General features: G+C 68.7%; 56 protein-coding genes, 1 pseudogene and 1 riboswitch (2 of these 58 running past the window's edge). Of the genes and pseudogenes, 40 read left to right on the top strand and 17 right to left on the bottom strand.

What is annotated here, in order from left to right; all coding sequences use genetic code 11:
* Window positions 1-1,087, bottom strand: partial view of an NtaA/DmoA family FMN-dependent monooxygenase gene (locus tag ACSU1G_RS16195; protein WP_439280998.1) — the 5' portion only. Its footprint begins 263 nt before the window's first position; 1,087 of the gene's 1,350 nt are visible here — the first part of the coding sequence; it begins with the start codon at window positions 1,085-1,087; the stop codon falls past the left edge of the window.
* A gap of 341 nt (window positions 1,088-1,428) precedes the next feature.
* On the opposite strand from ACSU1G_RS16195, the gene ACSU1G_RS16190 reads away from it, so the two are divergent.
* From ACSU1G_RS16190 to ACSU1G_RS16180, 3 genes are read left to right on the top strand one after another with little or no spacing between them, the layout of a single operon-like run.
* On the top strand, window positions 1,429-2,157 hold the full coding sequence (locus ACSU1G_RS16190) for an alpha/beta hydrolase (RefSeq protein WP_439280997.1): 729 nt from the start codon (window positions 1,429-1,431) through the stop codon (window positions 2,155-2,157).
* Window positions 2,154-3,461 (top strand): O-acetylhomoserine aminocarboxypropyltransferase/cysteine synthase family protein, encoded by a 1,308-nt coding sequence (locus ACSU1G_RS16185; protein ID WP_439280996.1) that lies wholly within the window; start codon window positions 2,154-2,156, stop codon window positions 3,459-3,461. The genes ACSU1G_RS16190 and ACSU1G_RS16185 overlap by 4 nt, the downstream gene beginning before the upstream one ends.
* A 60-nt stretch (window positions 3,462-3,521) precedes the next feature.
* Complete coding sequence (locus tag ACSU1G_RS16180; RefSeq protein WP_439280995.1) at window positions 3,522-4,562, top strand: LLM class flavin-dependent oxidoreductase; 1,041 nt, start codon at window positions 3,522-3,524, stop codon at window positions 4,560-4,562.
* A 23-nt stretch (window positions 4,563-4,585) separates the two neighbouring features.
* Here the strand turns inward: ACSU1G_RS16180 and ACSU1G_RS16175 are convergent, their stop codons facing one another.
* Window positions 4,586-5,941, bottom strand: coding sequence for a GntR family transcriptional regulator (locus ACSU1G_RS16175; RefSeq protein WP_439280994.1), 1,356 nt, complete (start codon window positions 5,939-5,941; stop codon window positions 4,586-4,588).
* A 377-nt stretch (window positions 5,942-6,318) separates the two neighbouring features.
* Window positions 6,319-6,441: riboswitch (SAM riboswitch) on the top strand.
* A gap of 12 nt (window positions 6,442-6,453) precedes the next feature.
* Here ACSU1G_RS16175 and ACSU1G_RS16170 point away from each other — a divergent pair.
* On the top strand, window positions 6,454-7,683 hold the full coding sequence (locus ACSU1G_RS16170) for a cobalamin-independent methionine synthase II family protein (protein WP_439280993.1): 1,230 nt from the start codon (window positions 6,454-6,456) through the stop codon (window positions 7,681-7,683).
* Between the two features lie 57 nt (window positions 7,684-7,740).
* Here ACSU1G_RS16170 and ACSU1G_RS16165 read toward each other — a convergent pair whose 3' ends face one another.
* Both ACSU1G_RS16165 and ACSU1G_RS16160 read right to left on the bottom strand, forming a co-directional pair.
* A complete protein-coding gene (locus ACSU1G_RS16165) occupies window positions 7,741-8,166 on the bottom strand; it encodes a hypothetical protein (protein WP_439280992.1) in 426 nt (141 codons plus the stop codon).
* 94 nt (window positions 8,167-8,260) lie between these two features.
* Window positions 8,261-8,476, bottom strand: coding sequence for a hypothetical protein (locus ACSU1G_RS16160; RefSeq protein ID WP_439280991.1), 216 nt, complete (start codon window positions 8,474-8,476; stop codon window positions 8,261-8,263).
* Window positions 8,477-8,557: 81 nt separating this feature from the next.
* On the opposite strand from ACSU1G_RS16160, the pseudogene ACSU1G_RS16155 reads away from it, so the two are divergent.
* Both ACSU1G_RS16155 and ACSU1G_RS16150 read left to right on the top strand, forming a co-directional pair.
* Window positions 8,558-8,880, top strand: a pseudogene (locus tag ACSU1G_RS16155) (IS3 family transposase); the annotation flags it as partial.
* A gap of 60 nt (window positions 8,881-8,940) precedes the next feature.
* Window positions 8,941-9,516 (top strand): transposase, encoded by a 576-nt coding sequence (locus tag ACSU1G_RS16150; protein ID WP_439280990.1) that lies wholly within the window; start codon window positions 8,941-8,943, stop codon window positions 9,514-9,516.
* A 72-nt stretch (window positions 9,517-9,588) separates the two neighbouring features.
* Here ACSU1G_RS16150 and ACSU1G_RS16145 read toward each other — a convergent pair whose 3' ends face one another.
* A complete protein-coding gene (locus tag ACSU1G_RS16145; protein ID WP_439280989.1) occupies window positions 9,589-11,280 on the bottom strand; it encodes a sensor histidine kinase in 1,692 nt (563 codons plus the stop codon).
* An 86-nt stretch (window positions 11,281-11,366) separates the two neighbouring features.
* On the opposite strand from ACSU1G_RS16145, the gene ACSU1G_RS16140 reads away from it, so the two are divergent.
* On the top strand, window positions 11,367-12,245 hold the full coding sequence (locus tag ACSU1G_RS16140) for a response regulator transcription factor (RefSeq protein ID WP_439280988.1): 879 nt from the start codon (window positions 11,367-11,369) through the stop codon (window positions 12,243-12,245).
* A gap of 20 nt (window positions 12,246-12,265) precedes the next feature.
* On the opposite strand, the gene ACSU1G_RS16135 is transcribed toward ACSU1G_RS16140, so the two are convergent.
* Window positions 12,266-12,658 (bottom strand): Hpt domain-containing protein, encoded by a 393-nt coding sequence (locus ACSU1G_RS16135; protein ID WP_439280987.1) that lies wholly within the window; start codon window positions 12,656-12,658, stop codon window positions 12,266-12,268.
* 321 nt (window positions 12,659-12,979) lie between these two features.
* Between ACSU1G_RS16135 and ACSU1G_RS16130 the strand changes: the two genes are divergently transcribed.
* The 4 genes from ACSU1G_RS16130 (at window position 12,980) to ACSU1G_RS16115 (ending at window position 15,375) form a co-directional block, all read left to right on the top strand.
* Window positions 12,980-13,513: an alternate-type signal peptide domain-containing protein gene (locus ACSU1G_RS16130; RefSeq protein WP_439280986.1), complete on the top strand. Its 534-nt coding sequence runs from the start codon at window positions 12,980-12,982 to the stop codon at window positions 13,511-13,513.
* Between the two features lie 95 nt (window positions 13,514-13,608).
* A complete protein-coding gene (locus ACSU1G_RS16125) occupies window positions 13,609-14,199 on the top strand; it encodes a hypothetical protein (RefSeq protein WP_439280985.1) in 591 nt (196 codons plus the stop codon).
* The gene (locus tag ACSU1G_RS16120; RefSeq protein ID WP_439280984.1) at window positions 14,183-14,824 is read left to right on the top strand and encodes a signal peptidase I; all 642 of its coding nucleotides are present in this window, start codon (window positions 14,183-14,185) and stop codon (window positions 14,822-14,824) included. The genes ACSU1G_RS16125 and ACSU1G_RS16120 overlap by 17 nt, the downstream gene beginning before the upstream one ends.
* Window positions 14,821-15,375 (top strand): SipW-dependent-type signal peptide-containing protein, encoded by a 555-nt coding sequence (locus tag ACSU1G_RS16115; protein ID WP_439280983.1) that lies wholly within the window; start codon window positions 14,821-14,823, stop codon window positions 15,373-15,375. Before ACSU1G_RS16120 ends, ACSU1G_RS16115 begins: the two co-directional genes overlap by 4 nt.
* Window positions 15,376-15,396: 21 nt before the next feature.
* On the opposite strand, the gene ACSU1G_RS16110 is transcribed toward ACSU1G_RS16115, so the two are convergent.
* On the bottom strand, window positions 15,397-16,077 hold the full coding sequence (locus tag ACSU1G_RS16110) for a GNAT family N-acetyltransferase (RefSeq protein WP_439280982.1): 681 nt from the start codon (window positions 16,075-16,077) through the stop codon (window positions 15,397-15,399).
* A 120-nt stretch (window positions 16,078-16,197) separates the two neighbouring features.
* Here ACSU1G_RS16110 and ACSU1G_RS16105 point away from each other — a divergent pair, with 120 nt between their 5' ends.
* From ACSU1G_RS16105 to ACSU1G_RS16075, 7 genes are all read left to right on the top strand, one after another.
* Entirely contained in the window at window positions 16,198-17,343 is a 1,146-nt protein-coding gene (locus tag ACSU1G_RS16105) for an FUSC family protein (RefSeq protein ID WP_439280981.1), read from the top strand.
* Window positions 17,340-18,107 (top strand): PIG-L deacetylase family protein, encoded by a 768-nt coding sequence (locus ACSU1G_RS16100; RefSeq protein ID WP_439280980.1) that lies wholly within the window; start codon window positions 17,340-17,342, stop codon window positions 18,105-18,107. Before ACSU1G_RS16105 ends, ACSU1G_RS16100 begins: the two co-directional genes overlap by 4 nt.
* Window positions 18,091-18,696: a class I SAM-dependent methyltransferase gene (locus ACSU1G_RS16095; RefSeq protein WP_439280979.1), complete on the top strand. Its 606-nt coding sequence runs from the start codon at window positions 18,091-18,093 to the stop codon at window positions 18,694-18,696. Before ACSU1G_RS16100 ends, ACSU1G_RS16095 begins: the two co-directional genes overlap by 17 nt.
* Window positions 18,693-19,724 carry a hypothetical protein gene (locus ACSU1G_RS16090; protein WP_439280978.1) on the top strand — a complete coding sequence of 344 codons (1,032 nt, stop codon included), beginning with the start codon at window positions 18,693-18,695 and terminating at the stop codon, window positions 19,722-19,724. The genes ACSU1G_RS16095 and ACSU1G_RS16090 overlap by 4 nt, the downstream gene beginning before the upstream one ends.
* Complete coding sequence (locus ACSU1G_RS16085) at window positions 19,721-20,578, top strand: glycosyltransferase (protein ID WP_439280977.1); 858 nt, start codon at window positions 19,721-19,723, stop codon at window positions 20,576-20,578. Before ACSU1G_RS16090 ends, ACSU1G_RS16085 begins: the two co-directional genes overlap by 4 nt.
* Window positions 20,579-20,693: 115 nt before the next feature.
* A complete protein-coding gene (thpR, locus tag ACSU1G_RS16080) occupies window positions 20,694-21,242 on the top strand; it encodes an RNA 2',3'-cyclic phosphodiesterase (protein ID WP_439280976.1) in 549 nt (182 codons plus the stop codon).
* Between the two features lie 100 nt (window positions 21,243-21,342).
* Entirely contained in the window at window positions 21,343-22,050 is a 708-nt protein-coding gene (locus ACSU1G_RS16075) for a superoxide dismutase family protein (protein ID WP_439280975.1), read from the top strand.
* A 106-nt stretch (window positions 22,051-22,156) separates the two neighbouring features.
* Here the strand turns inward: ACSU1G_RS16075 and ACSU1G_RS16070 are convergent, their stop codons facing one another.
* Window positions 22,157-23,083: a uracil-DNA glycosylase gene (locus ACSU1G_RS16070; RefSeq protein ID WP_439280974.1), complete on the bottom strand. Its 927-nt coding sequence runs from the start codon at window positions 23,081-23,083 to the stop codon at window positions 22,157-22,159.
* Window positions 23,084-23,194: 111 nt separating this feature from the next.
* Here ACSU1G_RS16070 and ACSU1G_RS16065 point away from each other — a divergent pair, with 111 nt between their 5' ends.
* Both ACSU1G_RS16065 and ACSU1G_RS16060 read left to right on the top strand, forming a co-directional pair.
* On the top strand, window positions 23,195-25,030 hold the full coding sequence (locus ACSU1G_RS16065; protein WP_439280973.1) for an S-layer homology domain-containing protein: 1,836 nt from the start codon (window positions 23,195-23,197) through the stop codon (window positions 25,028-25,030).
* Between the two features lie 207 nt (window positions 25,031-25,237).
* Entirely contained in the window at window positions 25,238-26,569 is a 1,332-nt protein-coding gene (locus tag ACSU1G_RS16060) for an AI-2E family transporter (RefSeq protein WP_439280972.1), read from the top strand.
* 24 nt (window positions 26,570-26,593) lie between these two features.
* Here the strand turns inward: ACSU1G_RS16060 and tsaB are convergent, their stop codons facing one another.
* Window positions 26,594-27,298, bottom strand: a complete 705-nt coding sequence (gene tsaB / locus ACSU1G_RS16055) for a tRNA (adenosine(37)-N6)-threonylcarbamoyltransferase complex dimerization subunit type 1 TsaB (RefSeq protein WP_439280971.1) — start codon at window positions 27,296-27,298, stop codon at window positions 26,594-26,596.
* 57 nt (window positions 27,299-27,355) lie between these two features.
* On the opposite strand from tsaB, the gene ACSU1G_RS16050 reads away from it, so the two are divergent.
* Window positions 27,356-28,288, top strand: coding sequence for an S-layer homology domain-containing protein (locus ACSU1G_RS16050; protein ID WP_439280970.1), 933 nt, complete (start codon window positions 27,356-27,358; stop codon window positions 28,286-28,288).
* A gap of 70 nt (window positions 28,289-28,358) precedes the next feature.
* On the opposite strand, the gene ACSU1G_RS16045 is transcribed toward ACSU1G_RS16050, so the two are convergent.
* Window positions 28,359-28,649, bottom strand: a complete 291-nt coding sequence (locus tag ACSU1G_RS16045) for a DUF3072 domain-containing protein (RefSeq protein ID WP_439280969.1) — start codon at window positions 28,647-28,649, stop codon at window positions 28,359-28,361.
* Window positions 28,650-28,943: 294 nt separating this feature from the next.
* Here ACSU1G_RS16045 and ACSU1G_RS16040 point away from each other — a divergent pair, with 294 nt between their 5' ends.
* Window positions 28,944-30,152 (top strand): flavin-containing monooxygenase, encoded by a 1,209-nt coding sequence (locus ACSU1G_RS16040; protein WP_439280968.1) that lies wholly within the window; start codon window positions 28,944-28,946, stop codon window positions 30,150-30,152.
* Between the two features lie 77 nt (window positions 30,153-30,229).
* A complete protein-coding gene (locus tag ACSU1G_RS16035) occupies window positions 30,230-31,891 on the top strand; it encodes a LuxR C-terminal-related transcriptional regulator (RefSeq protein WP_439280967.1) in 1,662 nt (553 codons plus the stop codon).
* 90 nt (window positions 31,892-31,981) lie between these two features.
* On the opposite strand, the gene ACSU1G_RS16030 is transcribed toward ACSU1G_RS16035, so the two are convergent.
* Window positions 31,982-32,233: a hypothetical protein gene (locus ACSU1G_RS16030; protein ID WP_439280966.1), complete on the bottom strand. Its 252-nt coding sequence runs from the start codon at window positions 32,231-32,233 to the stop codon at window positions 31,982-31,984.
* Window positions 32,234-32,400: 167 nt separating this feature from the next.
* Here ACSU1G_RS16030 and ACSU1G_RS16025 point away from each other — a divergent pair, with 167 nt between their 5' ends.
* Both ACSU1G_RS16025 and ACSU1G_RS16020 read left to right on the top strand, forming a co-directional pair.
* On the top strand, window positions 32,401-33,909 hold the full coding sequence (locus tag ACSU1G_RS16025) for a hypothetical protein (protein WP_439280965.1): 1,509 nt from the start codon (window positions 32,401-32,403) through the stop codon (window positions 33,907-33,909).
* A 23-nt stretch (window positions 33,910-33,932) separates the two neighbouring features.
* A complete protein-coding gene (locus tag ACSU1G_RS16020) occupies window positions 33,933-34,409 on the top strand; it encodes an FABP family protein (protein WP_439280964.1) in 477 nt (158 codons plus the stop codon).
* A gap of 105 nt (window positions 34,410-34,514) precedes the next feature.
* Here ACSU1G_RS16020 and ACSU1G_RS16015 read toward each other — a convergent pair whose 3' ends face one another.
* The 4 genes from ACSU1G_RS16015 to ACSU1G_RS16000 all read right to left on the bottom strand — a co-directional run bounded on the left by ACSU1G_RS16015 (window position 34,515) and on the right by ACSU1G_RS16000 (window position 37,278).
* A complete protein-coding gene (locus ACSU1G_RS16015) occupies window positions 34,515-35,444 on the bottom strand; it encodes a hypothetical protein (protein WP_439280963.1) in 930 nt (309 codons plus the stop codon).
* Window positions 35,444-35,932: a hypothetical protein gene (locus ACSU1G_RS16010; RefSeq protein WP_439280962.1), complete on the bottom strand. Its 489-nt coding sequence runs from the start codon at window positions 35,930-35,932 to the stop codon at window positions 35,444-35,446. The genes ACSU1G_RS16015 and ACSU1G_RS16010 overlap by 1 nt, the downstream gene beginning before the upstream one ends.
* A 203-nt stretch (window positions 35,933-36,135) precedes the next feature.
* Entirely contained in the window at window positions 36,136-36,948 is an 813-nt protein-coding gene (locus ACSU1G_RS16005; RefSeq protein WP_439280961.1) for a nitroreductase family protein, read from the bottom strand.
* Between the two features lie 3 nt (window positions 36,949-36,951).
* Window positions 36,952-37,278: a hypothetical protein gene (locus ACSU1G_RS16000; protein WP_439280960.1), complete on the bottom strand. Its 327-nt coding sequence runs from the start codon at window positions 37,276-37,278 to the stop codon at window positions 36,952-36,954.
* A gap of 220 nt (window positions 37,279-37,498) precedes the next feature.
* On the opposite strand from ACSU1G_RS16000, the gene ACSU1G_RS15995 reads away from it, so the two are divergent.
* From ACSU1G_RS15995 to ACSU1G_RS15980, 4 genes are all read left to right on the top strand, one after another.
* Complete coding sequence (locus ACSU1G_RS15995) at window positions 37,499-39,916, top strand: calcineurin-like phosphoesterase C-terminal domain-containing protein (protein ID WP_439280959.1); 2,418 nt, start codon at window positions 37,499-37,501, stop codon at window positions 39,914-39,916.
* Between the two features lie 206 nt (window positions 39,917-40,122).
* Window positions 40,123-40,743, top strand: coding sequence for an isochorismatase family protein (locus tag ACSU1G_RS15990; RefSeq protein WP_439280958.1), 621 nt, complete (start codon window positions 40,123-40,125; stop codon window positions 40,741-40,743).
* Window positions 40,740-42,098, top strand: coding sequence for an MFS transporter (locus tag ACSU1G_RS15985; protein ID WP_439280957.1), 1,359 nt, complete (start codon window positions 40,740-40,742; stop codon window positions 42,096-42,098). Before ACSU1G_RS15990 ends, ACSU1G_RS15985 begins: the two co-directional genes overlap by 4 nt.
* 14 nt (window positions 42,099-42,112) lie before the next feature.
* Window positions 42,113-43,051 (top strand): LysR family transcriptional regulator, encoded by a 939-nt coding sequence (locus ACSU1G_RS15980; RefSeq protein WP_439280956.1) that lies wholly within the window; start codon window positions 42,113-42,115, stop codon window positions 43,049-43,051.
* Window positions 43,052-43,104: 53 nt separating this feature from the next.
* On the opposite strand, the gene ACSU1G_RS15975 is transcribed toward ACSU1G_RS15980, so the two are convergent.
* Window positions 43,105-44,253, bottom strand: a complete 1,149-nt coding sequence (locus ACSU1G_RS15975; protein WP_439280955.1) for a 2-keto-3-deoxygluconate permease — start codon at window positions 44,251-44,253, stop codon at window positions 43,105-43,107.
* Between the two features lie 428 nt (window positions 44,254-44,681).
* Between ACSU1G_RS15975 and ACSU1G_RS15970 the strand changes: the two genes are divergently transcribed.
* The 11 genes from ACSU1G_RS15970 to ACSU1G_RS15920 all read left to right on the top strand — a co-directional run bounded on the left by ACSU1G_RS15970 (window position 44,682) and on the right by ACSU1G_RS15920 (window position 55,644).
* Window positions 44,682-45,260, top strand: coding sequence for a Rieske (2Fe-2S) protein (locus tag ACSU1G_RS15970; protein ID WP_439280954.1), 579 nt, complete (start codon window positions 44,682-44,684; stop codon window positions 45,258-45,260).
* The gene (locus tag ACSU1G_RS15965) at window positions 45,257-46,411 is read left to right on the top strand and encodes an amidohydrolase family protein (RefSeq protein ID WP_439280953.1); all 1,155 of its coding nucleotides are present in this window, start codon (window positions 45,257-45,259) and stop codon (window positions 46,409-46,411) included. The genes ACSU1G_RS15970 and ACSU1G_RS15965 overlap by 4 nt, the downstream gene beginning before the upstream one ends.
* A 5-nt stretch (window positions 46,412-46,416) precedes the next feature.
* A complete protein-coding gene (locus ACSU1G_RS15960) occupies window positions 46,417-47,484 on the top strand; it encodes an amidohydrolase family protein (RefSeq protein ID WP_439280952.1) in 1,068 nt (355 codons plus the stop codon).
* A 27-nt stretch (window positions 47,485-47,511) separates the two neighbouring features.
* The gene (locus ACSU1G_RS15955; protein ID WP_439280951.1) at window positions 47,512-48,333 is read left to right on the top strand and encodes an IclR family transcriptional regulator; all 822 of its coding nucleotides are present in this window, start codon (window positions 47,512-47,514) and stop codon (window positions 48,331-48,333) included.
* A 229-nt stretch (window positions 48,334-48,562) separates the two neighbouring features.
* Entirely contained in the window at window positions 48,563-49,693 is a 1,131-nt protein-coding gene (locus ACSU1G_RS15950) for an ABC transporter substrate-binding protein (RefSeq protein ID WP_439280950.1), read from the top strand.
* Between the two features lie 81 nt (window positions 49,694-49,774).
* Window positions 49,775-51,073, top strand: a complete 1,299-nt coding sequence (locus ACSU1G_RS15945) for an FAD-dependent oxidoreductase (RefSeq protein ID WP_439280949.1) — start codon at window positions 49,775-49,777, stop codon at window positions 51,071-51,073.
* 27 nt (window positions 51,074-51,100) lie between these two features.
* The gene (locus ACSU1G_RS15940) at window positions 51,101-52,381 is read left to right on the top strand and encodes an aconitase X (protein WP_439280948.1); all 1,281 of its coding nucleotides are present in this window, start codon (window positions 51,101-51,103) and stop codon (window positions 52,379-52,381) included.
* Entirely contained in the window at window positions 52,378-52,863 is a 486-nt protein-coding gene (locus ACSU1G_RS15935; RefSeq protein ID WP_439280947.1) for an aconitase X swivel domain-containing protein, read from the top strand. Before ACSU1G_RS15940 ends, ACSU1G_RS15935 begins: the two co-directional genes overlap by 4 nt.
* A 4-nt stretch (window positions 52,864-52,867) precedes the next feature.
* Window positions 52,868-53,746: an ABC transporter ATP-binding protein gene (locus tag ACSU1G_RS15930; RefSeq protein ID WP_439280946.1), complete on the top strand. Its 879-nt coding sequence runs from the start codon at window positions 52,868-52,870 to the stop codon at window positions 53,744-53,746.
* Window positions 53,747-53,749: 3 nt separating this feature from the next.
* Window positions 53,750-54,544 (top strand): ABC transporter permease, encoded by a 795-nt coding sequence (locus tag ACSU1G_RS15925; RefSeq protein WP_439280945.1) that lies wholly within the window; start codon window positions 53,750-53,752, stop codon window positions 54,542-54,544.
* A 41-nt stretch (window positions 54,545-54,585) separates the two neighbouring features.
* On the top strand, window positions 54,586-55,644 hold the full coding sequence (locus ACSU1G_RS15920) for a PDR/VanB family oxidoreductase (protein ID WP_439280944.1): 1,059 nt from the start codon (window positions 54,586-54,588) through the stop codon (window positions 55,642-55,644).
* Window positions 55,645-55,688: 44 nt separating this feature from the next.
* Here ACSU1G_RS15920 and ACSU1G_RS15915 read toward each other — a convergent pair whose 3' ends face one another.
* Window positions 55,689-55,851, bottom strand: the final stretch of a protein-coding gene (locus ACSU1G_RS15915) for a LysR family transcriptional regulator (RefSeq protein WP_439280943.1). 800 nt of this gene lie beyond the right edge of the window; the window shows 163 of its 963 coding nt (coding positions 801-963); the start codon falls outside the window, past its right edge; it ends in the stop codon at window positions 55,689-55,691.

Raw genomic sequence — 55,851 nt, 5'->3', positions numbered from 1 at the left:
TCGGCGCAGTGAATCTATCGACGACTTGGCGCAGCGTGAGCCCTTCGCTCCGAGCGACGGCTCGAATATTGTCGGACCTCGTCTTGAAGCTGCGGTCGCCCAGATCATCCAGATCGGGGAAGGGCGCATCGAGATCGTACTGGGTGAAATCGTGCCACCCGAAGGACCGACCGAACTGCTTCAGCGTCTTCTCGAAATCGGCGTCCTGGCGATGGTTCGCCGCTTCCCGCTGACGGGCGTCCTCATCGGTGTCCCCCACCACGACCTCTACCCCGGGCATGATCAGGACGTGATCGGGGTTGCGCCCGAAGCGTTCCGCCCGGGCGCGCAGGTCCTCGCGGAAGGCCCGGCCCGCTTCGGCGTTCGACTGGTGGGTGAAGATTCCCTCGCCGACCGCAGCGCCCAGGTCGCGACCCAGGTCTGAGTCGCCGGCCTGGAAGATCACCGGCTGGCCTTGTGCCGATCGGGAGACGTTCAGTGCTCCCTCGAGGTCGAAGTGGGTGCCGCGGTGCTCCACCGCGTGCAGTTTGCTTTGGTCCAGGAAGACCCCGGCGTCCCGGTCTGCGGGAAAAGCATCATCCTCATAGCTGTCCCAGAGCTGCTGGACGAGCCGGACATGCTCCAGGGCGCGGCCGTAGCGGGAGTCATAGTCATAGTGCTCGGCACGTCCGAAGAGACGTGCCGTGCCCTCATCCCCACTGGTCACCACGTTCCAGCCCGCTCGACCGCCGCTGATCAGGTCCAGCGAGGCGAAACGGCGCGCCACGAGGAACGGGTCCTCGAAGGAGGTGGTGATGGTGCCGACCAGTCCGATGCGGCTGGTCCGGGCGGCCAGCGCGGAGAGCAGGGTGAAAGGCTCCAGACGGTTGAGGTAGTGCGGAGGCGAGTCCGGCGTGATGAAGTGGCTGTCCACAATGAACAACAGGTCGAACTTCGCGTGCTCGGCAAGCTTCGCCTGATGGGTGTAGTAGTCGAGACTGATGCTCGCATCCCCGGGGACGCTCTCGTCCTTCCACACGCCATGGTCCCCTGGTCCGCCGGTGCCCTTGGGCACGGCCCCGAGTCGGATGAATCGGCGTTGCGACATCTCAGCTCCTTTCACGTTCGCCGCCATACATTGAACAAGGAGACGAACATATTATTTTGTGTTCATTCGGTTGCTCGGGATGCGAAGCGGTCGAGCAAGCTCTACGCCACCGTTGACGTCGGCGGCGAGCGGTGGGCTGACCTCATAAAAACACAGATGATGACTCCTGCAAGCGCGAAATGACCAAGGAGTGACGAATGGGTCATCGTTCTTCACATGCGGCCGGTTCTGAGCTCCGAGGGGAGGCTGATTGCCCCAGATGACGCGTGGCTATATCGTTTCACCCATATGAATGACACTTTCTATGTTCATATCTAAACGATCAATGTTCAGGAGTACGTATGACGGTCACGCAAACCGCCCGACCCGAGGCCGACGAGTATCTGCCGTCCACACCGCCTCGGGGACTCATCGTCGTGGTGCAGGGGCGTGCTGACGCGGCGCAGTATTACACGCGCTTCGGGCGCCGCCTGGCGGCGGACGGTTACGTAGTGCGCGTGCCGACCCATGCAGCCGGCTCCGCCACCGAAGTGGCAGAGCTGTGGGACAACACCATTGGACCGGAGCGTCCTGACGGTCCTGTCATCGCTGTCACGGTGGATGCCGGAGGCGGATTCCTGGCGCAGACTCTGCGCGCTCGCCTGCTCACCACGCCCCCGGACGGCGTGGTGCTGACCGGACTGGCCCTGGACGATCCCCCACCCGGCGCGGGAACGTCGTCGCCAGCCGACGTCACCGCCCGCAGTGCCTGCCCGGTACATCGCGCCGTGGTGGACCACACGCCCGTCGACGTCCTCTCCGACGCCCACACCGCCACAGTGCTGCCGCGGCACCAGCTGGAAACGCCCACACTCGTGATCCACGGCAGCGCTGATGAGGTCAGCCCGCTGGCGAGACTGCGCGAGACCTGGACAGCAGGGCCGGTGGAGCTGAACGTGGTCTCCGGTGGCCTGCACGATGTGCTCAACGACGTGCACCACCGCAGCGTAGCTGCCCTGATCGTCAGCTTTGCCGAGCGACTTCGCCTCAGCCCCGATGCCGCGGAGATCATCCTCCGAGAGTCGCTGTGATCGGACCATCGTTCGGTTCGAGCACCCGGCAGGTGCGCGCGGGAGACTCGGCTGCCAGGGGGCACCGTCCCGTCGCGGTGCCGATCCACCAAACCGCGGCCTACGAGTTCGACTCCTGGGAGCACGCCCGCGATGTCTTCGCCCTACGCCAGAAGGGAGACATCTACAGCCGCACCGGCAATCCCACGCAGCTGGTGCTGGAGGAACGCCTGACCGCGCTTGACGATGGTGTTGCCGCGCTGGCCACCGGATCCGGTCAAGCGGCCGTCGTCGTCGCCCTGCTGGCGCTCGCCCGCCAGGGTGAACACCTGGTCGCATCCAGCACCTTGTACGGCGGAACCATGGATCTGCTGACGGACACGTTCGCGGATTTCGGCATCGACACCACACTGGTGGATCCTCTGGACCTGGAGGCGTGGCGTGCCGCGATCCGCCCGAACACCAGGGCGTTTTTCGCCGAGAGTTTCGGGAACCCGACCGCGAGCGTACCGGATCTGTGCGGCATAGCTGACATCGCCCACCAGGCCGGTGTGCCTTTCGTCGTGGACAACACGGTGGCCACCCCGGCGCTGCTGCAGGTCAAGGAGCACGGTGCCGACATCGCCGTCTATTCCGCCACCAAGCACTTGGGCGGGCACGGCAGCTCCCTGGCAGGAGCCATCGTGGACCTGGGCACCTTCGACTTCGGAAAGCAGCCGCAGCGATGGCCACAGTTCACCGAGCCGTTCTCCCGCGTCGGCGACGTGGTGCTGTGGGAGCGCTTCGGTCAGGAGAACAGCGCACTGCTGGTGTACGCGCGAACCAAGCTGGTCCACGATCTCGGTCCGAGCCTGTCACCGTTCAACGCCCGGGATATCTTGATGGGAATCGAGACGCTCACCGTCCGACTGGAACGCATTTCCCGGACGACAGCAGCGGTCGTGCACTACTTGGTGCAGCACCCGCGGGTCTCTCGCGTGCACCACCCGCTGGCCGAAGCCGGCGCCGGGCGCGAACGAGCGGAGCACTACCTGAAGCACGGGTGGCCCGGTGTGCTCTCCTTTGACGTCGCCGACGAGGCCGCGGTGCCCGGCGTCGTCGACGGACTTGAGCTGTTCACCCTAGCCGCCAACATCGGCGATGTCCGTTCGCTGGTGATCCACCCCTCAACCACCACGCACTCGCACTTCACTGACGAGCAACTGAACCGCGCGGGATTCTCTCGTTCCACGATTCGGCTGTCGATCGGGTTGGAAGATCACGAGGACCTGTTGGCGGACCTGGACCAGGCGCTGGCCGAGCCTCCCGAACCCCACGGCCGATGACCGATTTCTGATCCTGACACTGCACTGGCCTGACACCATTCCCGAGAAAGGACACAACTCATGCACTTCGGATACTGGACACCGGTCTACGGTGGGTTCCTGCGCAACGTCGGCGATGAGGGCATGCCGGCCACCTGGGAGACCATTCGCTCGCTATCGCTCACCGCGGATCGGCTGGGATACCACACCACGCTGATCCCCGAGCTGTACCTCAACGACCGCAAGGGCATCGAGTCGCCGAGCCTGGAGGCGTGGGCCCTGACCTCGGCAGTGCTGGCGGTGACGGACCGGCTCCGCGTCATGACGGCTATTCGTCCCGGTTATCATCTTCCCGCGGTGGCGGCCAAGCGAATCTCCACCCTGGACTCCATCGCGCCGGGTCGGCTATGCCTCAACGTCGTCGCCGCGTGGTGGGCGGAGGAGGCGAAGCAGTTCGGCGGGACGTTCCCCGCCCACGATGACCGTTATGAGCAAGCCACCGAATTCGTGGAAGCGCTCACCGGGGCCTTGGGAACCAGTCCGTTCAGCTATCACGGGCGGTTCTTCGATCTGGAGGAGACGATCGTGGAGCCGAAGCTGAGCGCCCCGCTAAGTGTCTTCGCCGGTGGTGAGTCCCCCACCGGACGCGAGGCGATCACCACTTTCGCGAACGCCTACGCCATGCACGGCGGCACCGTGGCGGAGATCGCGGAGAAGGTTCGGGACATCAACAGATTGCGCGCGTCCAAGAACCGTCCTGCCTTCCAGGAGTTCGCCATGTCCGCCTACGTCATCGTCCGCGATACAGAAGCCGAGGCACAGCGCGAGCTCAAGCGGATCACGACCGTGGACCCGGGTTCCCCCGGCTACGCCTCCTTCCAGGAGTTCACGGCCAACTCGGCGCTGGACGTAGCGGTGTCCGCCCGGGAGTACGCCGTCGGCACCCGTGGGCTGCGGCCGAATCTGGTGGGAACGGCCGAGCAGGTGGCAGAGAAGATCCGCGCGTACCAGGACGCCGGACTGACCTTGCTGTTGATTCAGTCCTCCCCACTGGAATCTGAGCTGGAGCGCGTCGCACGCGAAGTGTTTCCGCTGGTCGAGCGGGCACCCGCCGCCGTCTGAGGCTGGTCAGGCGGCGGGGCGGCTCAAGGGAAGATCGGAGCGAGGACTCCAGTGCTGGCCGCGGCCACCAGCCCGGCCAGTTCGTCGAGTCGCTGCCGCCGTTCCGGCATCTGCGCGATGGACAGGCGCAGCCGCTGTCGGCGTGGGGAGGCGTCGCCGACGTAGGAGTTCTCGCTGACATCGGTGACGATTCCGTGCCCGCCCAAAGCCAGCGCAGCGGCACGTTCATCGTGGACGTCCGCCCAGAGCGCCCAGCTGCCCGGGCCGCTGTGCACGGTCATCCCCGTGGAAGCGAACGCCTCCAGCGCCTGCTGGCGTCGCAGCGCGTAGCGCTGCCGAGCTGCATCGATCAGCCGCCTGGTGGCCGGCTCGCTCAGCAAGGTGGCCAGTGCGTTCTGCAGCAGGCGGCTGTTGGACGCCACTCCCCCGCTGCGATGGTGGATGGCGGCATCCACCAGGGCGCCGTCTCCGCCGATCACCGAGGTCCGCAGGTCGATGCCGAAGGCCCGGCAGTACTCTTCGACCCGAATCGTCTGGTGGGGCAGATGCCCGCCGAGCGAGCGCACCGGCTCGGGCGAGAGCGGACCCAGAACGTCGTTCTCCACGATGTTGACCGACGTCGAGGCCAGCAGCTCGGCCAGCTCCGCGGCGCGGTCAGCACTGAGCACATGCCGGTCTGAGAACGGCCCCCCGGGCGAGAGCACCAGCGCTGCAGCTCCGGCGTCGACCGCAGCACGCACGGCCGAGGGGTCCGGGCCGTCGTCGTCCACCGGGATCCCGATCACGGTCAGGCCCTGTTCGCGCAACCCGGCCAAAAAGCCGGGAGCCACCGGCTCTTCGCAGGCAACCACGCTGCCCTCGCCCACCGCCGCCCGGGTGGCCAGCCACAATCCCTCGGTACCACCGCCGGCCGTCATCCACCCGGTGGCCTCGAAGGGCCAGTGCCGCGCCACGACCCGATGCAGGTTCGGCACAATGTACTCGCGTCCCCACTCGTTGAAGTGCGGCATGGACAGTGCTGAGAAGACGGCGCCCTCCAAGGACGGCAACAGCTCCGGATCTGGGCTGCAGAACAGGAAATCCACGTCAGACCAGGCCACGGGATCAGCATCGCCGGGGCGTGTGCCAGCCAGCGCTGACACCAGCGTTCCTCCACGTTGCCGGGTATCGACCAACGACTCATCCCGCAGGATCGACCAGGCCTTGGCGACCGTGCCCACGCTGACCGACAACTCCGTGGCCACGGCGCGGACGGTGGGCAGCCTGCTTCCGGGAATCATCTGGCCCGAGGTGATCAGATCTCGAACCTCCGCGGCAATACCCCGCGAGTCACGCGCGCTCAGCAATGTTGCGAGCTCGGCGGCGCTCTTCTCAGCCACGCGGATGGCCTCCATCACCAGTAGCTCTGCCAGTGTGCACCGCAGTGCCCGGCATCGGTGCGGGGATCCAGCAACGCATGTGAATGCCCTCTTCCTGAAGCGACCGGTCCTTCTGACCGTCCAGTCTATGACGCGGCAGGACACCCGGCCGGCGTTGTCATCTTCGCCCCCGGCCCCGTCATCTTCAATGATCGGCTGCCAGTGAGGTCCCGCGGGGAGGTGGCTCCGGCGCCCGAGCCGAATGAGTCGACACGGATGCGTCATGTGACGACGGCAGCAGGCACCGGTTCCGTCCAGATGTCGACGTGTGACGGGACGGAGGACCCGTGGCTCCGCCGGCTCGTAGGGACACCGCCGGCGCTGGTAGTCCTGGTGGTGTCCCATCCGGAGCGACCGAGAGACCTGGCTCGTTGACGTCGCAGCAACCGCCCCCGCCACGGATCTCTTCTGTGATCCGATGCGCATCACGGGAACGGTGCTACTGCCAGGACCGATGGAAAGGTGGCTTTGCCATGTCCTTGAATTCCGATCACATCCGCACGACCCACACGGGATCGCTCCCTCGAACCCCCGAACTCCTCGCTGCCAACGCGGCCCGTGAGGCGGACGGGTTCACCGACGAGTTCCGCGGTCTACTCGAGGCCTCCGTGGTGGACATCGTCCAACGCCAGCAGAAGCTCGGCATCGACATCCCGAACGACGGCGAGTACGGGCACGAGATGTCCCATGACGTGGACTATGGCGCCTGGTGGAATTACTCGTTCTCCCGGCTCGGCGGCTTGCAGCAAGGCGACAAGGACCGCTGGGCCGAGGCGGAGGTCCACCGATCCTCCCCCGGCAACATCGTCCTGACATCCTTTCCGGACCGCCGGGATTGGACGAGGTTCCGCGAGGCCTACAGCGACCCCAACGGTGGCGTGCTCACGGGCCGCAAACCGGTGTCCCAGCCGAAGGTCGTGGCCCCGCTGACCTACACCGGCCACGACCAGGTGCGCTCCGACGTCACCAACCTCCAGGGCGCCCTGACCCGAGCCGGGGTGGAGGAAGGGTTCCTGGCCGCCGTGTCACCCGGCTCCTGTGCCCGCATCGGCAACGAGTACTACCGGACCGAGGAGGAACTCGTGTGGGCCTCGGCGGAGGCCATGCGCGAGGAATACCTGGCCATCGTGGAGGCCGGCCTGACCGTCCAGCTGGACGACCCCTCGTTGGCTGAGAGCTGGGACCAGATCAATCCGGAGCCCTCGCTTCAGGACTACCTGGCGTTCCTGAAGGTCCGCGTCGAAGCCACCAACTGGGCACTGCGCGGCATTCCGCAGGAGAAGATCCGGCTGCACGTGTGCTGGGGATCCTGGCACGGACCGCACACCACGGACATCCCCTTCAAGGACATCGTGGACACCGTTCTGCAGGTCAATGCCGGGGCCTATTCCTTCGAGGCCGGAAACGTCCGGCATGAGCATGAATGGCGGGTGTGGGAGGACACGGTGTTGCCGGAGGGCAAGTCGATCATCCCCGGCGTGGTCTCCCACGCCACCAATGTGGTGGAGCACCCCGAGCTCGTGGCAGACCGCATCGAACGGTTCGCGAAGCTGGTCGGCCGCGATCACGTCATCGCCTCCACCGATTGCGGCCTGGGTGGCAGGGTGCACCCGCAGATCGCCGTCGCCAAGCTCGAATCCCTGGCCGCCGGTGCCGCCCTGGCGACCCGGCGACTGTGGAAGACCGCCACCGTCCTCGTCTGACGTCCAGAGGCGTCCGGACCGTCGCGGAGTAACGCGGCGGTCCGCGCCGGTCGGGCATCAGCTGCGGGGAACGGGATACCAGTCGAGACCGGCGGCCAGCTCACCGGCGCCGAGACCGGAGGCGAGGGCGGCGGCGGAGTCCACGGCCGGCGTCGGGAAGACCAGCTCGCACGCCTCAGCCCAGGTGCCACAGTGCTGCAGCACGCGCCACGGCCCCTCGGCCTCACGCGGGGCCAGGACGGAGCCGACGCTGGCGAGCACCTCGCCCGCACCCAGCTGAACCAGGTCCGCGATCAGCCCGCTGACGCGGACGGTGCCGGAGCCGGTGACCACGGCATCCTCGAGCAGCCCGTGGACGTCCACTCGTACGCCGGCGGGCACCTCGATCAGGCCGCACACCGAGCCGAGGAGGGTGGTGGATTCCGCCGGAGCGCCGTCCAGGACGGTCACTCCACCTCGGGCGTTCTCGGCATTCCTCCACATGCCGTCCACGCTAGGGAGCGCGCCACGCGCCCGCCACCGGTGGAGGTGGGGACCTCTACCCATCGACTGGCCAGGGAATTCGTGGTGGAAGGCGTCAGAAATGAGGGCCGGCGGTCTCCCACCCGCCGGTGCCAGTCCCACCATAGGCACTGACGGCCCAGGATGCATAGTGGCTCAAGGCCACGATCTCGCGGTGCCAGGCGCGGCCGTCCTCACCGTCGTACAACCAGGCCGGTGCGCCCAGTTCCAGTGCGGAGGCGGCCATCTGCGCCTGGGAGACGGTCTCGGCCAGCGAGTACAGCTCGTGCACGCGGCGCCGGTGGCGCTGCGTCCTGCGGGCCGTCCCACCAACACCTCCGAAATCAGGGTGTTGCGACGATCGGTTGAATTCGCCCAATACACATCCATCCGCTACGGCGAACGCCTCGCTGAGATCGGGGCGGTGCCCTCGATCGGCACCGTCGGCGACAGCTATGACAGTGCCCTGGCCGAGACGGTGAACGGTTACTACAGGGCCGAACTGATCCGTGGTCCGGCCCGTGAAGGACGGCCCTGGAAACTGTCGAGGACATCGAGCTCGCCACCCTCAGCTGGGTCCACTGGCACAGCAACACCCGCCTGCACGGCTACCTAGATGACGTGCCCCCAGCAGAGTTCGAGGAAACGCTCTACGCTACAAACCGGACCGACCAGACCTTGGTTGGAATCCAATAGAACGAGTCTCCATCAGACCCAGGGCGATTCACCGACTTCAAGGGCCCCTACAGCTGCCAGGTGTTCAAGGTGTACTCGGTGATCGACATCTTCTCCCGCAAGATGGTGGGCTACCGGGTCGAGGACCGCGAGGCCGATGTGCTGGCCGTGGACATGTTCGCTGCGGCCTTCGCTGCCGCCGGCACCGCCCCGGACTACCTCCACGCCGACAACGGGGCTGCGATGCGCTCAAACGCCCTGGCAGGTCATATGGCCGGCCACGGTGTTCAGCTCACCCACAACCGACCCTACGTCTCCAACGACAACCCGTACTCCGAATCGGAGTTCCGAACTCTGAAGACCCGGCCGAACTACACCAAGGTCTTCACCGACCTGCAGGCCGCCCGAGACTACGTCGATGCGCACGTGGTCTGGCACAACACCGCCCACCGGCACAGCGGGATCGCCCTGTTCACCCCGGACCAACTCCACGACGGGACCTGGGTGAAACCTCACCACCGGCGCCAGGGCGCCCAGCAGGACTACTATCGGGCCCACCCCGAGCGCTACCGCCACCGGGCCCCGACCACGCCCCTGCCACCGGCCTGGTCAGGCATCAATCACCCTGGACCGGAACCACACCAACCCGATCACTGACTCCAAACAGGTTGACATCCGCCGGGTCCGGCCGGAACGGGGCCAATTCCTGTTACTCAGTTGGAGTGGGCCTCAGGACGGCGGACCGTCGATCGGGATGCGGACCGTGAAGGTGGACCCCGCACCCTTCTCCGAGTCCACCAGGATCTCCCCGCCATGGGCCCGGACGAAGCCCTGGGTGATGGCCAGCCCCAGGCCGGTGCCGGGGATGGCCGCGTTGCGCACGTGCTCGGTGCGGTAGAAGTTCGTGAACAGTTGGCCGAGCTCGTCCACGCTCATCCCGAACCCGGTGTCCCGGATCGTCAGCTCGGCCCAGTCCCCGCGGCCGTCCACGCCGGGAAGCTGCCGGAGTGAGACGTCGACGGAACCGCCGTCCGGCGTGTACTTGATGGCGTTGGACAGCAGGTTGTCCACCACCTGACCCATCTTGACCGGGTCCACCTCCGCCTCCATCCGGTCCGGGAGGTCAGAGGTCAGACTCAGGCCCGCGTTCCTGGCCTGCACCTGCACGGATTCCACACTGTGCCGGACCAGCCGGGCCAGGTTGGCCTGCTGCACGGTGACGCTGGAGCTGCCGGCGGCGGAGTCCAGCAGGCTCGTGACCAGCCCCAACAGCCGTTCCGCATTGCGCTGGGAGGTGGTCAGGAACTTCCGCACGATGGGGTCCAGGTCCTCTTCCAACGCGATGTCCAGGTAGCCGATGATCGAGGTCAGCGGGGTGCGGAACTCGTGGGAGACCTCGGCCACGAAGTGTTCTCGGGTCTTGATGGCGTCCATGAGGTCGGTGATGTTCTGGAACACCACCACGGTGCCGGCGAAGTGGTCCTGCTCGTCATACATCGGGGAGGCCGAGACGGAGAGGTGTTGCTGTGCGCCGTCCGTGCCGATCGCGATGATCCGGCCGCGGTAGTCCTTGCCCTGCAGCGCCTGGGCCACCGGCCGCTCTTCCGTCGGTATAGGCGTGACGCCGTCCGCCTCGAACAGCAGCAGCTCACCCTCGGAGCCGTCATCTCGGCCGGGCGGCAGGCCGATGAAGTGGGTGCGCCGCTGGGCCTGGTTCATCAGGACGTCATGGCCGTCACCGTCCACCACCAGGATCCCCACGTCCGAGGTCTCCACCACGGCCTGGAGCATCAGGTTCTGTGATTTGGACGTGTCCAGGGAGGCCCCCAGTTCCAGGCGTTGCCGGTCCATGCTCCGGGCCAGGATGCTGGCGGCGGCGCCCAGCGCCAGCATCAGGAACGGCACCATGGTCGGCCTGGCCAGGCTTGATTCGATGAGCTCGTCCGGAAACGGGGACATTCCGGGCAGGTACGGCCACCACGTGACGGCTGCGGTGCCGATGAAGCCGAGAGACAGGGCGAGCGCGGGGTAGATCCCAGACCAAGCCAGCCAGAACACCGGGAACGCCGTGAGCAGGGACATTCCATCCAGCACATACCGGGCTGCGGTCCACAGCGGCGCGATCGCCACGAAGTCCAGCAGCGGGATCACCCAGTAGAGCACGGGTGGCAACCGCTGCCACGGCACCACCCACGCCAGCAGCGTCAGGACCATGATCCCGCCGAAGCCGATGGCCAGGTGCGGCGAGCCAATGGCCACGCCTGGGTCGATCAACAGGACGGCGATGACCACGAGGATGGAGGAGATCGTCAGCGGCAGTTGGGACAGCAGGACGCGACGCCTCAGCGAGAACTGGCCGAAGTGGCGGCGCCCCTCGACCTCATCGGGGGTGGGCATCGTCGTCGGTGTGGAGAGTGACACGGCGTGACTCCGTTTCGTTGCGAGGCATGAGACGCCCCTGCAGACACGATAGCCTTGGGCCAAACAATGCTTTGGGGGTGTTTCGCATGGAGGATCGTCGTGTCGCAGTCGTCGTCGAGGATGACGATGACATCCGCGGGCTCATGGTGGCCCTGCTGGGCCAATCCGGGTTCGAGGTCCATGCGGCGTCCACCGGTACCGAGGGTGTGGAACTCGTCCGTGAGAACGACCCCGCATTGATCACCGTTGACCTCGGCCTGCCGGACATCGATGGCTACGAGGTCACCCGCCGTGTGCGCCGGTTCACCGACGCCTATGTGGTGATGCTGACCGCTCGCACCGAGGAGATCGACACCTTGGTCGGTCTCGACGCCGGTGCAGACGACTACGTCACCAAGCCGTTCCGGCCCCGAGAGATGCGTGCCCGGATCGAGGCCATGATGCGCCGCCCCCGCGCCGGTATGGTCCCGTCTCCCGCCCTGGGAGATGGCACGACGCCGGCCCCGGCACCTTCCGCAGACCGCGGAACGCCGGCGGTCTCAGCGTCAGGCGACGGGCCAGCGTCGGGCCCGGTCTCCGTTCTGGCCACGTCGGGCCCGGTCTCCGTTCTGGCCACAGAGACCGACCTCCGACTGGAACTGGACGGGCTCGTGCTCTTCCCCCGCCTGCACCAGGTGGAGGCTGATGGCCGGGAGATCGCCATGACACCGACCGAGTTCCTGCTGCTGGAGACGCTGATGCGCAGCGGCCGCGTGGTGCGGGCCAAGACGGAGCTGTCCAGGATCATCCGTGGCGACGAGCCGGACAACGGGAGTTTCGTCTCGGCTTCGGACGAACGGACCATCGAGGTGCACCTGGGCAATCTGCGCCGCAAGTTGGGGGACAACCCGAAGTCGCAGCGCTGGGTGCAGACCGTGCGCGGGGTGGGCTACCGCATGGCGGGCACCCCCCAGATGGTCAGTTAGCGTCCGTCAGGTGACTGCCGTCAGGTAGCTGACAGAACCTGGTGGAGGAAGATCCTCAGCTGACGGGCCGTTTCCACGGCCAATCGCCGTAGGCACTCCATGATCTCGGATAGTCGATCCATGGCGGGCCAGCGGACGGGCGTGGGCGGACGGCTGGCGAAGGCCTCCTGGAGGTCGGCGGCCAAACGAGACAAGGCCTCGGCCCCGGCCATGGCCGAAGAGGTCTTCAGAGACAGGACGGCATCCATCCAGTCCTCGTGGTCCCTGGCCGTCAGTGCACGCTGAAGGCGCGCGACGCGCTGGTCCAGCATGGCCTCGTAACGGCGGATGAATCCGCACAACATGTCGGTATCGCCGAGTTGTTCCCCCAACCGGCCCAGCGCATCCGTATCAAGTACCGGTGCAGTGGTCATAGGCCCATGATGGTCTACCCAGCGCAGGAGCACGCCGGCAATTTCCCAAAGCTTTCCCAAAGACCGGCCATGGTCCTGAAACCCTCAAGGAACCCTCAAGGCCGGAGGTAAATCTATGGGAAACCTTGTGCAGATTCTCTGAAAAACCCGAGGTGACGCTTGAGGGCCCGGGCATGGAATGGAGCTATCGGAAACGAGCAACGGTCACGACATCCCCGTCTGGCAGGTTGCTCTGATCTCCGGCAACCGTCTCTCCATCGACGTCGGCGCTGGCATCCCCGCCAGCCCCGGCGAAGATCGTTCTCAGCAAGGGGTTTTGATATGAAGAAGATGACCAAGGGCGCCATCGTGACCGGCCTGGGCGTGGCCCTCCTCCTCGGCGGCGGCGGCACGCTCGCCGTTTGGAACGCGGATCAGGCGTCAAACGCGGGGGCCATCACCGCCGGCGACCTCAATCTCACCGCCCATACCGGCGTGTGGACGTCTGACGTCACCGGACGGATCGATGACGTGAATGCCTACCGTGTGGTTCCGGGCGAGACCCTGACCTACGAGCAGCCGGTCACCGTCGCCCTTGAGGGCGACGGCATGCGGGCCACGCTGTCCGTCAAGGGAGCCGCCGACAACGGATTCGCCGCCACCGACGGTGTCACGGTCTCCGACGTCACCCTCACCAACGAGGACGGTCTCTCTATCTCCGATGAACTGACCCCCGCGGTCGACGGTGCCTTCACGGCCTCCGCCACCTTCGCGTTCGAGAGCTATGAGGGCCAGGGCCGGGCGGGCGTCAACGAGTCCGTCGATCTCTCTGGGATCCACTACGTTCTCGAGCAAGTTGCCCCGACCACCGACTGATCTCCCCCGGGAATCAGACGTCCGTCGGTAATCCCGGAGGGCTTGACCGCCCCGCCCAGCCCCGTCACCACCGTCACGCAACCCAGGAGTTGACCATGCGTCTCCAGAGCATGCTGCAGACCACTGCAGTCTTGGGTGTTGCGGTGGTGGCGGGGCTGTTGGCAGTCACCGGTACCTGGGCTCTCTGGAGCTCGTCTGCCCCTTCCGCAGCCGGCGCCGTCCAGGCCGCGGATTTCCACCTGGAGCTCGACGGGAAGTCGACCACGTCGGGAACCATCCCGCTGACCCCACCCGGCGAGCCGTTGACGCCGAACCAACCGGTCTACTCCTCATTCAGCATCACGAACGCCACCAACGCCAGCGGCGACTTCCGTGTCCGGGTGCAGCTCGGGACTCCTGTGGTCCGATCAGACGACACCGGTCAGGAGGCTCTGGCCGAGCATGTGATCGTCAAGACCATCGTCATGCCGGCGTCCGGCCACTGCGCCGCAACGCCGTATGGCGATGAACCAGCCACCACGGTCGTGGACAAGAACCACTCCACGTGGTTCTGCGTCCAGCACAGTCTTCCGGCTGACGCGCCAGCGGGACTGTCGAACTCACAGGCCACCGTGGACCTTTCGGTGACCGCAACTCAGATCCCGCCCGCCAGCACGTCAGGAGCCCGGCATGACCACACATCCTGACCAGACCCGCCGCAGGGTTCCCCGGTGGTTGCAGTGGATCGGCCAGGGCCTGTCCTTCCTGGTCCTCTGCGTCTCCGCACTGGCGGCGATCATCCTGATCATCATTCCGCTGGTGACCGGTTCGCAGACCTACTCCGTGCTGACCAGCTCCATGGCTCCGTCCTATCCCGCCGGCACCTTCCTCGTAGTCAAGCCCACCGACTTCGATACCCTGCAGACCGGTGACGTGATCACCTTCCAGCTGGAGTCCGGCCGCCCCGACGTCGTCACCCACCGGGTGATCTCCTTCTCCGCCGGCCAGAACGGAGAGCGCCAGCTCATCACCCAGGGGGACAACAACGACCTCGCCGACGAGAACCCCGTCATGGAGATCCAGGTCCGAGGCAAGCTCTTCTATGCGGTCCCGTACGTCGGCTTCCTCGCCAACGCGCTGGGCCAGACCGACCGCAGCGGGATCATCACGGTGCTGGCCGTCGTCCTGATCGGGTGGGGACTGTTCACCATGGTCCGTGGCATCCTCAAGGACCGCCGCGAGGCCCGGGACTGCCGGCCGATCGAGCAGGCCTCCGCGCAGCTGGACGCCGCGCGGGACGCGCAGCACGCGAGGGACAAGGTCCTGACATGAGAGCCGTCCACCGCGCCGCGGGCGTATCCCGCCGGACCTGGCGGGCCGCCGTCGTGCTGTTCCTCGTGGTGTTCCTCGGCGGGATGGGGTTGACCGGCGCGAACGCCTGGTGGTCCCAGCAGGGTTCGGTCCAGACCACGGTCACCACCGGCACGTGGGGACCGGATCCGAGCCCCATACCCACACCCGCACCCACACCCACACCTGAACCCACTGAGCCGACCACTCCCCCAGCCCCGTGGGACTGGGGCCTCACCCTCAGCGAGGGCGACAAGGTGAAGGGTGAGGGGGTCGTCATCCTCGCGTGGACGCCACCGACTGCGGGACGCGTCGTCGTGGAGGTCGACGGTGCGGCGCGGGTAGAGATGCTCAAGGGGAAGGACCAGGCCGAAGTCACCTTGGGCCGCGGGCCCGGTTGCTACCCCCTGACGATCTCCGCCGTGTCAGCTGACGGAACGCCGCAACTACTTTCGGGGGCCGTGACGTTCCATCCGGGCGGCGGCCAGCACGGCACCTTCACGTTCACCGACAAGGTCCCGCTCTGCCGTTGACGCCACCCGCCTGCCGGGTCCTCAACCCACCAGATGGCGACGCATGATCAGCGCGTCCACCCGAGCATTCCCGGCCCCGGGCGCACCACCAGCTGCATCCCCCGGGTAGTACCCCGCCCGCGTGTGGATGTGCTCGAATCCGTGCCGGACGTATAACGCCTGCGCCCGCGGGTTGTCCGCACGCACCTCCAGCAGCAGGTCCCGCGCGCGGCGTCGGGCGGACTCGGCCACCATCCACTGCAGCATCGCGGTGCCCAGGCCGAGCCCCTCGGCCTCGGGCACCACGGCGATCGTCTGCACATCGGCCAGCGGCGGCACGCACATCAGCCCGCAATACCCCAGCACGACGCCGGCCCCCTCCCCCGCGCCCGTCTCGCCTTCCGCTGGGCCCGCCTCACCTTCCGCTGCGCCCGCCTCGCCGCCCCCCTGCGTTGTGAGGGCAGAAACAACCGGTGTGTTCTGCCCTGAAAACGCATGATCGGGGACCCGGCCCGGCACCGGGCCGGTGATGACGCGGTAGGCGCGCGTGCCGCCGTCGTGCTCGGGGCCGACCTGGGCGAGCTCCTCCTCGAAGAAGCTCAGCGGCCAGGCGTCCAGCGGGAAGAGCCGCTGCTCGAGGGCGTGCACCTCCGGCAGGTCGGACCACTGCATCGGGCGCATCACGTAGCCGGCAGGCAGGACGGGGTCCGGGGGAAGAAGCATGCCCGCTATTCTACGAACCGGCCGCCACGAATTCCGCGCCGGCCGAAGCCACCGGTGATCACCCCTGGGCCCGGATCGGCACTAGGGTGACGAGGTGAGCACGGAGGAGGCGGGGTGACCATGGCGACAACGGCAGGCACCGGACCAGCACCGGGTACCGGCGGCCGCTTCGACCGGGTGTGGGAGCAGGTGAGGACGCCGGGCTTCTTCACGGCCACCTCGCAGACCGTCAAGGGCGTGATCGCCGCGACGTTCGCGTGGTGGTTCTCGATGTTCGTGCTGGAGACCGAGATGCCGTTCCTCGCACCGTGGACGGCCTTGCTGACCGTCCACGCCACCGTCTACCAGTCGCTCTCGCGCGGCACGCAGTCCGCGGTCTCCTCCTTCATCGGCGTCGGACTGTCCTTCGTCATCGGCAACTACCTCGGCGTCTCGATGTGGACCTACGCGCTGGCGTTGTTGGTCGGGCTCGTCGCGGCCTACATCCGCTGGATCCGGGACGAGGGGGTGGCCATCGCCACCACGGCCATCTTCCTGCTCAGTAGCGGATTCGAAGACCAGGAACCCCTGTTGCTCGATCGCATGCTCGAGGTCGGTGTGGGCGTCGCCGTGGGTGTCGCCGTCAACCTGCTCATCATCCCGCCGCTGCGGGACCAGCAGGCGGCCACCCACGTCGATTCAGTCAACCGCCGCATGGGGAAGGTCCTGGTGGACATGGCGGATCAACTGGCGCAGGACTGGGACACGGACAACGCCGATGAATGGATCAGTGAGACCCGGTCCATGGAGCAGGACACGGCGGTGGCATGGGACCTGGTGAGATCCGCCCGGGAGAGCCACCGGGCCAACCCCAGGGTCTACCTTCACCGTTCAGGCCTCGTCAGGGGCCATCACCCGCCGCCCGCAACGGACGATGGTGGCGGCTATGCGGACATTCTGGCCCGCGTGGACGAGGGCATCTCCCATCTGCGCAACCTGGCCCGCACCCTGCGGCAGGCCTCCTATGTGGAGGGCCCCTGGAATGACAGGTTCCGCACCCAGTGGGTGGCCATCGTGCGCGACTGTGGACGGGCCATCGCCGACCCCGATGCCGAGGTGGAGCCCATCGAGGACCGACTGACCGCGCTGGCCAACGAGCTCTCCGATGACCACGACCTGCCGCAGTCCGCCTGGCCGATCTACGGCTCGCTGATCACCAGCGTGCGGCACATCGCCACCATCGTGGACGATGTCGCCTCGTCACGCGAGGCCAGGGAAGCTGATTGACCCGTCACCCCATCGCCGCGGATGGTTCCCTGGACTTCCCGCCCGCGGACACCGCGCCCGCACCGGTCTCCTTCGCCGAGTGGCATCGCGCCGCCACCGATGCCCCGCCCGCACCGGTCCTGCCGCCGGACGCGTCCCTGCTCGTGATCGCCGCCCACCCGGATGACGAGGCGATCGGTGCCGGGCGGCTGCTGGCGGACCACCGGGGCCTTGTCCGGTGCGTCACGCTCACCGCCGGGGAGCACTGCCATGGCGAGGATGCCGACGCCGGCCAGGTCTCCCGCCTCCGTCTGCGCGAATGGGCCGAGGCCCTGGCGGTACTGGGGGCCGAGCCGGTGGAAACGACCCGTTGGCCCGACGGCGGCCTGTCCGGCCACGAGGACGAGGCCACCGAGGCGCTGGCCGGGTTGGCCACCGGGGTGGACTTCCTGCTGGCCCCCTGGCAGCACGATCCGCATCCGGACCATGAGGCGGCCGGACGGATCGGCGCTTCGTTGGCACGGCGTACCGGCCTGCCGTTGTGGGCCTATCTGGTCTGGACCCCATACTGGCTCACACCGGAAGACCTCGCCCGCCGCGGGGCAGGACTGCTGACGCATCCCACCAGCGAGCGGGCGGAACGGCTGTGGCGTGAGGCGCTGGACTGCCACCACTCGCAGCTCACGGCCCAGCCGCCGGCCTCGCACCCCGTGGTCCCGGCTGCCCTGCTCGACCGCCACGACCGCCAGCTGCTGATCCGGGAGACCCATGCCTGTCACGCCTGACTTCGATGCGCTCTACCGCGCCGATCCGGATCCCTTCGCGGTCGGCTCCAGATGGTACGAGCGGCGCAAGATCGCGGTGGTCCTCGCCTCGCTCTCCCGGCCGGAGTACGACGCCGGCTGGGACGCCGCCGCGGGCACCGGTCACCTGGCCGTGGGGCTGGCGCCCCGCTGCTGCCGGGTGTTGGCCACGGATACCTCCGCCGTCGCCGTGGACTCGCTGGCAGGGCAGCCCCTGCCGGCGAACCTCACGGTCCGGCGGTCCGCGTTGCCTGAACTGCCGGCCGAGGCCCGCACCGCAGACCTCGTGGTGGTCTCAGAAGTCCTCTACTACCTCCCCGATCCCCAACGGGAGGCCACGCTCAGCATGTTGGCCGGGCTCAAGGCCGAGATCGTGGCCGTGCACTGGCGTCACCACCCCGAGGACACGTACCTCTCCGGGGCTGAGACCACCCGTGAGTTGGACTCGGTACTGTCCGGGTCCGGCTTCCTCCGCACGGTGGCCCACGAGGACACCGACTTCGTATTGAGCGTGCACCGCCCGTACTCTGAGGATTCCCCGGACTCCCTGGCTTCCCCGGAGGTGCCGTGACGTCTTTCTCCCCGCTCGACCTCCCGCGCGATGCCGCGACTGTCCAGAGCACCCTGAACACACCCGCGCCACTCGACCTGCCCGAGCGCCTACGGAACCCTGCCCCGGAGGTTCAGCGCACGGCAATGCGCCATCTGGCCGGCCAGGCGGACTGGACCGGCGTGGAGTGGCCGGATTTCCTGGAGACCCTGATGGCCCTGGGCCGCGCGGACATCCCCTTGTCCCGACTGACCGAGGGGCACGTGGACGCACTGCGGATCCTCGCCGAGGCCGGCTCCTCCCCGGAGCCGGATGCCCTGTATGGCGTGTGGGCCTCCCGCTCCGGCGGGACCGGGCTGACCGCCGCGCTGCAGACCGCCACTGACCCGGAGGCCGACTGGCAGGTGCGCGGCACCCTGCTCTTCGCCTCGGGCGCCGGTGTGCTGGACCGAGCCCTGGTCACGGTCTGGCCGGACGAGGACCTGCATGTGCTGCTGGACGCCTCGGTGGTGGACTGGGATTTCGACACCGATGCCTGGCGCACACGCGCCATGGAGTACTCGCGGAGTCACCGGGCCCACCTGGACGGCCCGATCACCGCCCGGCGGGTCGGCGCGGACAACTTCTACCTGGACCGGCCGGCGTTCTTCCCGGGCGGGGCCGGCGTCGCCGCGGTCTGGACCGGCGGAGCCGCCCGAGTCCTGGACCTGCTAAGCGACGCCCTGGGCGATCCCGTGAACCTGCCCGTACCCAAGCAACTGCGTCTGGGTCACGCGCGCACCGAGCTGGCGGCCGCCGTCGCGCTGATCCGCCAGACCGGACTCACCCTGCCGGCACCGGACCAGGGCACCAGCCGCACCGCGGTGACTCTGTGCCGGGCCGGCGTCGGCGCCGCCGTCCGGCGTCTCCTCGAGGAGGTCCGTACCCTGGCCGGTCCCGCCGGGCTCGCCTTCAACGAGGAGCTGTCCCGAGCCGTGGATGACCTGGCGCTCTATGTGGCCCAGCAGAGCCAGGACGGCGACGCCGGCCACCTCGGTGCGCTCCCATGAGCGGCCCCGCGATGGCAGGCTCCCCCACCGACGTCCTGGTGGCCATCCCGGCCCACAACGAGGAGGATCTGATCGCAGAGTGCCTGGACCATGTGCTCGCCGCGCTGTACCACGCCCGATCCACGGGGTCGATCGGACGGGCCGTGGTCACCGTGGCCGCCCACCGTTGCGCCGACCGCACCGCCGAGGTGGCGCGTCGCGTGCTGGGGGCCGGCGGCTCGGGCGTTCCGCACGCACGGCCCACCGTGGAAGCGGTCGTGGTGGAGGACGAGGCCTCAGCCACGATCGCCGATGTCCGCCGGGCCGCCGTGGAGGCCGGGGCCCGGCGCATCGGGCACGGTGGCGGTGCTGGAGCCGCTGCCGGCGCTGGTGCCGGCGCTGGTGCCGGAGCCGGAGCCGGAGCTGGAGCCCACGGAGTCTGGCTCTTCAACACGGACGCCGATTCGCTGGTCCCACCGGAGTGGATCACGGCCAGCCTGCAGGTCGCGGCGCAGGAGCAGGCGGTCGCCGTCGCCGGCCTGGTCGAGGTGGTGGGCTGGAACCCACCGCCCCACGCCCGGCATGACTATGACGCGCTGGTGGCCCGCGGCATCCGCGGTTCCAGCCACGATCACGCCTACGGGGCCAACCTCCCCGTCCGGCTGGACGCCTACCGCGCGGTGGGCGGCTTCACCACGCGGCGCCACGGTGAGGACCGCGATCTGCTGCGGCGGCTCCGGTCTGCGGGCTTCCGGGTCGCCACTCCGCTGGCCCCCCGGGTGTCCACCTCCGCCCGGGAGGACCCCCGCTGCCCGGACGGGCTCGGCGCCCTGTTGCGCCGGTTGGCCGAGCAGCCCGGCCCCGCCCCCGCCTGACCCACATCGGCCCGACCATCTGAGTCACAGGAATTAGCCCTGATTCTGCCCAGTTGAGCCATTTCGTGCGACCTCGTTGGAGGGGTGGTACCGGCCTTGCGCCTATCCTGTCCGCATGGGCACCCGCATGTTCGTGGCCGTGTATCCGCCGGAGGACGTCCGCGCGGAGCTGGCTGAGTTCCTCGCCGTCCGCCCGGACCTGGCCTGGACCGATCCGGAGCAGATGCACATCACCCTCGCCTTCTTCGCCTCCGTCCCGGATCGTTCGCTGGACCGGCTGGAGGAGAACCTCGCCGAGGCCGCCCGGGCCGTGGAGTCCTTTACCTGCGGGCTGCACGGGGCCGGGGCCTTCCCCCATCCGGACAGCGCCGCGGTGTTGTGGCTGGGCGTCGAGGACGGGGCCGAGGAACTCTCCCGGCTGGCGCGCAAGGTGCGATCGGCGGGCAACCGGGCCGGCGTCGCACCGGATGGGAAGGCGTTCCATCCGCACCTGACCCTGGCCCGCCCGGGCCGCGTCAATGCCACCCGGTGGATCCGCGTGCTGGAGACCTTCAGTGCCCAGATGTGGACGGTGGAGGAGGTGCACCTGGTCGAGTCGGTGCTCCAGGGCCACGGGCACCGACCGCGGCATCAGGTCGTGGCGACGGCGCCGCTGACCCCCTGACTCGGCGTTCCGGGATCGGTACCGTGGATGGTGCCAAGCCGTGATGCGGTCGGCATCTTCATCACCCGTCGGCGGCAGCGGCTCGAGGAGAGGGAACACCATGCTTCAGCACACTGCCCGGAAGACCACCCTGATCCGCACGTCGGCGGCCCTGCTCGGCCTGGGCGGCATGCTCACCCTGAGTGCCTGTGGAGGAGGTGGTGGCACCAACGACGACGCCGCGACTCCGGCGCCGGTTCCCGAGGCGGCCACCCCGTCGGTCGCGGAGGGCGAGGACGAGGACTCCGGCGCATCCGGCACGGCATCCGGCTCGGCGTTCACCGCCGCCCTGCAGGACACCGACGGCGGAGAGCTCGGCACAGTGGAGGTCGGCGAGGCCGAGGGTGCCCTGGAGTTCACGGTGGACGTGTCCGGCCTGGAGCCGGGCTTCTACGGACTGCATGTCCACGGGGTCGGCGAGTGCGAGCCGGACAGCGCTGCCCCGGACGACCCCTCGGACACCGGGGCGTTCAAGTCCGCCGGCGGTCACATCGGCGCGGAGGACACAGACCACCCGGACCACGCCGGCGACCTGCCGACCCTGTTGGTGCAGGAATCCGGGGAGGGCCACCTGACCGTCCGGACGGACCGGCTCACCGCCGAGGACTTCGGGGACGAGGACGGTGCCGCCATGATGGTGCACTCCAAGCCGGACAACTTCGCCAACATCCCCGAGCGCTATGCCCCCGAGGGAGCCGATGAGGACACCACCGGTGCCGGTGACGCGGGCGACCGATTGGCCTGCGGGGTGATCGAGCCGGCCGCCTGATCCCCTCCTTCACCCCAGGATCACGAGCGCAGTCGAGGTAGGGAATCGCCGGGCGGATCGACAGTTGTCGCTCTCGTGATCCTCCGTTGGGTGGGTCATGCCGGCATTACAGCAGCGCGATGACCTCGTCCAGCATCGGCTCGGTCAGCCGCCCCGTGAAGGTGTTCTGCTGCGAGACGTGATAACAGCCGACCACGCGCACGTCCCGGCCGCCGGAGGCGCCGAACACCGTCTGCGCCCCGTGTCCGAACTTGGCGCGCGGCCGCGGCACCGTCCAGCCCACGCGCGCCGCGGCGGCGTGCACCGACTGCCAGCCGATCCCGCCGAGCACCAGGATCGACTCCACGGACGTGGCCAGTTCCAGTTCCCGGTCCAGCCAGGGCCCGCACGCGGCGCGTTCGGCCGGCGTCGGCTTGTTGTCCGGCGGGGCGCAGTGCACCGGCGCCACCATGCGCACGCCCGCCAGCCGTTGGCCGTCACCGGCGGCGTACGACGTCGGCCGCTCGGCATATCCGGCGCGGTACAGCGCCGCGTGGATCCAGTCCCCGGACCTATCTCCCGTGAACATCCGGCCGGTGCGGTTGGCCCCGTGGGCGGCGGGGGCCAGCCCCACCACCAGCACCCGAGGGTCGGCGTCCCCCAGCGAGGGCACGGCCCGGCCCCAGTACGGCTCCCCCGCCCAGGCCCGGCGCTTGTCCCGTGCCACCGTCTCGCGCCAGTCCACCAACCGCGGGCAGGCGCGGCACATGGACACCCGGGCGTCGACGTCGGCCAGGGACTGGGAGGTGCGCGCCGCCTTCCGGACCTGCGCGGGCGAGGCGGCGGCCGGCGTCGTCGGCTGGGCCGGATCCTCCGGCCACCCGGTGCCGGGCGGCACCGGGGAGACGAAGAGCTGTCCGGTCACAGGGTGCGGCAGCAAAGGTCCGAGGTCGGTGATGTCCACCCCTCCATCTTCCTCCTCTCCCGGGTAACGGGCATCCTGGGCTGAATAGGTGGTCTGCGGGTATCGGACCCGGTGAACGGTGACCGGCATCTTGTCTAGCGTTCGCAGTATCGATATCCCCTGAGTCCCTGCAGCGCCTCCTCGAGCCCGACCCGGCCGGAGCGGCACGGCACCGCCTCCTCGATCCCCATGGACTACGCCATGCCCCGCTCCCCCGGCACCCGATCCGCTGGTGCACGCTCCGCCGTCCTGCTCCTGGCGGCCCTCCTCTCGGCGTCACTGACGGGTGCGGCCTCCTCACCACCGGGTGATGATCCGGCGGGCAGTACGGCCGAGCCGTCCATCACGGCGGTGGCCGGAACCACCGCGGATACGGCCGCACCGGTGGTCGACGGCCTCACGGTGACCCCGTCCACGGTGGACCTCACCGACGGTCCATCCCAGGCGACGCTGCGGGTCCATATCACCGATGAGACCGGCACCGAGGCGCCCCTGTTCTGGGTGAATCACTCCCTCACCGGCCAGCCCCTCGAGACCATGGACACCGCCCCCGAGCTGGTGGAGGGAACCGTGCAGGACGGCGTCTGGGAGTTGGTCGTGCTGATCCCGACCGACGTACCGAACGGCACGTGGCACGTGATGGCAACCGCCTACGCGGATGTGCTGGACAACCAGGACGGAGACCACCGAGACGCGTTCACCACGTTCACGGTCACCGGCGGGACCGTGACGGACCTCGACGCACCCGTGGTCGGGTCCGTGACCGCCACGCCACACACGCTGGACCTGACCACCGGCCCCCGGGAGCTCACCGTGCGCGCCCGCGTCACGGACGAGAGCGGGACGTTCATCCCCTACATGACGGTGGAGTCGCAGGACGTCCGCGTTCCCCAGCAGTTGATCGATCTCGAACAGACCAGCGGCACCCTCAAGGACGGTTGGTGGACGGGCACGGTCACGCTGCCCGCTGACTCGCCCAACGGGGCGTGGACCGCTCGCGTGACCGCGCCCTACGACATCAACCACAACTATTGGGGTGACCTCAACTCCTCCGAGGTCACCTTCGACGTCACGGGCAGCACACGGACCGACTATGAGGCCCCCGTGGTCCAGAACCAGGCCGTCACCCCGGCAGCCTGGAACCTGGAGGACGGCGACGCGATCATCACGGTCACCGCTGACCTGTCCGACCCAGCGGGGACCAGGGAGGCGGGCCTCTTCTTCTCCTCGGAGAAGGACGACGTGACCGGGGAACCCTTCGCCTTCCAGAGCTCGATGGAGCTCGTCTCCGGAACGGCCGAGCGCGGGACCTGGAGGGGTCAGTTCACCATCCCTGAGGGCGCGCCGGGGGGCTCCTATGGGATCACACTCGACGTCACGGACGCCCTGGGCAACTGGGAGACACTCAGTCTGGACCCGGTCGTGATGAGCTACGGGACGGTCCCGGCTGAACCTGCCGAGCCGGCCGATCCGGCTGGACCCGAGCCTGAGGTGGAGTTCTCCGACGTCGCCGACTCGGCCTGGTACTTCGATCCGGTGAACTGGATGGTAGGACGCGGGATCACCACCGGCTACAAGGACGGCACCTTCAAGCCCTACAAGCCCGTCACCCGCGGCGAGGCCGTGACCTTCCTCTACCGCTACGTCGATGATGAGGACTTCACGGTTCCGGGCAGTTCGGGCCTGACAGACGTGCCGAGCTCGCACAACTTCTTCGAAGCGATCAGCTGGGCCACCAGCCGTGGGGTGGTCACCGGATACTCAGACAACACCTTCCGGTCCGGAACCAACATGACCCGCGGCCAGGTCGCCGCCGTGCTCTACCGCCAGGCCGCCCCCGACTACTCGGCCCCCGCCACCTCCACACTGACGGACGTCGTCCAGGGCGAGACGAACTTCTATGACGCCATCTCCTGGATGGTCGAGGAGGAGATCACCACCGGACGGGCTAACGGCACCTTCGACCCGGGAGCCAACGTCACCCGCGCCGAACTCGCCACCTTCCTGAAGCGCTACAACACGGTCCGCACCGGGTAGGGCCCAGCACCGGTTGGCCCCCGCCACCTTCAGCACGGGCACCGCCTCCGCCACTCCACATCTGAGACAGCTGAGTCACACGGATTGGCCTCCGTTCCCCGGTCCGGAGGCCAACTCGTGCGACCTAGATGCCGGGGCCGGGGCGTCACGGCCATACAGTGGGTTGAGCACGTGAGATCTCGCACCCACCACCCCAGGAGCACCCGCATGAGTACCGTGGAACACCCGCCGGAATCGCGGTCCGGACGTCCGCGAACAGATCAGGCCGGACCGTGGTCAGACGCCCTCGGCCGAGCCGGAGCGCGGGCGGGCCAGACACTGCTGATCGCCGCCGTGGCAGTCGGGGTCATCGTGATCATGCTGCGCGTGAGCGTGGTGGTCCTCGCCGTTCTGGTGGCCCTGATCCTGGCCTCGGCGGTGGCACCGCTGGTGCGCTGGCTGGTCGGCAAGGGCTGGTCCCACCTGTGGGCCACCCTGATGTCCTTCCTGGTCATCCTGGTGGTGGCCGGCGGCGTGATCACCGGCGTGGTGCTCGCGATCCGCAATGAGTGGCAGGGCCTGGTGGACTCGGCCCTGGAAGGCTGGCAGCAGCTGCAGGACTGGGTGACCAACGGTCCCCTGCCCATCGACGCCTCGGTAGTGGACGATGCCACCCAGCAGGTCTCCGACTTCCTGGCCAGCGGCGACTACGCCAGCGGCCTGGCCAGCGGCACCCTCACGGGCATCTCCGCGGCCACCAACTTCCTGACCGGCCTGGTGCTGATGATCGTGGTGCTGTTCTTCCTGCTCAAGGACGGGCCGAAGATCAACAGCTTCATGCTGCGCTGGTTCCGCGGCGAGACCCGGGCCAAGCTGGCCGAGTCCGTGGACCGCTCCTCCGAGGTGCTCGGTGGTTACGTCCGCGGCACCGCCACGGTGGCCGCCGTGGATGCCGTGCTGATCGGCGTCGGCCTGCTCGTCGTCGGCGTCCCCCTGGCCCTGCCGCTGGCCGTGGTCACCTTCATCGGCGCGTTCATCCCCATCGTCGGCGCCACCGCCGCAGGCATCCTCGCCGCCCTCGTGGCCCTGGTGACCACCGGGCCCGTGGAGGCACTGATCGTGGTCGCCATCGTGGTCGGCGTCAACCAGATCGAGGGCAACCTGCTCCAACCCGTGGTGATGGGGCGGACCCTGAGCCTGCACGCGCTGATCGTGCTGCTCGCCCTGACCATCGGCACCATCGTGGGCGGCATCTTCGGCGCCATCCTCGCCGTGCCCTACACCGCCGTGGCCTGGACGCTGATCCAGGTCTGGTCCCACCGCTATCAGGCCGGTGACGATCCGGTCCTCGGCCAGGACCCGCTGAATCCGAAGGACCGCGCCTCCCGGAAGGCCAACGCCGATCAGCGGGAGAAGTACCGCCGGATCCGCCGTGGCACCGGCGACGGTGAGGAACTGGGCACCGTGGAAGACGAAGCCGAACCCGCCGATCCGGCACAACAGCAGGCGGCTGAGTCCGGGCTGCCGGATTCCTCGGCTACCCCGCCGGTCAAGGACTAAGAGGGCACGACGCCGGCCGGTCGGCTACCGCTGGCCGGTCCCGGCGCGCTTGCGCGGCCCCGGCACCTTGGCGTCGGACTCGCGTAGATACAGCGGCTGCACGGGCATCAGCCCGCGACCCCGGCGCAGGGCGACCTCGCCGACCAGGCCGAGCGAGCCGGCGTCGGGCACGGTGTCCTCAAAGCCCGCCACAGCGCGCAGATCATCCGGGTACAGCCCGGCCCCGGCACCATAGGCCGGTAGCGGGGTGACCTCACCGGGAGCGGTGACGAACGGGCCGTGCAGGCGCTGGAACTGACCTCCCACCTGGGAGTAGTGCGCCCAGTACACCTCACGTCGGCGGGCATCGGTAGCCACCACGAACTCCTCCACACCGGCCCGGAAGGCCTCCACGGCGGCACTGAGTGCGATCGCGTCCAGACTCATCACGCCATGCACCTCGATCCCCCACGCGAACGCGAGCGAGCGCGCGGTCACCAATCCGGCGCGCAGCCCGGTGAACGGCCCGGGCCCGACGCCGGCCAGCACCGCCCGCAGATCGGCCGCCTCGACCTGGGCGTCAGCCAGTACGCGCTGCACCGCGGGGGCCAGCACCTCGGCGTGCGTATTGGTCTCGGTGGAGGCCCAGCGAGCGAGGACCTCGCCGTCACACACCACGGCCGCACTGGCGTTGGCGGAGGCATCGAGGGCGAGGAGGGGATGGGAGGACTCGAAGGGGTTGTCAGGCACGGAACCACTCTACGGAAGTCGTTTCTGGAAAAAGGTAAAATCTGCGTCACACCGACCGTGGAGCAGCTGGGCCAGACCATCACCGTTCAGGTGACCGGTTCCCTGGACGGCTACGAGTCCTCACAGGAGCGCGCGATCAGCGAAGCCACCACCAAGGTCGCCGCCGGCAACCAGACCGTGGTCACCCCCACCATCACCGGTATGGCCCAGGTCGGCCAGACCCTGACCGCCGAGACCGGCGAGTGGGGGCCGGAGGGCGTCGAGCTGGCCTACCAGTGGAACGCCAACGGCGAGGCCATCGAGGGCGCCACAGAGGCCGCTCTGGAACTGACCGAGGCCAACCTCGGCCAGCAGATCACCGTCACCGTGACCGGTTCCCTGGAGAACTACAGGGACACCAGCGTGACCAGCGCCGTCACCGCTGAGGTCGTCGAGGCCGTCGAGGCCGGCCTGACCTTCTCGGACGTCAACGAGGACAACTGGTTCTTCTCCCCGGTGATGTGGATGGTCGATAACGACATCACCACCGGCTACGCGGACGGCATCTTCGGTCCCTACAAGCCCGTCACCCGCGGCGAGGCCGTCACCTTCCTCTTCCGCTACGCTGACGAGGACTTCACCGCCCCGGAGAGCATCGAGCTGACCGACGTTCCCTCGGATCACAACTTCTTCGAGGCGATCGCCTGGGCCACCGAGAACGGCGTGGTCAACGGGTACAGCGACAACACCTTCCGCTCGGGCCACAACATGACCCGCGCCGAGGTCGCCGCCGTGCTCTACCGCCAGGCGGACGTGGACTACACCGCCCCGGAGGAGTCGCCCTTCACGGACGTCACCCCGGAGCACAACCAGTACGAGGCCATCAGCTGGCTCGCCGAGAACGAGGTCGCCCTCGGCAACACCGACGGTAGCTTCGACCCCTACGCCGAGATCAGCCGCGCTGAGATCGCTGCCTTCCTGGAGCGCTACAACAACGTGCTGACCAAGTAACACCAGCGCACCACACCGAGGGCCTCCCCGCGACTGACGCGGGGAGGCCCTCGGCGTCTCGGGCCGGGGACTACTGCGTTCCGCGCAGCCGGTCGATGTGCTCGGAGGCCTCGGCCTTCGTCAGGTCGGCCGGCAGTTCCTCGCCCGCCTGGCGGGCCAACGTGTCCAGGTAGGACTTCTGTGCCTCCGTCATCGGGTCGTCGCCGCTGACCCAGTCCTCGGGGTCCTTCTCCAGCGCGGGGTCGTCGGCCTCACCGGTGGCGCCGATCGTCTCCCCTTCCACCTGCCTCGGCCTCTGCTGCTGGTCGAGGGCCTCTTCTTCCTCTTCCGGTTCCGGGAACTGTGCGGGGGTGGTCGTCATGGCGTGGTCCTTCCCTGGCGGGTCATCGGCCGCGGATACCGGCCGCTGTGGTGCACATGCTAACGCGCTATCCCGGTAGCACTCCCGGCCTCATGGGCAGTTCTCCCCATGTCCCACCACCGTCCCGCCCCCAGAAGATGGGCCTTTTTCCCGACGCGCGGGCACCGGACGGATCCGTACCGTGGAGTCATCAGCCGGTGGAGCAAGCCCGCTCAAGGACCAGTACCAGCACCAACGCAACACCAGCCCCAGGGCCGCCACCCACCGGATCACCCTCCATCCCAGGAGGCCGTCATGGCCACCACCGATCCCGTCCTCCCCACCACACCCGGCCCGGCCGACCCCCACCACTCCTTCGACACCCTGATCATCGGCGCCGGCCAGGCCGGACTCTCCACCGCCTACCACCTGCGGCGCCGCGGCCTGGACTGCCTCATCGTGGACGCCGCCCATCGGGTCGGGGACCATTGGCGCCACCAGTACGACTCGCTGGCCCTGTTCACCGCCAACAAGTTCAATCATCTGCCTGGCCTCGGTTTCCCCGGCCAGCCGTGGGGTTTCGCCACCAAGGATGAAGTGGCCGCCGCACTGGAGGCCTACGCCCGGGACTTCGACCTCCCGGTCCGGCTCGACTCCCCGGTCCACCGCCTGTCCCGTACCCCGGAGGGTTTCCGCACTGAGACCGCCACGGGCACGTTCCTCTCCCGCACGGTCGTCCTGGCCACCGGTCCCTTCGGCCAGCTGCCCAGGATTCCCGAGTTCGCCTGGGACCTGGACGCCGCCATCCTGCAGCTGCACTCGAGCCAGTACCGCCGGCCCGGCCAGCTGCGGGAGGGCCAGGTGCTCGTGGTCGGCGGCGGCCACTCGGGCTGTGACATCGCCCTGGAGGTCGCCCAGTCCGGGCACCCGACCACCCTGGCGGGCCGCGACCTGGGCCAGATCCCCGTCCGTTGGGACAATCCGCTGCTGCACCTGATCATGCCCGCGGTCATGTTCCAGCACTCCCGCATCTACCGCCGCGGCACCCGCGCCGGCCAGCGTATGCGGGAGGAGGTCTTGCACCACGGCGCGCCACGGCTGAGGGTCCAGGCGCAGGATCTGGACGGGGCCGGCGTCGTGCGCACCGAGGACCGGGTGACCGGTACGCGGGACGGTGCCCCGCTGCTGGCCAACGGCCGCACCGTCCCCGCCCAGACCGTCATCTGGGCCACGGGATTCCGCCATGACTACTCCTGGCTGCAGCTGCCCGTGCTGGATGCGGACGGTTGGCCGCGCGAATACCGCGGCGTCGCCGAGGACGTGCCGGGGGTGTTCTTCTGCGGGCTGGCGTTCCAGTTCTCGATGTCCTCGATGAACTTCCACGGCGTCGGTGCGGACGCGGCGTATATCGCGGATCGGATCGCGGAGCAGCTGACAGACCGGCCCGCCGGCCGCCGTCGGACCCGCCCTGGGATTCCTCGCGCCACCTCACCCGGCGGGGTCCCCCAGCGCGCCGGCCGGTAACGGTCCGACCGGCCGCTCCGCACCTCGTGCCTCCGCGCGGCCGTGGGCGGTATCCTCCCGAGCAGGAGGCACCGCCCATGGCCGCTGAACCCGCCGTGTCTGAGCTGGTGGCCCGCGGCACCGCGGCCCACCTGGCCGGAGACTACGAGCGTGCGGTCCGGGACCTGCAGCGCGCCTTCCACATCTGTCACGACGACGGCGACCCCGCCGGGGCGTTCGCGGTCGCCTTCTCGCTCGCCATGGTCTTCGGCACCAGCTGCCAGCCGGCCCTGTTCAGCGGATGGGTCACGCAGGCGCGGCGGCTGTTTGCCGATCTGGCGCCCGAGGCGGAGACCACCTCCGCGGCCCGCGGCTACCTCGACCTCCTCGAACTGCACGGCGGCGTCATGACCGGCGACTTCGCCACGGTGGCGCGACTGGCCCCCGGTGTGACGGCCGCGGGCCGCCTTCACCACGATCCCGACCTGGTCACGCTGGGCACCGTCGCCCTGGGCCGTTCCGCGATCTACGCGGGGGACGTCCGTGGCGGGCTGGCGCAGCTGGACGAGGTGATGGCCGGGGTCCTGTCCGGGGAGCCCGGGCCGCTGGCCGCTGGGCTGGCGTGGTGCGCGGCCATCGAGGGATGTCAGGAGATCGGGGCCGTGGACCGGCTGTGCGAGTGGACCTCGGCCCTGGCCTCCTGGTGCCAGTCCCCGCCCGTCCTGGAGCTGTTCAACGGCCACTGCTCAGTCCACCGCGGCCAGGTGCTGGCCGTGCACGGGAAGTGGGAGGAGGCGTTGGCGGTGTTCGCCGATTCGCGGCAGCGCCACCAGCAGCGTGGGGATGTGGTGGCGGCCGGCTGGGCCGAACGCTCGCGGGGGGAGGTGCTGCGCCTGCAGGGCCGGCACGAGGACGCGGCCGCGGCCTACCGCACCGCCGCGGACCTGGGGTGTGATCCGCAACCCGGGCTCGCCCTCCTGTGGCTGGGCCGCGGCCGAGCGGAGGATGCCCTCGCCGCCGTCCACCGGTGCCTGGCCGAGACGGTCCTGCCGGCGCACCGGGTCTCCCTCCTTCCGGCTGCCGCAGAGGTGTTGCTGGCTGCCGGGGCCACAGAGGACCCGGCTGGGCCCCTGATCGCCGAGACCGACGCTCTCGCCGACGAGCTGGACGCCCTGGCCGAGCTGACCGGCTGTGCCTCGGTCACCGCGGCCGCCGCCCACGCCCACGCCGGCGTGGAACTGGCCCGCCGGGACCCGGGCGGCGCCCTGCCCTATGCGCGCAAGGCGGTGCAGGGCTGGGGCGGTGTCGGATGTCCCTTTGAGGTCGCCCGGTCCCGGGTGGTCCTGGCCCGTGCCCTGGCCGGCGCCGCCGATGTCGCCTCAGCGCGGGACGAGCTCGCGGCCGCCCGGGACGCCTTCGTGATGCTCGGCGCGGAACCGGCGGTGGCCGACGCCGAGTCCCTCCTCGAGACCTGGGCCCGACCGACGCCGACAGAACGGGAGGAACCGGAGGAACCGGCCGACGGCATCCATGCCGGCGGGCGCCCAGACGACCACCCGGACGGCTTGACCGGCCGCGAGCTCGAGGTCCTCGCCCTCGTGGCGGCCGGCCGCAGCAACCGCCAGATCGCGGCGGAGTTGGTCATCAGCGAGAAGACGGTGGCCCGTCACCTGAGCAACATCTTCACCAAGATCGACGTCGGCTCCCGCACCTCCGCGGCCGTGTACGCCTTCCAGCGGGGCCTGGCGTCCAGCCCCTGAGGTCATCCCGGTACCCCCACGCTTTGAGTTGACTCGGGGTGGGTGATTGAGCGGCCCCTTCAGCCGGTCAGTGCCATCGGACCGGTGCCTCTACTGCCCGGGATCCGGGTCGGCCGCCGAGGCCGGCTGATTCGGCCCGGTGGACTCAGCCCCGGTGTTGCCGGCCTTGACACGGTTCTCGGCATCCCTCAGGTCATCGTCAGCGGGTGTGTCCTCGTAGTCCGCCTCGGTGTCGTCATCCGGGTCGACGTCGGCCTCACCGGCGCCCGTGGAATCGAAGTCCTCATTCTCGTCGTCCGGGTTCACCTCGGGTTGTCCCTGCTCCTCGCGTGGAATGCTCATGCCCTCGCCCTTCCTCGGCCACCGCTGCGGATGCGAGAACCATGTCAGATCGGCGGCCGGCGGTCCTTCACCTCGGGCTCGAAGTCGATCCCGGTCACCGCGGCCATCGATACCTGCACGCGCATCCTTATTGCAATTGATTCTCAAGTGCGTTTAGAGTCCTCGGCATGAACCCATCGCTCCCGCCGCACCCCGCCCCTGCCACTGCCACTCCGGTGTCCAGCCGAAAAGCCCGACGCCGGCGCACCCGTCACCTCGGCTCCCTCGCCTCGGTCGCGGCACTGGCCCTCGTCCTCTCGGCCTGCGCGCCCGACGCACCCGGCGCGGGATCCGGCGGAGGTGAGGCGCCGCCGTCGGGCACGGCCGGGGACTCCGCCAGCACCAACGCCAGCGAGGCCGCCGAGCCGGTCAACGCCGAGCAGCGGGACTCGCGCGCGGAGGTCGCCTCACTCACCCCGCGGGTGGTGCTGGCGCACGACGGCGGCCTGGTCACCCTGGACGGCGAGTCCGGCGAGGTGGTCCATGAGGAGGCGCTGGACGGGTTCCTGCGGCTGAACAACGCCGGTGACGGCCAGCACGTGATGGTCGCGAACGGCGACGGGTTCGAGGTCTACAACACCGGGATCGACGCCCAGGGCCACGGCGACCACTTCCACTACTACGAGTCCACCCCGGGCCTGACCGGCATCACCTTCGAGGCCCCGCACGCCGGCCACGTGGTCACCCACCACGGCCTGACCACCCTGTTCGCGGACGGGGACGGCTCCATCCAGACCTTCACCTCCGAGCACCTCAAGGACGGCCGGCTCCGCACCGAGGACACCGCAGCGGACGCCGCTCACCACGGCGTCGCCCTGCGCTTGGTGGACGGCACCCTGCTGACCACCCAGGGCACCGAGGAGGCGCGGGACACGGTGCAGGTCAGGTCCACAGGCGAGGACAGCACTGACGGCGCTGACGGCGGCGAGGTCACCGCCGAGACCACCGACTGCACCGGTGTGCATGGCGAGGCTGCGGCGGCGGCGAACGAGAACGGGGACGTGGTGGTGCTGGGCTGCGAGGACGGGCCGGTCGTCTACCGCGACGGCGCGTTCCACAAGATCGCCGCAGAGACCGGGTACCAGCGCACCGGCAACCTGGCCGGATCCGAGGACTCCCCCATCGTGCTCGGGGACCTTAAGACGGAGGCCGAGGCCGAGTTCGAACGGCCCACGCAAGTGGCCCTGATCGACTCCCTGACGGACGAGTTGCAGACCGTGGAGCTCGGCTCCTCCTACTGGTTCCGCTCCCTGGCGCGCGGGCCGGAGGGTGAGGCACTCGTGCTGACCTACGACGGCGAGCTCAACATCATCGACGAGGAGTCCGGCGAGGTCACCGCGGAGATCCCGGCCATCGAGGCCTGGGAGGAGAACGAGGAGTGGCAGCAGGCGGGGCCGATCCTCAAGACGGCCGGCTCCATGGCCTACGTGACGGATGCGGCGAACCAGCAGCTCGTGGTCATCGACCTGTCAGCGGGCACCGGCGGCGCGGTGGTGAACACGTTCGAGCTGGACGTCACCCCGGTGGAGATGGCCGTGGTGGACGGCCACGCCGAGGCCCCGGAGCATGACGGCAGCGAGTCGGCTGAGAACAGCGACGCTGGCCACGACCACGAGGACGGAGGCCACGGCCACTGACGGCCCGCACGTAGACTGCCGGCATGAGCCTGCACCCCGCCCTGGAACCCGTCAGCGCACTGCTCGGAGTCTGGAGCGGGCCCGGCCGCGGCGAGTACCCGACCCTCGACTCCTTCGAATACACCGAAGAGGTCACCTTCACGGACATCGGCAAGCCGTTCCTGGTGTACTCACAGCGCACCTGGGCACCGGACGGACGGCCCCTGCATGTGGAGACGGGCTATTTCCGGGTCCCCGGAGACGGCACGGTGGAGTTCGTGCTCGCACAACCGACCGGGCAGACCGAGCTGGCCGAGGGGACGCTCAGCCTGGAGGCGAGCGGCTTTTCCGTCGAGTTGCGGTCCCGGGTGGTCAATGCGCCGACCGCGAAGACCGTCGACGCCACGGCCCGCACCCTCCGGCTCGAGGGCGACCGTCTCACCACCACCTTCGCCATGGCCGCCGTCGGGGTACCGATGACGGACCACCTCGCCTCGGTCCTCACCCGACAGGTCGGCTAACCGAAGGCACCGCCACCACCCCGCATCACGGCCGCGCTACCGGTCGAGAATCGCCGGGCGGATCGACAGTTACCGCGGCCGTGATCCTCTGCCTGCGGAACCGGGTCACCGGGTGGCGGGCATATCCGGCGGCGGGAGCTGGTGGGTTCCGGTCTGCGGCACGCCCAGCACCTCGCGCTGACCGTTCCCGGCCGCGGCAGCAGCGCCGCCGCCGTGCGAGAGCACCCACATGGTCTCCCACACGGTCCGGGCGGTGACCGGTGCCAGGCGCAACAGCAGCCGTCCGTCGCGCTCTGAGGCCTCAGCGTCCGCTCCGAACACGTAGTTCCCGGCGCCCTGCGCGCTGATGAACGCGAGGTTCACGCCGAGCGCGGAGGACGTCGCCTCCCACACGAACCAGGGCTCGGCCCACAGCTCGGTCAGCTCCTCGGGCGAGCCGTCCGGCACGGGGTGCTGCGGATCGATCACGCGGGCGGTGAACTCGTCCTCATCCACCAGCAGCTCGCCGCTCAACAGCGCGGGTGCGGCGCGCACACCGGCCCAGGCGCAGGCCTGGGAGGCCAGGGCGCCGCGCTCGGCCAGCGCCACGGTGTAGCGGGAGCTCTTTTCCTGTACGACGCCGGCCATCACGTCCGCGCCCGGCGCACCCGAGACGGTGGAGACCTGCTCCCCCGCCAGCCAGGACTGCATCAGGGTGCGCTCGGTACCGCATTGACCCCGCAGGGCCAGCACGTCCTCCGCGGTGGAGACGGGGCGCATGAAGTCATCACCGGCGGTGTCCAGCACTCCGTCCAGGGTCAGGAAGCCCTCGCGGATGAGTCGGCCGATGGCGCTGCGGTTCCGGAACGTCGCGAAGCGCCCGAGCGAGCCGAGCCGGTGCACCGACTGGAGCACCTCGAGGTCACTGCTGCGCAACCGGCCGGGGTCCTCGGGACTGGCGTTCCGACGTCGGTCCTCACCGCTGAGGTGGCGTTGAAGCGCCTCCACGTCATGGATGGGCCGCTGAGACTGGTGGTGCCGGTCTGTGGCGGGCATCAGGCGACGGCCCGGAGCGGGGCTCCCGCAGGCTGGTCCGCGGTGGTGAGGCGGGCGCTGGCGATGACGGCGTCGAAGACGCGGGTGAGTTGCTGGTAGTCGCTGATCAGGCAGCTGGCGGTGATCTCGAGGGTGGCCCGGCCGGCGGCGAGCGCCTCCTGGACCAGCCAGCGGCGGGTGAAGATGTTGTTGCGGCCGGTCCAGCGGGTGAGGTCCATCCGCCGGGCGGGCAGGCCGCCCACGGTGCAGGTGACGTCCTCCACCACGTAGAGACGGTTCAGTCCGCAGAGTCCGGCCGGTTCGCCGGCGTAGGTGGTGGCCACGATGTTGGCGGCGAGTTCGGGCTCGGGCAGAGGTCCACCGGGCTCCAGGCCGTCCGTGAACATGCGCTCCGCGGCCTCGGTCACGGGGGCGGCCGCCACCAGGTGAAAGCCGTCCACCGGGTACCTGACCCAGTCCTCCGGCAGGTCCATGGCCAGCGTCCGCATGCAATCTCCTCCTGCCCCTCCGGTGCCGAGAGCGCCGAGTGCGGCCCAACCGGAAGGTGAATTCCTCGTGAACCACGCTAGTCACCGCCGGGCGCGGCCGCGATGGGGAGAACTACCCATCGCGGCCGGGTAGGGCCCCAGTTACGCCAGCGCCGTTTGGGGGCTCCGCCCACGGTCAGACCCGGCGAGTCAAGCCCCGCGCATCAGGCCGAACCCGGCCGGACGTCGTCGTCCCATCCCTGCTGCGGGGTCTCGCAGGTCTCCCGGAAGACGAACTGGGAGGGCCGCCGTCGTTCCCGGCTGGACCAGTCGATGGCCGGCCGGTGGGTCCGTTCGGGCAGGTAGCCCAGCCGGTAGACCGCCATCAGTTCCAGGTCGTCCGGCACGTGCAGCATCTCGACGATGCGCTTCCACTGGTGCGGGGCCTCCATGGGGAAGGAGATGAACTGGATGCCCATGCCCAGCTCCACCGTGGTCAGCCACAGGTTCTCCATCGCAGCCCCCAGGCTGAACACCGAGTAGAAGCCGGACAGCTCCCCGGGCCGGTACTCGCCGCGCTCCAGCATGGCCCCCAGCAGCAGCGGCGACCCGGCCACCAGCTTGCGGTTCTCCGCGCCGAGGGTCTGCGGCACCCGGAGCCGGTTCATCAGCTGCTGCCCCGAGGGGGTGAACGCCTTGGAGGTGAAGGGTCGCAGTAGCGCCGGCAGCCGGTCGAAGAGCATGCCGCTGCGGGCCTCGTCCATCTCCCGCTGGCTGAACCGGAAGTACTTCTTGTACCGGTCGAAGAAGGTCCCCGCGCCCATCACCTCGGTCATGCTCTGACCGCTGATGTCCGCCACGGTCTCGATCGTGGCCCGGTCCTCGATGAGCACGAACCGCCACGGCTGGCTGTTGAACTGGGACGGTGCGGCCGCCGCGGCACGGATCAGCAGCTGCTGGTGTTCGGGGCTGACGGCGTCCGGCCGGAACGGCCCGTTCGTGGTGCGCCGGTTGAACACGGCATCGAGGAATTCCATGGACTACCTCCAGGCCAGGGCGAGCCCGGCCGCATAGCAGGGGGCCGCCCACAGGGCGTCCAGCCCATGCCGGCCCAGCGGCCGGGCCCCGTGCCGCTGCAGCAGGAACAGGGGAACGGCGGCGGGAACCAGCGCGAGGGCGGCCGGTGAACGGCGGGCAGAACCGGCGACGACGGCCCCGGCCGTCGCCGTCAGCGTCACCATATACAGGGCGTGATGGACCCAGCGGACACCCGACGTGTCCACCCATCCCAGGGCCACCGAGGCGCCGAGCGCGCAGTTGGCCGCGTAGGCCCCCGCTGCGCTGGTGACGAGCGTGCGGAGCAGCATCCTGGCCCCTCTTCCTCAGCTGGTGGTCATCACGGTCATCGTGTCACACGCCGGGCGGCGGCCACTGAACTTGCAGCTTCAAGGGCGCGTTGGCCAAGCGACACGGGGACCTCGCCGCCGTACACCTTCCCGTCTGCCGCCATTCACCGGCGCGGGTGAGGGTGGAGAGCGCCAAACGGTTACCCCCGGCCGGACCTCTTTGACCATCGGAAGGTACTTCGTGAACGCGTTCACCCGCCCCACCCGCCATAGATCGGCCCGCCTGGCAGCGGGCGCCCTGGCCCTGGCCACCACCGGCGCACTGTTGAGCACGGCGGTCACGGCCGCAGCGGCCGCCCCCGTCACGGTGCCGGCCACCGCCGCTGCCGCTACCCCCGCCTCCGCCGGAGCCGCCTGGGACGAGACCGCCTTCCGCGGTGCCGTGGACGTCGTCGAAGGAGCCGACGAGACCCCCGAGATCCTCGAGGGCGTGGTCTTCGACGACCTGAACCAGAACTCGCATCAGGACGAGGACGAGCCGGGCCTCGCGGACGTAAGCGTGTCCAACGGCCGGGACATCGTCACCACGGATGAGGACGGCGCCTACGAGCTGCCGGCGTTCGAGAACATGACGGCGTTCGTCACCCAGCCGGCCGGCTACCAGGTGCCGGTGGACGAGGAGAACGTGGCCCAGTTCCACTACCACCACCTGCCCGAGGGATCGCCGGAACTGAAGTACGGCGGACTGGAGCCGACCGGTGACCTGCCGGCGGCCGTGAACTTCCCGCTGGCCCAGGACGAGGATGCCGCCGACTCCACCCAGGAGTGCCTGGTGGGCGGGGACGTGCAGACCTACACCGAGGAGGAGATCGAGTACGCCCGGGCCGGTGCCTTCGCCGACCTGGCGGCCCGTTCCGGCTACGAGAACTGCGGCGCCCTCTTCGTGGGCGACGTGGCGGGTGACGACCTGTCCCTCTACCCGGGCATCCGCACGCTGACCGAGATGATCAACGGCCCGGCCCGCTTCCTGCCGGGCAACCATGACATCGACTTCGACGCCACCGAGCCGGAGCACGCCTTCGACTCCTACCGCGCAGGCCTCGGCCCGGAGTACTACTCCTATGACGTGGGTGAGGCCCACTTCGTGGCACTGAACAACGTGGAGTACCCCTACTCCGGGGACACTGCGTACAACGGGGCCATCGACGAGCAGCAGATGGAGTGGCTGCGCCAGGACATCGCCAACACCCCCGAGGACCAGCTCGTGGTGATCGCCGCCCACATCCCGCTGCTGGGCTTCGCAGACCAGGGCGGCACCCAGCACCAGACCGACCAGGTCAAGGAGATCCACGCCCTGCTCGAAGGCCGCGAGGCCATCTCGCTGGCCGGCCACGTGCACGCGATCGAGAACATGCGTGAAGGCGACAGCCTGGCCTCCTGGAAGGAGCTGTTCGACGTGGACGAGCTGCCCTTCCCGCACCTGACCGTGGGCGCTATCTCCGGCGACTGGTACTCCGGCGAGATGTTGGAGGGTGGCTACCCGACCGCCCTGCAGCGGGACGGCGCCTTCCCGGGCGTGCTGACCATGGACCTGGAGGGCAACCAGGTCTCCGAGTACTTCACCCGCACCGGTGATGACGGTTCGGACCAGATGGCCCTGGGCCTGAACACCCCGGCCTACCGCGACTGGTTCGAGGAGAACATCGACGCCGAGGACGCTGCGCCGGAGTTCGAGGACCCGCTGACCGTGGGCCAGGACGAACTGGCGGACACCTGGCTGACCACGAACTTCTTCATGGGCGCCACCGGTTCCACCGTGGAGGTCTCGGTGGACGGCGGGGAGGCCCAGGCCGCCGAGCGCACCCAGCCGATGCAGGGCGAGGAGCAGTTCGTCGGGTCCGAGTACTCGGACCCCGTGGCCGTGCAGGAGCAGCTGGTGCACGGCGGCTCGGTGGCGGACCGCACCTCCCACCTCTGGCGCCTGCCCGCACCGGAAGACCTGGAGGCCGGCGAGCACACCGCCGAGGTGACCGCCACGGACGTGCACGGCAACGTCTCCACCGAGACCCTGACCTTCGAGGTCACCGAGGGCTCCGCCGAACCCGGCGAGCCGGAGCAGCCGGTCACGTTCTCGGACAACCCTGAAGGCTCGGCCTTCTACGCCCCCGTGCAGTGGATGGCCGCCCAGGGCATCTCCACCGGCTACACGGACGGCACCTTCCGCAAGGGCCAGGACGTCACCCGCGGTGAGACCGCAGCCTTCCTCCACCGCTACGTCAAGCCGGAGTTCAGCGCCCCGGAGGACAGCCCCTTCAGCGACGTCACGGACACCGGATCGTTCTACGAGCCGATCACCTGGGCCGCCGATGAGGAGATCACCCTCGGCCACACCGACGGAACCTTCCAGCCCGGACGCTCCGTGACCCGCGGCGAGTTCGCCACGTTCCTGTACCGGCTGGACGCACCGGAACACTCAGCCCCGAAGGACAGCCCCTTCAAGGACCTGGACACCGGCAACATCCACTACGAGGCCATCACCTGGCTCGCCTCCCAGGGCATCACCATCGGTGACACCCACGGCCACTTCAACGTCTCCGAACCCGTGACCCGCGGCGAGATCTCGGCCTTCCTGCAGCGCTACGACAACACGCAGGACTGACACCCCGCCCACATCAGGCATCTGAGTAGCACGAATTGGCGGCGCCCCCGGGGGTCTCCGCCAATTCGTGCTACTCAGTTGTGTGGGGCGCTGGACGCCGTTGCGGGAGGAGGAAAGCCCTCCGGCACAGGCCATGAAATCTCTTTATATCCACTGTGAGATACATCGCGGTTAGCATCAAAACAACAGCCTTGAAAGGACTTTTCATGTGGAATTTTGATGCGACCACGAGCGTGCTGCTCATGGTGGACATGCAACGCGACTTCGTGGAGGCCGGACGGCCCATGGAGGTGCCGATGGCCCGCGAACGGATCCCGCAGATGCGCCAGCTCGTGGACGGGGCCCGGGCCGCCGGCGTCCCGGTGATCTTCACCCAGCACGTGCTCTTCGACCAGTTCAACGTCTCCCCCCTGGAGTCCAGCAACAACCCCCTGTTGCTGACCGAGGGCATGCGGGACGGCACGGACGGCATCGAGATCGTGGACGGCCTGGACCCCCGCGCCGAGGACCACTACGTGCGCAAGCACCGCTATGACGCCTTCTACAACACCAACCTCGAGGTGCTGCTGAACACCGTGCGCGGCTACCGCAACGTGGACACCCTGGTCATCGCGGGCACCCTGACGGAGGTGTGCTGCGAGTCCACCGCCCGCAGCGCCTTCATGCGTGACTACAAGGTGGCCTTCGCCGGCGAGTCCACGGGCGCCCTGTCCGAGACCGCCCAGACCGCCACCCTGGACGCCATCACCCGGTACTTCGGCCGGGTCTTGAGCAACGCAGAGATCCTTCGGGGCTTCACCGAGGGATCCACGGAGGCCGGGCTGTGAGCCGCACCCGGATCCGCCCCCGCCTGGACACGCCCCAGAAACGACGGCGGTACGAACGCACCGCGGTCATCCTCCTGGCGCTGGGCTTCGGCCTGGTGGGCCTGGACCGCTGGATCATCGCCCCGTTGTTCCCGGCCATGATGGTGGACCTGGACCTGGACTACGCGGACCTGGGCAACATCATCGGCGTCCTCGGCCTGACGTGGGGCGTCTCGGCGCTGTTCATGGGTCGACTCTCGGACCGCTTCGGCCGGCGCCGGATCATGATCCCCGGCATCATCCTGTTCTCCCTCTGCTCCGTGTTCACGGGACTGGCCGGCGGCCTCATGTCCCTGATCCTGATCCGCGCCATGATGGGCCTCACCGAGGGCGCCTTCAGCCCGACGGCGGTCGCGGCCACCGCGGAGGCCTCGGCCCCGAAACGGCGCGGGTTGAACATGGGCATCCAGCAGAGCACCTTCGCCCTGTTCGGCATCGGCCTGGGGCCGATCATCGCCACCCAGCTGCTCGTGGTGCTGCCCAGCTGGCGCTGGGTGTTCGCCATCATGGTCATCCCGGGCCTCATCCTGGGCTTCCTGATCTGGCGCACCATCCGCGAACCCGAGGAACTCCGCGAGGACCTGCTGGAGGGCCAGCACGACGACCAACCGGTCGCCACCGCGGCACCGGCCGGGCCGGCGTCGTCCGCCTCGGTGTTGCATGGCGAGGGCGAGGCCGAGCGCCACCGGTGGATCGACGTGTTCCGCTACCGCAACATCATCTTCGCCACCCTGGCGCTGTGCGGGGCCATGACCTGCATCTTCGTGATGAGCTCCATGGTGCCGAGCTACCTGACGGACTTCCACCACATGAGCCTGCAGGACATGGGCCTGGCCACCTCAGGCATCGGTTTCGGCGCCTTCGCCGGCCAGCTGCTGATCCCTGGCATCTCGGACCGGATCGGGCGCAAGCCCGCCGCCGTGCTGGCGCTGGTCTTCGGGTTGGTCATGATGGGGCTGCTGATCGCCCAGGGGCCGAGCACGCTGACCATCTTCCTGCTGCTCTTCGCGGTGGCGATGGGCGTGAACGGCACCCTGGCGCTCGTGGCGGCCACCGTGTCCGTGGAGTCGGTCCCGCCGGCGCTGATGGCCACGGCCGCCGGAGCCGTGATGGGCATCGGGGAGATCTTCGGCGGCGGGGTCGCCCCCGTGGTGGCCGGCCAGCTGGCCACCGCCTTCGGCATCCAGGCCCCGCTGTACCTGGCCATGGGCGGAATCGTGCTGGCCATCCTCATGGTGCTGTTCCTGGTGGAGACCGCACCGCGCAAACGGGCGGCCGCCCCGGCGTCCCCGCAGCTGGAACCCGCCGTTGATTAGGTTGAATAGGTCCCATGGACGTTGAATCTATGCGCACGTTCCTGAGTGTGGCCCGCAACCGCAGCATCTCGCGGGCCGCTCAGGAACTGTTCGCCACCCAGCCCACCATCAGCCTGCGCATCAAGAGGATGGAGGCCGAGCTGGGCTTCGCCGTGTTCAGCCGCAGCTGGCGCGGTGCGGAGCTGACGCCCCAGGGACGGCACGTCCTGCCGACCATCGCCGACCACCTGATCCGGTTGCAGACGGCCACCGCCATGGCCCAGCAGGACGGCGGACACTCGGGCGCCTCCAGCATCCTGGACGCGCATGCCGCCCTGGAATCGGTGGCCGTGGACGAATGGATCGTCGGCGAGGGCATCGCCGCGCTGGTCCAGGCCCTGGACGCCATCGATGGCGTGCACCTGGCCGTCACCGACTCGGCCCGCCTGCAGTCCATGGTGGCGCACGGGGTCTGCACGCGGGGCATCACCTACGCCACCCCGGCGCCCCAGGTCTGGAGCGCCCGGGCGACCGTCCTGTGGGAGGAGCCACTCGCTGTGGTCCACCCCCGGGGTGACCTACCGGACGGACCCCTCAGCACCGGGGTCCTGCGTGACTTCTTCGCCAGCCGGAAGTTCATCCTGATGGATGACCCGGTCTTCACCGACCATGCCGGCATCACCGGTCCCATGCTGGAGACGATCAACCCGGCCGGCACCACCGTGGTGGACCACACCTCCATCATGGCCGCGCTGTGCACCCTGCCCGGCCACGCCACCATCGTCCCCGCAGGGCTCTGCGCCCGGAAGCCCGCCTTCGCCCAGGCGGGTCTGGAGTGGTCCGAACTCGATCCGAGCTGGGGGCTGCTGCCCGTGGTGATGATCGAGAACACCTCGGAGCCGACGGCGGCCGAGCAGGAGATCGACCGGGCCATCGTGGGCTGGGCTCGGGAAGAAGGACGAGGCGAAGGGTAACCGGTCCGCCGCACGCGGACTGCCCGGCCCTGCCCGTGCGGCAGGGGGGACGGCTACTTGCTGCTCGAGGCCGCCGTTCCGGCCAGCTGGTCCTCCACCTGGGGGTGGTCCACCCCCGGTTCGGCGGACCGCTGCCCGGCACCCACGGGGACGGTTTCCGGTGAAGCCGCCCACTGCTCGGCCACGCGCCGCTCCTCCGGGGACATGGCGTAGAACCGGTCCTCGTTCTCGATGGTCACGCCCCGCTTGGCCTGCCATCTGCTGACCCAGGCCACGAGGAACGGTGCCACGAAGGCGGTGGTCACCACGGCCGCAGCGACCTGAGCCGTGGCCACGTCCTGAACGGCCAGGAAGGTCGGATCCACGGCGGCGACGGCGGCCGGCGTGGCAATCGCGTTGCCGGCGGTGGAGGCCTCGGCGGCCCCCGAGACGACGTTGCGTGCCGGCTTGGGGTGGCGGCGGACCACATGCCACAGGTACAGCAGACCGATGGCGGCGCCGCCCGAGACCAGCACAGTGGCCAGGCCCAGAACCATCCCGATCGCACCGGACGAGAACAGGACGCCGAAGTTGATGCCGGCCCCGAGCGCGAAGGCCGCGAAGGGGATGATCAGCTTCTCACCAGGGGCCAGGAAGCCGCGGGCCAGCTCACTGGTGTTGCCGAGGATGAAACCGAGGATCATGGGCAACACCGCGGCCAGGAGGGCCATGAGCGGCAGGTCGGCCAACCCGGCGGCACCGAGCGCGATCAAGGTCAGGAACGGACCGTCGTTGATGGACAGGATGGAGATGGCGCCCTTGTCCGTCTTGTTGCCGAACTGCCCCATCAGCGCCACATACAGCGAGCCGTTGGAGTTGGACATGGCCGCGATGATCGCGAGCGGCACCAGGCCCCAGAGGTTACCCTCGGGCGTCAGGAAGGCGACGCCCAAACCGACGCCCACGGCGGCCGTGTACTTGCCGATCAGCAGGGCAAAGCCCTTCTCGACGGACGGCAGGGCGCTCTTGACGTTGATCTGTGCCCCGATGCACATGAAGAACAGGCCGATGAGGACCGGCGCTCCGTCACGGAACAGAGCCGTGGTGAAACTGCCGATGTCCAGCACGCTCGGAGCGAAGGTGTTCAGGACGGCACCGAGGAACAGCGGCACCACCATGAGCGCCCCCGGGAGCCGGCCGATAAACCTCAATGCAGAATCCATGGTGCTCCCCAATCACTGAGAGAAGTGGTCCGTCACAGCCGCATGGAGGCCAACTGTGCCGGCAGGTGATGCCCTTCCGATGAAGTTCGTCGCGTCACGATGTGATGCGGGGCACTCGCCTACATAACCAGCACTGGCCACCGGAGTTAAATACCCAATCAGCAGCGATTCAGAGCCTCGCCCACGGGATGCAGCATCCGCGCACGTCAACCTCCAACTCCTCCCGGCGCCCGCCGCGGCAGATACGCGGATCCATCGACCACACTGATTGGTGCCATGCAATCTAGTCATTGGACAGATACTGAGACGCCGATCACAGTAGGACCATGCGCTTCAGCATCAGCTGACCGCGGCACCCCGCAGCGCCTCACCGCTCGGATGGATCGCGCCGCGGTGGTGCGCTCCACTGTGGAAGGACCTCATCACCGATGAAGATTGTTGTTGGACGCGCCTCCGAGTTCGCCCCCGGGGAGAAACGGATCATCGAGGCGGGGAACCGGTCCATCGGCGTCTACCGGATCGGCGACTCGTTCTACGCCCTGGCCAATTCCTGCCCGCACCAGGGCGGCCCGCTCTGCCTCGGACGCACCAAGTCCTGGGCGTACTCCTCCGCGCCGGGCGAGGCCGCGCTGGACGAGGAGACGACCTTCGTGGCCTGCCCCTGGCACGGCTGGGAGTACGAGATCTCCACCGGCCAGTCCTTCCTCGGCCCCGGTGAGCCCCCGGCCCGCGGCTACGGGGTGGACGTGACGCCCGGCAGTGACCTGGGCACCGCGTCCACCGCCTCCACTGCGTCCACCGCATCCACCGCCTCCGCCACCTCAGGCCGGCGCACCCCGGGCCCCTACGTGGCAGACACCTTCGACGTCCAGGTGGACGAGGATTACGTGGTGATCGACACCAGCCCGCGGGCCCGGCCGAAGATCCCCGCCAGCACACCAGCCACCACCCCCGCCTCAGCCTCAGTCACCGCCCCAGCCCCCACCTCAGGAGTGAGCGCCACATGACCATGACCCGTGAAGACTCCACCGCCACGGCCCCGAACACGTCGGCCCAGACAGCACCGGCCCCGGGCCCGGCCATGGCCCAGGTGGACGGTGACATCCACCCCACCCTCATGCGGCACCAGATCGCCGAACGGATGCAGGATCCGGTGCACCGCGAGCAGTGGTCGCAGCACGGCCACCGCGTCCCCTCGCCGCCGGAGATGACCCCACGGGTGCGTAACGGCGGCCAGCGGCTCGACGCCCGGCCCGTGGAAGGGCCTCCGGGCAGCTCCCTGGAGATGATGCAGGATCAGCTGCTGGACAAGTACGGCATCAACCACGGCATCCTCATCCCCCTGCAGGCCGCCACCCTGGGCGTCGGCGAACCCGGGTTCACCGCAGATCTGTGCCGGGCCCTGAACGACGGCGTCAAGGAGCTCTTCCTCGACCCCGAACCCCGGCTGCACTCGAGCATCTGCGTCTCGCACGAGGCCCCCGAACTGGCGGCCCAGGAGATCCGGCGCCGCGCCGATGACCCCCGGTTCGTCCAGGTCCTGCTGCCCTCCAACGCGCTGCATGCCCTGGGTGAACCGAGGTACTGGCCCATCTACGCGGCGGCCGTCGAGGCCGGCCTGCCAATCGGCGTCCATGTCGGCGGGCTGCCTCACATGGGTGCAGGGTGGCCGTCCTTCTACCTCGAGGAGCACGTGACCACCGGCAACACCATGGTGGCCCTGGCCATGAACATGGTCCTCGAGGGCGTGTTCGAACAGTTCCCCACGCTGCAGGTGGTCCTGATCGAGGGAGGCATCACCTGGGCGCCCCCGCTGATGTGGTCCATGGACTCCGCCTACTCGGTGCTGCGACAGGACTATCCGAAGCTGCGCCGGCTGCCCTCGGAGTACTTCCGCGAGCACTTCTGGTTCACCACGCAGCCGATCGAGGAGTCGAAGGATCCCCAGGACGTCGCGGAGCTTTATGAGATGACCGGGATGACCGACCGGATCATCTTCTCCTCCGACTACCCGCACTGGGACTTCGACTCCCCCGCGCTCGCCCTGCAGCACCTGCCGGCCGATCTCCAGCAGCGCATCCTCCAGGAGAACGGGGAGCGGCTCTACCGATTCAACGACCAGAAGCAGGACCAGAAGCAGCAGGAGGTCTCACGATGACGGCAGTGAGTGAAACGTCAGTCCATGACACGGCAGTGGCGACCCAGACCGTGGATGTGGACGTCCATGTGGCGCCAGCCTCCATCCAAGATCTGGCCCCTTACCTGAGCGCCTACTGGAACGAGTACTTCGCCGACGCCGAGACGGACCTCTCCCCCACCGCGGGCGCCTCCTACCCGGAAGGCTTCGCCACCTCAGGCGGCCCGCTGCCTCAACGGCTGGAGACCCTGCGAAGCGACTACCTGGACATGGCCCAACCGGCCACCGCCATCCTCAACTGCGTCAGCTCCTTCGGTGCCAACCGCAACCCCTACTGCCAGGTCGCGGTCACCAGTGCCATCAACGATTGGATGGCGCAGGAATGGCTGGCCCAGGACAGCCGGCTACGCGGAAGCATCGTCGTCCCGTCGGTGGATACCCAAGCCGCCGTCGCGGAGATCGACCGGGTGGGCGCGGACGGCCGGTTCGTCCAGGTGCTCCTGCCGGTCCGCGGCCACGACGCCCGCTACGGCCACGTCCGGTTCCGGGAGATCTTCGAGGCTGCGGATCGTCACGGGCTCGTGGTCGGTCTGCATGCCTGGGGCCGCCGCGGCAGCGCCCCGGTCACCGCCGGCTTCACCAACACCTACATCGACGACTACCTGCTCAACTCGCAGGTGCTGGTGCAGGAGCAGCTCGTCAGCCTGATCGCCGAGGGGGTCTTCGACCAGTTCCCCGAGCTGCATGTGGCACTGCTGGAGTGCGGGTTCAGCTGGCTGCCGGCCCTGATGATGCGGTTCCAGAAGGACTGGAAGGCGATCTGGCGTGAGGTCCCGTGGATGAAACACGAGCCCGCCCACTACCTGCTGGAGAACGTGCGGGCCTCCACCGAACCGGTCCAACTCCCCGAGGACCCCGTGCACGTCCGGCAGATCCTGGACCAGGTCGGCGCCGGAGACTTCCTGATGTTCGCCTCGGACTTCCCGCACCAGCACGGCGGCGAGCGCGACCGCCTGCTGGACGCGCTAACGGCCCAGGAGCGCTCCGCGGTGCTGCAGGGCAACGCCCGTCACTTCTATCGGCTGGACTCCTGACGAGATTTCGGGGGGATCGTGAAATCCATGACGCAGTACGCCGAGCCCGGGATCGCCGAGCCTGAGGCGCAGGAACTGGTCCCGCGCTCGGTGGTGGAACGCGCCCTGCGCATCCTCGGCTCCTTTGACAACAAGCACGCCCAGCAGACCATCTCGGAGATCAGCCGCCGGACCGGGCTGCCGTTGACCACCAGCCACCGGATCGTGGCGGAGCTGACGGACAGCGGAGCCCTGGAGCGTCAGGCCAACGGTGAGTACCACGTGGGCCTGCGGCTCTGGGAGATCGCGGCCCACGCCCCGCGGTCCGTGGGGCTGCAGCGCGTGGCCCTGCCCTTCATGCAGGACCTCTCGGAGACCACCCACTTCCCCGTGCATCTGAGCATCCGGGAACAGGAGGAGGCGGTCTTCGTGGAACGGCTGGTACCCGTGGGATCGGCGGACGAGCGCCCGCGCGTCGGGGCCCGGTATCCGCTGCATGTGACCGCGGTGGGCATGGCCATGCTGGCCTTCGCCCCGCCGGAGATCCAGGAATCAGTACTGGCCAAACCGCTGCAGCGGTTCACGCCGTACACGGAGACCGCTCCCGAGCGTCTCCGGCAGCTGCTGGCCCAGGTGCGCCACGAGGGCCTGGCCGTCGGCGACCGGCAGATCAACGTCCGCTACGTGGCCGTGGCCGTACCGATCTTCGCGCCCGACGGCTCGGCGCGAGCCGCCCTGTCCCTGATCATCCCGCATGCGGAATCCGATCGGAAGCCGCTGGGCTACATGCTGCGCGCCGCCTCCAAGGGCATCTCGCGCGTGTTGCGCCATGGCGGGGATCTCCTGCCCACACCTGAGCAGAGAACCTGAGGCACGACGACGGCCCGGCACCTTTCCGGGCCGGCGCGCCCTTCCGGTGCCTCGCTTCCCGAGGCCTTCTTCCGGTATTCGGAAAGTGATCTGGATCACCCGCAGGTTCGGTGGAACTCTCGAGATCACTACAGCACCAAAGCCCGTTCAACCCGTTCAACCCGTTCAACCCGTTCAACCCGTTCAACCAAGACCCATCACGACTCAGTGCCACGTCAAGGAGACCTCAATGTTGCATCGACTCACTCGCGTGTTCGGTTCCACCGACGCCCCCCACCGCAAAGTCGGTGGCCCGAGCGGCGTCAACAGCCGCACCGGCCGCCCCCTGGCCGCCCTGGCGGTGGCCGCACTCGTCACCAGCCTGCTGGCCGGCTGCGGTGCTGGAGCCGGCGCGGAAGCCGGTTCCGATTCCACTGGGGACTCGGCCGGCTCGGGCGAGCTGCAGGAGATCACCTTCCTCAGCTACCTGCCCATGGAGACTCTGTCCATGGTCCCGGAGATGATGGCCGTCTCCGGCGGGTACTTCGAGAAGCACGGACTGGACGTGGAGATCCAGGAGGTCAAGGGATCTCCCCAGGCGATGCAACTGCTGCTCTCCGGCGCCGGCGACATCACTCGCATCGATGCCCTCGATACCTACAACGCCGTTGGCTCGGAGGACATGCCCTTGAGGAACGTGGGCACGCTGACCCGCAACCCGTCGATCAAGCTCCTCCATTCCTCGGAAGCACCCCTGGACAGCCCGGAGGACTTCGTCGGCAAGACCATCGGCGTGCCTTCTGAGGGTGGTAGCAGCAGCAAGACCATCACCCTCATGCTGCAGAACGCAGGCATCGACCCCTCCGAGGTGGAGCAGCAGGTCGTCGGCCTGACACCCGCCACGTTCCAACTGGTCCAGCAGGGGACCCTGGCCGGCTACATGGTCAGCCATGACAGCGCGCTCATCGCCCAGACCCAGAATGACGACGCGCTGATCTATGACTTCAGTGATGCCCTCACTGCCGGGGCCCAGGTCTACGTCACCACCCCGGACTCCATCGAGGAGCAGCCCGAGAAGCTCAAGAAGTACCTGGCCGCCATCAAGGAGGCTACGGCGGCCATCGTCGCCGATGAGGACCTCACGGACACCATCGAGACGCTACGCACTGAATACGACTTCGCCACGCTCATGGACGATGACATCGCCAGGGCAGGTCTCGAGGAACAGCGCCGGCAGTGGACCGACGGCGGGGAGTCGCCCCTGCTGACCACGGACGAGGCCGAGTGGCAGTTGGGTTACGAGGAACTGGTCTCCGCAGGGGATGTTCCTGACGGTCTGGATTCCTCGGAGTGGGTCGACAACAGCCTGTTGCCCGAGTGACCGGAGCGGGTTCACCCTGCCCGCCCGCCTGACCACCAACCCGCCCGACCCCACCCAGGGGTCAGACCGCCAGGAGAACCGTTGCCCCACGAACTCACCGAACTGAGAATCCACACTGTCACCAAGGACCGTGCCCCGGCCCCCGAGCAACTGGAGGCTGATGTCTGCGTGGTGGGCGCCGGCATTGCCGGGATGTCCGCCGCGGTGGCAGCAGCGAAACTGGGTCGCACCGTCGTCCTGGTGGATGCGCTGCCCGTCCTCGGCGGTCAGTGTGTGAACTCCTTGATCGGGCTCTTCTGCGGCATCTACGGGATCGGCCCGGACTACCGGCAGCTCACGCACGGCATCTTCGATCGCATGTTCGAGGACCTCTCCCGCACCGGGGACATCGCCTTCAACCGTTCACACACCATGACGGTCAGCTATGACGAGGTGGTCCTCGGACGCTGGATGGAGAACCTGGTCTCCGAGCTGGGCATCACCGTGGTGCTGGGGGCCTCGGTCCACCGGGTGGAACAGGAGGACGGGGTGGTCTCGGCGACCACCTTCGCCACCCGCCACGGAGACGTGCGGGTCCAGGCCGGCGGCTTCGTGGATGCCACCGGTGATGCCGCCCTGACCTGGGAGGCCGGGCTGCCCTGCCGGGTCCCCGAACGCACCGTGTGGGGATCCCAGCAGGTCCGACTGGAGAACCTCAACCAGTCGAAGGCGCCCACGCCGACCGAACTGGTGGCACGGGTGGAGGAGAAGGCCGAACAATACGGACTGGTGCGCCGGGACGGACTGGCCTTCTTCTTCCCCGGCCGGAACACGGCGGTGATGAACATGACCCACATCGAGGCGCCACTGGAGGCCGTCGCGGCAGCCCGGGCGCAGTTGGAGGGACGGGCCCAGGCCGATCGCGTGGTCGACTTCATGCGCACGGAGTTCCCGGCAGCCTTCGGCCAGGCCAAGGTCCGTGCCTACGGATTCCCCGGGCGCCGGCAGACCCGGTGGATCGCGGCCGAGCACCAGCTGACGCTGGAGGAGGTGCGCACCGGACACTCGTTCGATGACGCGGTGGCCCGCACCGCCTGGCCGGTCGAACTGCATGACCGGGTGACCGGCTACGTGTGGGAGACCTTCGATCCCGATCACGTGCACTACGTCCCGCTGCGCAGCCTGATCCCGAAGGGTGCACGCAACCTGGTGGCCGCCGGGCGCTGCGTGGACGGGGACGCCGCGGCGCTGTCAAGCGTGCGGGTCATGGGCCCCTGTGCGGCCATGGGCGAGGGCGCGGCCCACGCCTTGGATCTGGCGGCACAGTCGGCAACGGGCAGTGTCCAGGACATCAACCACAGCGATCTGCGGGAGCGGGTGTACGCCAATGTGGCGTCCTGACCGTACGCAGGAGAACGGAGGTCACCGGTGAGACTCACTGATGACGAGAGATCCATGCTCGATGGCACCGAGGGACCGGCCGTCGCCGCCGCCATGGACTTGCTGGTCCGCTACGGCGAGGGCCTCGGCGCGGAGCGGCTGTGCGATACCCGCAACGTCGCCGGGACCATGACGCAGCCCTCCCCGGTCAAGGCGCAGCTGGTCCGGGAAGGCGGCTGGAACAAGTCCTTCTCGGTGATCAACCTGGACTGCGACGAGGACATCGAGATCCCCCCGATGCGGGTGCCCACCTGCCAGCTCCAGCACGGCTTCGGGAAGGACGCGGTCAATATCACGCCCTACTCGCCGCACCTGGCCGAGATGCAGGAGGAGGGCGAGGCCTTCGTCACGGACCTCGGGGTCAACGTCCTGGCCACGTGCACGCCGTACCAGGTGGGCAACCTGCCCGCCCGGGACGAACACTGCGCCTGGATGGAGTCCTCCGCCGTGGTGTACTGCAACTCCGTGTTGGGCGCCCGCACCAACTGTGAGGGCACCGCCTCCACCGGGGCCGCCTCCCTGACCGGCAAGATCCCCTACTGGGGCAACCACCTGCCCCAGAACCGCTTCGGCACCCACCACATCGAGGCGCAGGTGCCGCTGCAGGGCTTCCAGGACTGGGGCCTGTTCGGCTACTTCGTCGGTGACGCGGTCCAGGAGAACCGTCCGGTCATCACCGGACAGTGGACCGCCCCGCTGGACGAGGACCTCAAACACTTCGGCGCCGCGACCGCCTCCTCGGGCGGGGTGGAGATCTATCACATCCCCGGCCTCACCCCGGAGGCCCCCACCCTGGAGGCTGCCTTCGGCGGTGCGCAGGCCCCGGAGGCGATCGTCTACGGCGAGCGCGAACGCCGGGTGATGTACGAGACGCTGAACAACCAGGGCTCCTCCACCGACGTGGACTTCGTCCTGCTGGGCTGCCCGCACGCCTCCCTGGACCAGGTGGCCCGGGCCGCCCACGCATTGGAGGGGCGCACGCTCCACGGAGACACCGAGCTGTGGATCATGACGCCCCGGGCGCTGCGCACCGAGGCCGATCGCCGGGGATACACCCAGATCATCCAGCGGGCCGGTGGCAAGGTGCTGACCGATTCCTGCCCGGCGATGTCCAAGGTCGCGCCGGAGGGGACGCGCGTCTTCGCCACCGACTCGGCCAAGCAGGCGCACTACCTGCCCGCCATCCTCGGCATCGAGGCCTGGTTCGGCACCCTCGAGGAGTGCGTGGACGCCGCCGTCACCGGTCAGTGGAGGGGAGAACTCAGATGAGCATCCAGATCCGCGGACGTGGCATCGTGCCCGGGATCACCGAGGGCGAGGCCCTCGTCTCTCAGGAGACGATCTCCGGCTGGGGCGGCATCGATCCGGCCCAGGGCGTCATCATCGAGTCACGGCACGAGCTGTTCAATGTCTGCTTCACGGACAAGGTCCTGATCTTCCCGGGGGCCAAGGGCTCCTCCGGCTGGTCCGGGTTCTTCCAGAGCACCCGGTTGATGGGCACCGCGCCGCGGGCCATGGTCTTCAGCGCCATGACCACCAAGGCCGTCCTGGGTGCCGTCGTCACCCGGGTCCCCACCATCTCCGAACTCGACCAGGACCCGCTGCAGGTCATCACAACCGGTGACTGGGTCGTCGTCGACGCCGACCGGGGCATCATCACGGTCACCCCGCAGGCTGACCGGCTCCAGACCAAACGGCCAGACCGTGCAGCGGTCCCGGCTGCCACAGAAGGAATCTCCCAAGGTGCGTGAAGACATGACAGTGACCGACAGACTCTCCAGCCAGCCCGTCGCCGAGGTGACTGGCCCCTCCACCGCAACCGCCGGCGTCGTACCCTCCGGGGTACCGGACGGCTTGGCTGAGATCGAGATCATCGGCGTCAGCAAGGATTATGTGACCAAGCGCGCCACGACCCATGCGCTCTCAGACATCAACCTGGAGATCCGTAAGCGGGAGTTCGTGTCCCTGATCGGCCGCTCCGGCTGCGGCAAGACCACGCTGCTGAGGGTGATGGCCGGCCTGGTCAGCCCCACCTCCGGCGAGGTGAAGATCGGCGGGAAGTCCCTGTGGAAGGGCAACACGGTCGACTCCTCGGTGGTGAGCCAGCTGGGCGTCGTGTTCCAGGACGCCAATCTCTTCCCCTGGTACAACATCCTGGACAACATCTCGCTGCCGCAGCGACTGCGCGGAGTCTCCAAGGCGGAACGCCATGAGCGCGCCCGCGAGCTGGCCGAGCTGGTGGGGCTGGGCGGCTTCGAGACGTCCTATCCGCGCGAGCTCTCCGGCGGGATGCGTCAGCGGGCGGCGATCGCCCGAGCCCTGGCCTGCAGCCCGGAGTTGCTGTTGATGGATGAGCCGTTCGGGGCCCTGGACGCCATGACCCGTGAACGGATGAATCTGGAGATCCAGCGGATCGCGCTGGCCACGGAGGCCACCGTCGTCTTCGTCACCCATGACATCTCCGAGGCCGCGTTCCTCGGTGATCGGGTGGTCCACCTGACCCCGCGCCCTGGCCGCATCCAAGACATCACCTCGGTGAACTTGGAACGGCCCCGCCAGATGAAGGTCCAGACCGAACCCGAATTCGCCCGCGTGGTGGCCGGGCTCCGCCAAGCACTCGACGCAGAGGAATAGACCATGACCCGTGAAAGACTGTTCAAGATCCTGCCGTGGGTCAGCACCCCGGCGCTGCTGCTCATCCTCTTCGCCGTCTGGGAGGTGAGCGTGAGGGTGCTGGAGGTGTCCGAGCTGGTGTTGCCCCCGCCGTCCCAGATCATGCAGACCTTCATGGTCATGATCCAGCAGCCGGACACCTGGGAGCACATCCTGGTGACCGTGCAGGAGATCTCGGTCGGCTTCGCCGTCGGAGTGATCATCGGCTGCATCGTCGGAGTGATCCTGGGCAAGTTCCCCATCATCGAGGTCACCGTGCGGCCGTTGATCATCGCGATCGAGGTCATTCCCAAGGTCGCGCTGATCCCTCTGTTCGTCATCTGGTTCGGCTTCGGCATGACCTCCAAGGTCATCATCGCCGCCGTCCTGGCGTTCTTCCCCGTCATGCTCAACGTCCTGCTGGGCGTCCGCTCCGTGGATGCCGGCCAGCGGGACGTGATGCGCAGCCTCAACGCCAGCAAGTGGCACACCTTCGTCCACCTGGAGCTGAAGAGCACCATGCCCAACGTGTTCGCCGGCATGGAGTCGGCCATCGTGCTGGCGGTGATCGGCGCGATCGTCGGCGAGTACCTCGGCGGCAACGAGGGACTGGGCTACCTCGTGGTGCGGACCCTGAACGAGCTGAACGCTCCGGGCCTGTTCGCCGTGATCATCATGCTCGCCGTCCTAGGACTGACCATGTACTTCATCGTGACCTCCTTCAAGCGGGTGTTCATCCCCTGGCATGAGTCCGTCTACGGGCAGAAGAACGCGGGCTGAGCCAGATGCACCGGAGCACCACAGGAACCTGAGGAGAGACCATGAGCCAAGAGACCCTGCACCGAGGCACCACCGGCCTGCAGCCCACGAACCCAGACCCCAACCCAGACCCCAACCCAGACCCCACGAACCCAGCACCCGCGAGCACCGGGCTGATGAGCCTGGAGGTGGTCTCCAAGGAGGTCATCGCGGACGGCGTCATCAGCCTCACCCTGCGCCACCCCCACGGTGCCGCACTGCCGGTCTGGACCCCGGGGGCGCACGTGGACGTCCACGTGACCGGGCCAGACGGTGAGGAGATGATCCGGCAGTACTCCCTGTGCTCGGATCCGGCCAACCGCTCCATCTACCGCCTGGGCATCCTCCGCGAGCCGGCCAGCCGGGGCGGCAGCAGCTACCTGCATGAGCAGCTCCAGGTGGGCCAGCGGCTGGCGGTCTCGACCCCGCGGAACACCTTCGAGCTGCGCGAGGCCCCGCGCTACCTCTTCATCGCCGGCGGGATCGGGATCACCCCGATCATCCCGTTGCTGGAGCAGGCTGAGCGCAATGGCGCGGAGTGGACGCTGCACTACGGGGGCCGCACGCGCACGGCCATGGCCTTCGCCGACGAGTTCGAACGCTACGGGCACCGGATCAGCCTGATCCCGCAGGATGTGCAGGGGCTCATCGACCTGCCGGGGATCCTGGCCACCCCCGATCCAGATACCCTCATCTACTGCTGCGGCCCGGGGCCGCTGATGGACGCCACGGAGGCTCTGACCTCCGCCTGGCCGGCCTCCGCCCTCCACATGGAACGCTTCGTGAATGACGTGGCGGCGAACCAGTCCGGCGACCAGCCCTTCCAGGTCGAGCTGTCCATCCTGGGCCGGACCATCACGGTGGAACCCGGCGTCTCGATCCTGGAGGCCGTCAACGCGGTGGGGGCCAACGTCCCGCACTCCTGCCAGGAGGGGACCTGCGGCACCTGCGAGACCATCGTGCTGGACGGCGAGCCGGACCACCGGGACGCGGTGCTCAGCGAGGAGGAGCGGGAGGAGAACGAGGTCATGATGGTGTGCGTCTCCCGCTGCAAGACCCCGTGCCTGGTCCTCGAGCTCTGAGTCCAGTCCAGAGCATGAGGCACAGACCGGGCCCGACGCCGGCCCTAGAGTTCCGCGGTCCCCGCCGCCTCCCGCAGGTGCTGGGACACCTCCGGGTCCAGCCCGGAGTCGGCGATCAGCGCCAGGAAGTGGCGCGAGGGCGGGGAGTTCTGCAGGGCGGACCGGAAGATACAGCTCACGGAATACCCGATGCCCTCCTCCAGCTGG

Source organism: Microbacterium sp. A93, assembly GCF_051842835.1.
This window is presented reverse-complemented; position numbering and strand designations above follow the sequence as displayed.

Excerpts from the sequence above, each read along its gene's own strand:
- ACSU1G_RS16075 (WP_439280975.1), top strand. The coding sequence starts at position 21,343 with ATGCTTCAGCACACTGCCCGGAAGACCACCCTGATCCGCACGTCGGCG.
- ACSU1G_RS16170 (WP_439280993.1), top strand. The coding sequence starts at position 6,454 with ATGTCCTTGAATTCCGATCACATCCGCACGACCCACACGGGATCGCTC.
- ACSU1G_RS16035 (WP_439280967.1), top strand. The coding sequence starts at position 30,230 with ATGGCCGCTGAACCCGCCGTGTCTGAGCTGGTGGCCCGCGGCACCGCG.
- ACSU1G_RS16125 (WP_439280985.1), top strand. The coding sequence starts at position 13,609 with ATGCGTCTCCAGAGCATGCTGCAGACCACTGCAGTCTTGGGTGTTGCG.
- ACSU1G_RS15965 (WP_439280953.1), top strand. The coding sequence starts at position 45,257 with ATGACCATGACCCGTGAAGACTCCACCGCCACGGCCCCGAACACGTCG.
- ACSU1G_RS15970 (WP_439280954.1), top strand. The coding sequence starts at position 44,682 with ATGAAGATTGTTGTTGGACGCGCCTCCGAGTTCGCCCCCGGGGAGAAA.
- ACSU1G_RS15980 (WP_439280956.1), top strand. The coding sequence starts at position 42,113 with ATGGACGTTGAATCTATGCGCACGTTCCTGAGTGTGGCCCGCAACCGC.
- ACSU1G_RS15950 (WP_439280950.1), top strand. The coding sequence starts at position 48,563 with ATGTTGCATCGACTCACTCGCGTGTTCGGTTCCACCGACGCCCCCCAC.
- ACSU1G_RS15930 (WP_439280946.1), top strand. The coding sequence starts at position 52,868 with ATGACAGTGACCGACAGACTCTCCAGCCAGCCCGTCGCCGAGGTGACT.
- ACSU1G_RS16020 (WP_439280964.1), top strand. The coding sequence starts at position 33,933 with ATGAGCCTGCACCCCGCCCTGGAACCCGTCAGCGCACTGCTCGGAGTC.
- ACSU1G_RS16010 (WP_439280962.1), bottom strand. The coding sequence starts at position 35,932 with ATGCGGACGCTGGCCATGGACCTGCCGGAGGACTGGGTCAGGTACCCG.
- ACSU1G_RS16130 (WP_439280986.1), top strand. The coding sequence starts at position 12,980 with ATGAAGAAGATGACCAAGGGCGCCATCGTGACCGGCCTGGGCGTGGCC.
- ACSU1G_RS15925 (WP_439280945.1), top strand. The coding sequence starts at position 53,750 with ATGACCCGTGAAAGACTGTTCAAGATCCTGCCGTGGGTCAGCACCCCG.
- ACSU1G_RS16070 (WP_439280974.1), bottom strand. The coding sequence starts at position 23,083 with ATGCCGGTCACCGTTCACCGGGTCCGATACCCGCAGACCACCTATTCA.
- ACSU1G_RS16025 (WP_439280965.1), top strand. The coding sequence starts at position 32,401 with ATGAACCCATCGCTCCCGCCGCACCCCGCCCCTGCCACTGCCACTCCG.
- ACSU1G_RS16095 (WP_439280979.1), top strand. The coding sequence starts at position 18,091 with ATGCCTGTCACGCCTGACTTCGATGCGCTCTACCGCGCCGATCCGGAT.
- ACSU1G_RS16120 (WP_439280984.1), top strand. The coding sequence starts at position 14,183 with ATGACCACACATCCTGACCAGACCCGCCGCAGGGTTCCCCGGTGGTTG.
- ACSU1G_RS15975 (WP_439280955.1), bottom strand. The coding sequence starts at position 44,253 with ATGGATTCTGCATTGAGGTTTATCGGCCGGCTCCCGGGGGCGCTCATG.
- ACSU1G_RS16110 (WP_439280982.1), bottom strand. The coding sequence starts at position 16,077 with ATGCTTCTTCCCCCGGACCCCGTCCTGCCTGCCGGCTACGTGATGCGC.
- ACSU1G_RS16065 (WP_439280973.1), top strand. The coding sequence starts at position 23,195 with ATGCCCCGCTCCCCCGGCACCCGATCCGCTGGTGCACGCTCCGCCGTC.
- ACSU1G_RS16000 (WP_439280960.1), bottom strand. The coding sequence starts at position 37,278 with ATGCTGCTCCGCACGCTCGTCACCAGCGCAGCGGGGGCCTACGCGGCC.
- ACSU1G_RS16085 (WP_439280977.1), top strand. The coding sequence starts at position 19,721 with ATGAGCGGCCCCGCGATGGCAGGCTCCCCCACCGACGTCCTGGTGGCC.
- ACSU1G_RS16180 (WP_439280995.1), top strand. The coding sequence starts at position 3,522 with ATGCACTTCGGATACTGGACACCGGTCTACGGTGGGTTCCTGCGCAAC.
- ACSU1G_RS16190 (WP_439280997.1), top strand. The coding sequence starts at position 1,429 with ATGACGGTCACGCAAACCGCCCGACCCGAGGCCGACGAGTATCTGCCG.
- ACSU1G_RS16045 (WP_439280969.1), bottom strand. The coding sequence starts at position 28,649 with ATGACGACCACCCCCGCACAGTTCCCGGAACCGGAAGAGGAAGAAGAG.
- ACSU1G_RS16140 (WP_439280988.1), top strand. The coding sequence starts at position 11,367 with ATGGAGGATCGTCGTGTCGCAGTCGTCGTCGAGGATGACGATGACATC.
- ACSU1G_RS15990 (WP_439280958.1), top strand. The coding sequence starts at position 40,123 with ATGTGGAATTTTGATGCGACCACGAGCGTGCTGCTCATGGTGGACATG.
- ACSU1G_RS15935 (WP_439280947.1), top strand. The coding sequence starts at position 52,378 with ATGAGCATCCAGATCCGCGGACGTGGCATCGTGCCCGGGATCACCGAG.
- ACSU1G_RS16005 (WP_439280961.1), bottom strand. The coding sequence starts at position 36,948 with ATGGAATTCCTCGATGCCGTGTTCAACCGGCGCACCACGAACGGGCCG.
- ACSU1G_RS16030 (WP_439280966.1), bottom strand. The coding sequence starts at position 32,233 with ATGAGCATTCCACGCGAGGAGCAGGGACAACCCGAGGTGAACCCGGAC.
- ACSU1G_RS16165 (WP_439280992.1), bottom strand. The coding sequence starts at position 8,166 with ATGTGGAGGAATGCCGAGAACGCCCGAGGTGGAGTGACCGTCCTGGAC.
- ACSU1G_RS16115 (WP_439280983.1), top strand. The coding sequence starts at position 14,821 with ATGAGAGCCGTCCACCGCGCCGCGGGCGTATCCCGCCGGACCTGGCGG.
- thpR (WP_439280976.1), top strand. The coding sequence starts at position 20,694 with ATGGGCACCCGCATGTTCGTGGCCGTGTATCCGCCGGAGGACGTCCGC.
- ACSU1G_RS15955 (WP_439280951.1), top strand. The coding sequence starts at position 47,512 with ATGACGCAGTACGCCGAGCCCGGGATCGCCGAGCCTGAGGCGCAGGAA.
- ACSU1G_RS16015 (WP_439280963.1), bottom strand. The coding sequence starts at position 35,444 with ATGCCCGCCACAGACCGGCACCACCAGTCTCAGCGGCCCATCCATGAC.
- ACSU1G_RS16040 (WP_439280968.1), top strand. The coding sequence starts at position 28,944 with ATGGCCACCACCGATCCCGTCCTCCCCACCACACCCGGCCCGGCCGAC.
- ACSU1G_RS16105 (WP_439280981.1), top strand. The coding sequence starts at position 16,198 with ATGGCGACAACGGCAGGCACCGGACCAGCACCGGGTACCGGCGGCCGC.
- ACSU1G_RS16060 (WP_439280972.1), top strand. The coding sequence starts at position 25,238 with ATGAGTACCGTGGAACACCCGCCGGAATCGCGGTCCGGACGTCCGCGA.
- ACSU1G_RS15920 (WP_439280944.1), top strand. The coding sequence starts at position 54,586 with ATGAGCCAAGAGACCCTGCACCGAGGCACCACCGGCCTGCAGCCCACG.
- ACSU1G_RS16135 (WP_439280987.1), bottom strand. The coding sequence starts at position 12,658 with ATGACCACTGCACCGGTACTTGATACGGATGCGCTGGGCCGGTTGGGG.